Source organism: Streptomyces sp. Ag109_O5-1, assembly GCF_003814875.1.
Taxonomy (GTDB): domain Bacteria; phylum Actinomycetota; class Actinomycetes; order Streptomycetales; family Streptomycetaceae; genus Streptomyces; species Streptomyces sasae.
On the sequence record NZ_RKQF01000001.1, the window covers coordinates 11,235,753 to 11,291,743 of the forward strand.

Genomic DNA, 55,991 nt, shown 5'->3' on the forward strand with positions numbered 1-55,991 from the left:
GGCCAGCTCCTTGTGCAGGTTGATCGCCCAGTTGCGCAGGGCCGCGGCGGCGGCGTTGACGTTGCCGACCTGCGGTACCGGGTCGATGGATCCGGCGCCGGTGGTGTAGAGCAGGGTGCCGGCGCCGGCCCGGCGCATCGCGGGCAGCACCGCCTGGGTGGCGGCGATGGCCCCGTAGAGCTGGAAGTCCATCTCGTGCTGCACATGTGCCGGTGCGGTCGCGCTCGGGGTGGTCAGGGTGGTGGAGTCGAAGCCGCCGACCGGTGAGTACTCCAGGACGTCGATGCCGCCGAAGTGCGCGGCGGCGGCTCGCAGGGCTCCGGTGAGGGCGTCGCGGTCGAGGACGTCGGCCCGGAAGGCGGCGGCGGTGATGCCGTCGGCGGCCAGCTTGGCGGCCAGGTCGTCGAGCTTGGCGCGGTTGCGGGAGATCAGGGCGACGTCGTGGCCGTGGGAGCCGAAGGTTCGGGCGATGGCGAGGCCCAGCTGGGGGCCGGCGCCGACGATGGCGATGGTGGGCATGGGAAGCCTTCCGTCGAGTAGAGGTGGATAGGGCTATCCGTTTTCGGATCCGGAAAGCCCTATCCGGTTCGCTGGCTGAGCGTAGCACGGGAATCGGATAGGGCCTTCCGGTTTGCTAGGGTGGTCGGCATGACCCCTCGGGACCAGCACACCGGTGGCACCGGCAGCACGGCCGATCCAGCCGCTCAGCCGCTGCGCAGCGATGCGGAGCGCAATCGGGCGCGGATCATCGCCGCCGCGCGCACGGTGTTCGGCCGCGACGGGCTGAACGCGTCGATGGCCTCGGTCGCGCGGGAGGCCGGGGTAGGGATCGCCACGATGTTCCGCCGTTTCCCCACCAAGGAAGAACTGGTCGCGGCCGTCTTCGCGGACCGGATGGACGCCTACGTGCAGGCCACCAGAGAGGCGCTGGCCGACCCCGACCCGTGGCGCGGCTTCAGCGGCTACATCGAGACGGTCTGCGCGATGCAGGCCGCCGACCGCGGCTTCGCCGACGTCCTGACGATGAGCCTGCCCGGGGCCGAGGCCCTGGAGGCGTGTCGCGCCGAGGCGTATCAGGGCTTCCTGGAGCTCATCGCCCGCGCCCAGGACAGCGGAGACCTGCGCGAGGACTTCACCAGCCGGGACCTGGTCCTGCTGCTCATGGCCAATGCCGGCGTCCTGAGCGCCACCGGCGACGCTGCCCCCGACGCCTGGCGCCGTCCGGTCGCCTGGATGATCCAGTCCTTCAGGACGCCCGCCCGTGGCCCGCTGCCGGACCCGCCGGAGGATGCCGCCCTGTATCAGGCCATGCGGCGCACCAGCCTGGGCATCACCTCGACGGAGGCCGGGAAGGGGAACTGACCCCTGTCGGCGGAGCGCCGTGCCGGTCAGTCGAGCCGCACCCCCGTGCGCTCCTCCAGGGCTTGCAGAAGCCGGTCCTGGAACTTGGGGTCGTGCGCGGCCGGGTGCGGGTTCTGGGTGCGCTGGTGGTACCAGTAGCCGCCGGTGGGCGGCGTGATGTCGTCGTGGGTGGCCAGCCGGACCTGGGTCCGGTGGCCGGCCGTCAGGTCGTCGGTCGCCCCGGGGCCACCCATCCGGGTGGGCACCCAACCCGGATCGACGGCCTGGGCGGCCGTCCCCTCCCAGCGAGACGCGACGGCCATGGCCAAGGCGGTCACCCACAGCTTGCTGTCGCTGTAGGAGGCCGCGCCGTCGGCCAACGGCGCAAGGCCGGTGGAACCGCCCCGATGCATCGAGCTGCTCAGGTAGATGAGCCGGGACGGCCTGTCCATGAGGGCCGTCAGCAGATAGGGCGCGATCGTGTTGACGGTGGCCGCCTCGGGGGTGTGCATGGTGCCGGCGTTGTGGATGACCGCGTCGAAGCGGCCGAACGCGGCGGCCTGCCGGGCAACACCGGGGATCTCGCCCATCTCGGCCAGATCCCCGGTGACCACGCCCGCCCACCGGCCCCCTCCTGCCGGCGCGGCGACGCGTGCCGGGGTACGGGCGTGGACGACGACGTCGTGCCCGCCTGCGGTCAGCGCGGTCGCCGTCGCGTAGCCGAGCCCGCTGGAGGCTCCTGTCACCAAGATCAGTGCCATGTGCTCGGGTTCTCCGTCCGTGAGTCGGGGTGAGGGCGGGAGCGGGGCTGTGGGCCTGGCGCTCAGAGGGTGAGCAGGACCTTCGTCGCGCGGCGCTCGTCCATCGCCTTGTAGCCCTCCGGAGCCTGCTCCAGGGGGAGGGTGAGGTCGAAGACCTTGCCGGGGTCGATCTTCCTGTCCCAGATGAGCTGGATCAGCTCGGGCAGGAAGCGGCGCACGGGGGCGGGCCCGCCGAGGGTGTGGATGCCGGCGAAGAACAACTGGATACCGGGAATCCGGACGTCGTAGTTGACGCCCACATAGCCCAGGTACCCGCCGCCGCGAGTGGCCCCGACGGCCTGCATGAACGACTCCTGTGTGCCGACGGCCTCGACGACCGAGTGTGCGCCGAGCCCGTCCGTGAGCTCCTTGATCCGCTCCACGCCCGCCTCGCCACGCTCCTCGACGATGTCGGTCGCGCCGTAGTAGCGGGCCAGCTTCTGCCGCTCCGGGTGCCGGGACATGGCGATGATCCGCTCCGCGCCCAGCTGCTTGGCCGCGAGGACCGCCATGAGCCCGACCGCGCCGTCACCGACGACCGCGACGGTCCTGCCCGGTCCGGCCTCGGCGGCGACGGCCGCGAACCAGCCGGTGCCCAGCACGTCGGAGGCGGCCAGCAGCGCGGGGATCAGCTCCGGGTCGGGCTGCCCCGGGGTGGCCACCAAGGTGCCGTCGGCGTACGGGATGCGGGCTTTCTCGGCCTGGGTGCCGATCCCCGCGTGGACGAACTCGGCGTGCACGCACTTGGACTGGAACCCGGCCCGGCAGATCTCGCACGTGTTGTCGGAGATCACGAAGGAACCGACCACGAAGTCCCCGGCCCGGACGTTCTTCACCTCCGGACCGACCTCCTCGACCACGCCGACGTACTCATGCCCCATGAGCGTGTGGTCGACGGGCTCGACGCCGCGATACGGCCACAGGTCCGACCCGCAGATGCAGGTCGCGCTCAGCTTCACGATCGCGTCGGTCGGCTCGATGATCTTCGGATCCTCGCGCTCCTCCACCCGGACATCCCCGGCGGTGTACATCACTACTCCACGCATGTCTGCGTCTCCTTGCCTCGTGCTGATCGGGGGCGCCGATGGCCGCGCCAGGGGCAGCGCTGCAGGTCCGAGCCGCTTCCGAGTTCATGATCCATGGGGTCGATGGCGCCTGCACGTCCAGCAGACCTCCCCTTCCGCGGGCGGAAAAGGTCGGGCTTGTCGGGGGGGGGGCAAGGCCGACCTCCCTACGCCGTGGCACGCCGTTACCGTGGAAGGCATGAACCAGACGGGCGGCAGCCGCGCCGACATCCGGGACTTCCTCGTCAGCCGACGCGCCAAGATCACACCGGAGCAGGCCGGACTGCCCAGCGGCAGCCGACGCCGCGTCCCCGGACTGCGGCGCGAGGAGGTCGCCGTCCTGGCCGGAGTCAGTACCGAGTGGTACACCCGGCTGGAGAAAGGACACATCAGCGGCGTGTCCGAGGACGTCCTCGACGCCGTCGCCCGCGCGCTGCACCTGGACGAGGACGAACGCACCTACCTGTTCGACCTGGCCAGGACCGCGCAGCCGGCCGACCGCACGCCCCGCCGCCGCAAGGCCGTCGACATCCCGCCCCGTGTGCAGTGGCTGCTGGACTCCATGACCCTGTCCGCGGCCCTCGTCACCAACGGCTGCCTGGACATCGTGGCCACCAACGCCCTCACCCGCGCCCTCTTCACCCCCATGTTCGACAGCCCCACGGTGGACGGACGCGGCCGTGTCAACTTCGCCCGCTACTACTTCCTCGACCCGGGAGCACGCCACTTCGTCGAGGACTGGGACAGCGCCGCAGACGTCACCACCGCCCTGCTGCGCACCGAGGCGGGCCGCAGTCCCAACGACAGGGGCCTACGCGAGCTCATCGGAGAACTGTCCACCATAAGCGGCGAGTTCCGCACTCTGTGGGGCACCCACGACGTGCGCGTCCACCACGGCGGCGTCAAGCGCTTCCACCACCCCGACGTCGGTCCCCTGGAACTCACCTACCAGCCGCTGGACCTCCCGATCTCCACCCTTGAGGTGCACTCCCTGACCATCTACACCGCCCAGCCGGGCACCCCCGACGCAGACCGGCTCCAGCTCCTGGCCAGTTGGGCCGCCACCGGCACCCGGCACCAGAGCAACACCGGCGGCCGCACCCCGTCCCCGTGACCTCGGGCACTGCGGGTCAGTCCTCGTGCGGTTCGCTGCTGCGAGGCGGGCGACGCGCGAAAAGGAGTGCCCCTGGCACGTTCTCGTCGGGGTCGGTCAGCATGTGGGCCTCAACTGCGAATCCGGCGTCGCGCAGCCAGGCCGCGACCTGGTCAGGCCGGCGGCGGTGGACGTGGACCTTCATCGGGTGACCGCCGTAGCCCTGCGTCTTCAGTCGCGACTCGGTGCCGACGTGAAAGCCGAGCAGCAGCGGTCCGCCGGGACGCAACACCCGCCGGAACTGGCCGAAAACCGCGGGGACCGCATCGTCGGGGATGTGGATCAGCGACCAAAAGGCGAGCAGGCCGGCGACAGACTCGTCGGCAAGTTGGAGGTCCGTCATCGAGCCCACCTCGAACCGCAGGCCGGGATGGTCACGCCGAGCCACGTCGATCATCGCGGGGGAAAGGTCGATACCGAAGGCGTCGAGACTCAACTCGTGCAGGTGGGCGGTGACGTGTCCCGGGCCGCAGCCCACGTCCGCCACCGGCCCGCCCCCGGTGGTGTGCACCAGGTCGGCGAACAACGCCAGAGCCGCTCGAAGGTACGGTGCCCCGGCCAGAGCCCCGCGAATGTAGTCGGCATAGCTGACCGCGACGGTGTCGTAGGAGGTCCGGGTGTCCGTCAACCAGCCGTCCGCGCTCATGCCCGACAGAGTACCGGGGCCGGACAACCGCTGACCGGCAACGTCGACTGCGCCAACCCTGCCGAAGCGCCACCGAGACGCAATGCCGACCCGGACTCCGTCGAGGAGCTGTCTCACCTGACCCTGGACCGACACGCCGACGAACAGAACTCCGTACTCCGTCGCGGCCCGACCGGTGACCTCGGACACCGAGCCCGCGTGGACCCGAGGTTACTCAGGAACCCGGTCTCAGCGGCACGCACCCAGTGTCGCCGGTGCGCCGTCCGTCTCCCTGAGGGAGGCCGACAGGGCGCGAGCCTCGTGTTCGGTCATCCGGGGCGTCTCGTACGGCACTGCGTTGACCCAACGCTGAGTCAGCCGGGCGATCCGCTCGCCGTACCGCTGCGCGGTGATCCGGTCGCCGCGCGATCCGGCGTGCTCCGGCCCCTGGTCGGCGTGGCTCTGGCTCATCAGCCCCAGCCACGAGCCCAGCCGGTTCACATCGTCGCGGGCGCCACCGCTCCAGTTGTTGCCCGGCATGTCGCCCACGCCGATCCACTGCATGCCCAACTGCGCTGCGAAGACCGCCAGTTGCTCCAGCACCGTCAGCTTGTCGCCGCTCTGCGAGGCGGACATGGTGAACCCGCCGGCCAGTTTGTCCTTCCATGCCTGCGTCGTGAACGGCGTGAAGGCCGCCTCCATGAACGCCTTGAACACCGCCGACACGCTGCCCATCAGCGTCGGGCAGCCGAGCACGATCGCATCGGAGCGCTCGAGCAGCGCCAGCACCTCCGCATCGTGCCAACGGCCCGCGCTCACGTCCTCCGCCCGGATCTCGACGAGCTGCACCCGGGCGCCCGGCACCAGCCGCGCTCCGTCGGCGAGGTGCTCGGCCAGGACCCGGGTGTGCCCGTGCACCGAGTGGTAGACCACCGTCACCGTGACCATCGGCGCTGCGTGCTTACGGTCAACGTCATTGGCTGTCATGTGTTTTCACTGCTTTCGGCCGTGGGATGCTTTCTGCTTGCCGAACCATCACAACCTGCGTAGGGCACGGCATCAACGCCGAACTCGGACGCGCAGCGATCGGTCGGGCCGATCGATCGCGTTAGGCTGGTGCCGTGGACCGGATGGAACTCGAAGCATTCGTCACGGTCGCGGAAGAGCTCCACTTCGGCCGCGCCGCCGCCCGCCTGCACCGGGGCCAGCCCACCGTCAGCGACGCCGTGAGACGGCTGGAGAGCACCCTGGGCGGGCGGCTGTTCCACCGCACCAGCCGCCGGGTGTCACTGACCGATCTCGGTGAGGCGCTACTGCCCGACGCCCACGCCACCCTGGCCCAGCTGCGCCGCTTCCAACAGCGAGGACGCTCCCTGGCCGCCGGCGACCGGACCCGTACCACCCTCGTTGTCGCCCACGCCGAATACACCGACCATCAACTGCTGTTACGTTGCCTGCAGCAACTGCGCGACCGATTCCCCGATGTGACGATCGTGCCGGAGGCCATGCCGACCACGGCCCAGCTCACCGCGCTACGGACGGAGGCGATCGGAGTGGGCATCGGCTGGGCGACCGGCGGTGTCAGCGGCGTACGCGCGCGGGTGCTGTCCACGGAGAGGTTCGTGGCGCTCGTGCCCGCGCCCCACCCCCTCGCCGGGTACGCCGAGCTGAGCGCGTCCGAACTGTCCACCACCGGCCTGCTCACCTGGCCCCACCAGATCAACAGCGGTCTCTGCGACCGTCTCCTGGCCGCGTTCCGGATCAGCGGAGCCGACCTGCGCATCATCAGAACCGCCGACAGCGTGCATGCCATCGCCGCTCATGTCGCCGCGGGAACCGGCATCGGCATCACCGTCGAATCCGCACTCGACCACCGACCACCCGGCCTGCACGTCATTCCCCTCACCGGCCCTTCGACCACCGCCGACCAGGTGGTTCTTCTTCCCGCCGAGCCGTCGGACACCGCCACGGCACTGCGCGACCTGCTGCTGCACGCCTCGGCAGAGCCGTCCGCGGGATCCTGACCTGGCGTGCTGCGCCACGACCGGGGCGCCGGCGCCGTCAGCTGTGGCGGGGCAGCCAGAGCGGGGCGCTGCTGCCGCGAGGGAGCAGGACGTCGCGGAAGCGGCCGGGAGTCTTCGACATGAAGACCTGGTCGGTGATGCCCTGGTAGTGGCCACAGGGGGTGTCGGCCGTGAAGGTGTCCGGGTCGAGGTAGGCGTGCGGGGAGCCGGGGTCGGGGTTCAGGGCGGTCTCGTAGGCGTAGCCGCGGTCTAAGACGCCGAGGCTGAGGATCCAGGTGGCGATACGGGTGAGGTTGAGGGTGATGCGGTAGCTGCCGCCCTCGCAGGCGCGGCGCATGAGGGCCGCGAGCGCGCCGGTGGTGGCCAGCCAGGAGAGTACGTAGTCGTTGACGACCATGATGTACGGCAGGGCGGGTGTATTGGTCAGCCGCGCGGCGACGCCGTCCTCGCCCTCCATCCCTTGTTCTTCGTAGGGAGTCCCGGTCTTCGGTCCTGGCGGGAATGCGATCCTCGGCCCGGAGGTGCGAAGCGCCGGAGATCTCTGCGTCTCGGGGTGGCGGTCAGGTAGGCCGCTTCTGGCTCTCGATGTAGTCCTTGACGATGCTCAGGGGAGCGCCGCCGCATGACCCCACGAAGTACGAGGGTGCCCAGAACACCGAGCCCATGCCGATGCGGTTGATCCGCCCGGTGTATTCGGCGCGCAGGTAGCGGGAGCTGACGCCCTTGAGGGAGTTGACGAGCTTGGACAGGGCGATTTTCGGGGGGTAGTGCACGAGCAGGTGGACGTGATCGCCTTCGCCGTTGAACTCCCGCAGCTCCGCGCCGAAGCTCTCGCACACGTCCCGCATGATCTCCTCGCAGCGCGTCAGCATGTCGTCGTTGAAGATCTCACGCCGATATTTGGTGACGAACACCAAGTGGGCGTGGAGGTTGTGGATGACGTGGTTTCCCCGTCTGATGTCGGGATCTGGTTCCCATCGTGGTGACATGCGCCAAGTGTATTTGGATCGAGAGGACTTGACCGGAGGGGGTGGGCTGGGTGATCCGTGCGTACAAGTTCCTCATGCGGCCCACCGTCCGCCAGGAGCAGGCGCTTGGCGAGATGCTGCGGGATCACTGTTCCCTCTACAACGGGGCGTTGCAGGAACGCCGCGATGCCTGGCGGCACGTCTCGCAGACCACCGTCAGGTACGGGATGCAGTCCACGCAGCTCAAGGAGATCCGGGCGTTCGACCCGGAGCGTCAGGGCCGCTGGTCCTTCAGCTCGCAGCAGGCCACCTTACGCCGTCTCGACAGGGCGTTCGCCGCGTTCTTCCGGCGGGTCACGTCCGGCGATGCCCCGGGCTACCCGCGCTTTCGTAGCGTGAGCTGGTTCGACACGGTGGACTTTCCGAAGGACGGGGACGGCTGAGCTTCAGCCGAGGGAGGAGTCACAGCCGGTTCCTTTGATCGTTGCGGCGGGCTAGGGGGTGGTGAGGTCGATGGCGTCGTGGAGGTCGTGGGGTCGGAGGATGCGGAGGATGGCTTCGAGGAGGTAGTAGTCGGCGTAGGGCAGGGAGACCTCGATGCCGTCCTCGGCGGGGCGGTTGCGGGTGCAGCGGGCGACGACGGCGTCCGCGCGGGAGGACCTGTCGGTGAGGCAGGTCTGGATGAGCGCGGTCAGGATCCGCAGTGCCGTGGTGCGGTAGGGGCGGTGGCCGGTCGCGGCGGCGAGGTCGATGAGTCCGCAGGCCATGACCGCTGCGGCGGATGCGTCCTTGATGTCGTGGGGTTGCTGGGGTGCGCGGTAGTCCCAGACGGGGATGTGGTCGGGGGTGAGGACGCTGGTCGCGTAGTCGGCGAGCCGGGAGGCGGTGCTCAGGAACTCGGATTCGGCGGTGCGGCGGTAGAGGGTGGTGAATCCGTAGATGCCCCAGGCTTGTCCGCGGGCCCAGCAGGACGTGGGGCTGTAGCCCTGGACGCTTCCGGGGCCGACCGGGGTGCCGGTCGACGGATCGACGTCGTAGACGTGGGGGGTGGATCCGTCGGGCCGGGGGAAGAGGTGCTGGGTGGTCCTGGCGTGTTCGACGGCGATGTCGAGATAGGTGGAGTCGCCGGTCTGCTGGGTGGCGAAGACGAGCAGATCGAGGTTCATCATCGTGTCGATGATGATGCGCCCGGCGTTGGTGGGGGTGTCGAGTGCGCCCCAGGCGCGCAGGAAGCGGCCGTGGGGGTTATAGCGGCGGCTGAGCGAGCGGGCGGCCTGGACGGCGCCGTCGCGCCAGGCGGTGTCACCGGTCAGGCGCCATGCGGTGACCCAGGAGGGGGTGAACAGGAAGCCGAGGTCGTGGGTGGTGGTGTCGTACTGGCGGGGAGCGAGTTTTCCGGCCGAATCGAGGGCGAGGGTGCGGAAGAAGTCGTCCTTGGTGTGGAGCCAGCACATCCACAGGGTGCCGGGCCAGAATCCGCCGACCCAGTCGCCGTCCTGGGAGTAGACCCACTTCTCGAACTTGGTGGCAACGGGGAACCCGTTCACGCCGGGTGCGACGGCGCGGATCTTGTCGGCCGCGTAGTCGGCCGCGGTGGTGAGGAGATGCGCGGTGGCGGCCGGCACCTGGCCGGCCTGCGTCTGCGTCTGGGCCTGCGCCTGGGCTTGTGCGGGCTGGGGCGCGGAGTTGTAGGCGGCTGCGGCGCCGCCTGCGCCGACCAGCACGGCCCGCCGGGAGATGGACATGACTGCCTGCCTCTCCAACTGGACTGTGGTGCACGGGAGTTGGGGGAGTGTTACATGTCGGTCCCTGGCGTGTACATAGACATGTGCGAGGTTCATGCATGTGAACCCATGTCGGTGTGGGCTACCGAGCTCAGCGCCGGCCAAGGCGTGCATCGGAAGCGGATCATGCGCATAGGGTGGCGGAATGCCGCTGAGTCACGTATTCCTGTCGTCCGGTCGTTCGATCGAGCTCACCGAGTTGCGGATGTCGTCGACGTACGGGGACATGCTGGAGGGCTACCCGTGCAAGCGCATCAACGACATGAAGGTCAGCGGCCGCCGGCGGGAGGCGGAGCGCGTGTTCTCCGCCGTGCCGGTTCATCTCGTTCCGCCCACTCGCCAGTACCCGGACGGGAGCGCCGGCCCCTTCGGACCCGTCGAGGTACTGCCTTCCGTGACGTGCATCGGCCTCTTCCACTCGACAGCGATCGCCCCCGAGCTCGACCCGGTGCTGCACCGCTCCGCTCTCGCCGTGGTCTGGTTCCAGCCCGTCCCCGATGTCCCGTCAGGCGAGGATGCCGATCCCGCGCTGCGCGGCATCCACTGGGAGGAACTGGCCCAGGACTACGAGCTCTAGCGACGCGTCCTGATCACCACTCATGAGATCTCCCCGCGTCACCAACCTGTCCGATCGGCGCACTTAAGGCGAGTGCTGTGGGGGTGTGCCGGTGAGGAGGTGGTGCTCGTGGGACTCGTAGCGGCTGCGTTCGCGGTCGGTGGCTCGTCTGCCGGACAGGACGGTGGTGAGCCAGCCGGCGAGAAAGCCCGCGGGTACGGAGGCGAGAGCGGGCGTGTTGTAGGGGAACCAGGCGAAGTCGGCGTCGGGGAACGCGGACAGAGGCGTTCCGGACACCAGGGTGGTACCGGGGGTCAGGGCCAGGACGCTCAGGGAACCCACGATGAGGGTGGCAAGGAGCGCCCTGCGCGTGTAGCGGCGCCAGAAGAGGCTGTAGAGGAGCGCCGGTGCGATGGCGGACGCGCCGAGGGTGAAGGAGACGGTGGCCAGGGGCTGCAGACTGCGGTGCTGGGCGAGGACGGCCAGCAGGACGGCGGGGACCCCCACGGCCAGCGCACAGCAGCGGGCGAGGGCGAGTTCCCGGGACGGCGTCGGGGGAGTGGCGCGGAACGCGGTCAGATCGTGGGCGAGGGTGTTGGCGCAGGCGAGCGTCATGCTGGCGACGGAGGCGAGCAGGGTGAGGAACACGGCGGTCGTGACGGTGGCGAAGAGCAGGCTCTCCGGCCGGGACAGCTCGGTGCCGAACGCGGCGCGGGCGCCCAGGAGATAGGCGGTCGTGCCGTGCGCGTCGGCGGCGGTGATGCGGTCGTGGCCGATCAGCGCGGTCGCACCGGTGCAGATCAGCGTGAGCATCAGGATGAACAGGGTCACCAAGGAGACCGCCCAGGACATCGCACGACGGACCTGGCGCGGAGTGCCGGCGGTGTACATCCGCATGGTCACATGCGGCAGGCAGGCACCGCCCAGCACGACGGCGCACTGGGTGCTGGCCATGTCGAGGGCGGGATGCGGACTGCTGGAGTACTGCAGCCCCCAGGTCAGATAGGCGGGCCCCGCTCCGCTCTGCCGGGCCGCCGCGTGGAACAGCGCCTGGGGCTGCCAGTCGAACATACGCAGGATCAGGAAGCTCACGACCAGCCCGGAGCCGAGCAGTGCCACGGTCTTGAAGATCTGGACCAGCGCGGTGCCGGGCATTCCGCCCAGCGCCGCGTAACTGATCATGAGGACACCGGCCCCGGCCACGCACCCCTCCTTCATGGCGGCGTCGCTGAACCCGAGGACGTAAGCCAGCAGTTCACCGACCCCGGCGAGCTGCACGACCATCATCGGGACGAGCGCGGCGAGGGTGACCAGGCAGGCCGTGACGCGCACGGAGCGTGCCGGATGGCGGTGGGCGAGCGCGTCGCCCATGGTGTAACGGCCGGTGTTGTGGAGGGGTTCGGCCAGCAGGAACATCAGCAACAGCAGGGACAGCAGGGCGCTGAGGGCCAGGACGATGCCGTCGAAGCCGCACAGCGCGATGATCCCGCCGATGGTGAGGACGGTGGCGGCCGAGATGTAGTCACCGGCGATGGCGAGCCCGTTGCGCAACGGAGAAAGGGACCGGTAACCGGTGTAGAACTCGGCGAGGTCGTCCGCCTCCGGGCCGGTGAGCACGCACAGCAGCAGGGTGAGGGCGACGACCGAGCAGAACGCGACGAGCGACCAGGACTGGGCGGGGCCGCTGAACCTGCTCACGGCGTCTGTTCCCGGTTCGGGGCGGGCACCCGCGTCTGACGGTGGGCCCGGCGCGCCAGGGGATCGACGAAGCGGTGCGCCGTGGTCTCGTAGAGGAGCACCGCCAGCCAGGTGACGGGGATCTGTGCCAGGGCCAGGACCAGCCCGGTCGGCAGGCCGCCGGGGCCGGGACGGGCCATCAGGGCGGGGGCCTTGACGGTCAGGGTGAGAAAGGCGACGAAGTAGCCGAGTGCGGCGACGGCCGCCACGCGCCGGTGCCACCGGTACGCGCGCCGCAGCAGCCGCAGCGTGCGATGGGCGCCGGAGCGCGGATGCGGCCCGTGGGTGCCGGCCAGGTCCTGAGTGCTCGACCAGGCCGGGACGGGGTGGTCGTACGACGGCTGGGCCGCGGGTAACTCGGGGGAGTCGTGGGACATGTCGGCACCTCCTGCTGGGGCCCGGGCCCGACGTGCGACGGACCACGTGCGGGGGAAGGGCGGTTCGAGCCACCGCACGCCGTGCGGCGCTCGGATCGACGGAAAGCAACGTGGGAAAGCGACGTGGGAAAGCGACGAGGGAAGGCAACGAGGGAAGGCAACGAGGGAAGGCTTCGAAGACGGGCTCGAAGACGGGCTCGAAGGAAGGCATCGGAGGAACGCGTCGGGGGCATGCGGTGGCGCCGGTCATCCGGGGCGGCGGCGGCTCGCGGGTCGCCGTGGTGTGAACAGGGCGCCATGGTCTCCGGCACGGTCGTTGTCCGCCAGGGGTGCGGCCGGAGTCGGCCGGGGCGGTTCGCGGTGCGTGTAGCTGACCGTGGGATCTTTACCCAGGAGATGATGAAGCATTACAGGAGCGCGAGGTGGCGCGAAGGGATCGGAAAGTGCGCCGTCGCACACCTCAGGAGCTCGGCCGGGACGGCGACCGGCCGCACCCGGCTCGACCGGGCCCGAAGCTGCGTACCCGATTCTTGATCCACGCTTTACGCACCGCACGGAACCGGAACCCATGCTGGCGTGGTCCCACAGAAAGTGGGGGCCTTCGGGACCGTAGAGATCGGGACCGTAGAGTGGAACGAACGAGAAGAGTGAGGCAGGGCGTGGGACGGCGCAAGGGCGGCATAGGAATCGCACTCGGTATGGTCGCGATGCTGGTGGGCGTGAGCGCCTGCGGCGGGGGCAAGAGCGACAGCGCGGGCGGGCAGGACGCGAAGGCGTCGGAAAAGCCGAGTGCGAGTGCCTCGCCCTCGCCCACGAAGCCCGCGGGCCCGCCGATGCTGCTGGACACGATCACCCCGCAGACCGGCACCACGGTCGGCGTGGCCATGCCGATCTCGGTGATCTTCACCAACCCGGTGGCGGCGAAGGCACGGGCCACCGTCGAGAAGCACATGAAGGTCAGCGCCTCGCAGTCGGTGGCCGGCGCGTGGCACTGGATGGGTGACCAGCGCGCCGACTGGCGGCCGAAGACCTACTGGCCCTCCGGCACGAAGGTACGGATCGACGCCGACATGACGGGCGTCAGCAACGGCAACGGACGCTACGGCGTGCACAACTACACGCACACCTTCACCGTCGGCGACGATGTGCGCGCCGATGTCTCGGTGACCGGCCACACCATGAAGGTGACCCGCAACGGCCAGACGCTGCGCACCCTGTCGATCAACGCGGGCAGCGCCCAGTACCCGACGTGGGACGGCACGATGGCCGTCATCGACAAGCAGGAGAAGGTCCACATGACCTCCTGCAGCGTCGGCATCAGCTGCGACAAGGGCAGCCCCAACTACTACGACCTGACGCTGCCCTGGGACATCCACCTGACCCAGTCCGGTACGTACGTGCACTACTCGACCGGCGACCCCTACCCGGGCAGTGGCAGCGCGCGCGGCTCGCACGGCTGTGTCCACCTGTCCATGGCGGACGCCAAGTGGTTCTACGGCCAGGTCAAGCAGGGTGACCCCGTCACCATCACCGGATCGCCCCGCGGCAAGGCCCCCGCGGACAACGGCTACGCCGACTTCAACCTGGACTGGAGCGCGTGGCTGGCAGGCAGCGGGTCCGGGGAGCAGACGACCGCGGCCCTGTGAGGTGACCCGTTCCTGACGTGCAGGGGGCGGCGCCCGTATGGGGCGCCGCCCCCTGCAGTCCATGGCCGGTCACTGTGCGTATCCCGTTGCGTCCTGTTCGTGTGCGCCCTGTGAGCGGCGGTCCGGCAAGTGTCCGGGATGCCTCCGAGGTGCGACGCTAGGACCAGAGGTATCCGCCGAGGGGTCTCGGGAGGGCCCGATGGGACGTGACGTGCCGGCCCGGGTGTTCACACGGGAGGACCGGCGCCGCTACCGCGAGAAGATGCACTCCTGTCTCGACGTGCTGGCGCAGATGCTCCGTGGATCAGGCTTCGAGAGCGAGCGCCCCAAGGTCGGCATGGAGATCGAGCTCAACCTGGTGGACGACGACGGGCTGCCGGCGATGCGGAACACCGAGGTGCTGCAGGCGATCGCCGACCCCGCCTGGTCGAGCGAGCTGGGCCGCTTCAACCTCGAGATCGACATCCCGCCGCGTGAGCTGACCTCCGGTGGCCCCGGCGCCTGGGAGCAGACGATCCGCGACGCGCTCAACCACGCCGAGGACCGCGCCGCCACGGTGGGCGCCCACCTCATCATGATCGGGATCCTGCCGACGCTGGGCGAGTCGGACGTGAGCGAGACGTCCCTGTCCGGCGACCCGCGCTACCGGCTGCTCAACGAGCAGATCTTCGCGGCACGCGGTGAGGACCTGCGGATCGGGCTGGAAGGCGTGGAGTCCCTCTCGATGTACGCCGACGCGATCACCCCCGAAGCCGCGTGCACCAGCACCCAGTTCCATCTCCAGGTCGCCCCCAAGGAGTTCGCGGACCACTGGAACGCGGCCCAGGCCATCGCGGGCGTGCAGATCGCCCTCGCCGCCAACTCGCCCTTCCTCTTCGGAAAGGAACTGTGGCGCGAGACCCGCGTCCCGCTGTTCGAACAGGCCACCGACACCCGCCCCGAGGAGATCAAGGCCCAGGGAGTACGGCCGCGGGTGTGGTTCGGCGAACGGTGGATCACCAGCGTCTTCGACCTGTTCGAGGAGAACGTGCGCTACTACCCGGCGCTGCTGCCCCTGTGCGACGACGAGGACCCGCAGGAGACCCTCGACGCCGGCGGAGTGCCACAACTGGGCGAACTCACCCTGCACAACGGCACGATCTACCGCTGGAACCGCCCCGTCTACGCCGTCACCGAGAGCGGGCCGCACCTGCGCATCGAGAACCGCGTCCTGCCCGCCGGCCCCACCGTCGCCGACATCATCGCCAACGCCGCCCTCTACTACGGCCTGACCCGCGCCCTCGTGGACGAGGACCGCCCGGTGTGGTCGCGGATGTCCTTCGCGGTCGCCGAGGAGAACCTGCACACAGCGGCCCGCGACGGCATCGACGCCCGCCTGTACTGGCCCGGGGCAGGCGAAGTACCGGTCACGGAACTGGTGTTGAGACGCCTGCTGCCCCTGGCCCACCGGGGACTGGAACTGGCCGGCCTGGACGCCTCCTGGCGCGAGCCCATGCTGGGCATCATCGAGCAACGCTGTGTCGACGCCCGCAACGGCGCCCTGTGGCAGGCGGAGACGGTCCACCACCTGGAGAAGACCGGCACCTCCGACCGCCGAGAGGCGTTGCGGCGGATGACCACCACGTACATGGACTACATGCATCTGAACGCTGCCGCGCACACGTGGCCCGTGGACTGAGCGCCCCGTGGACTGAGCGGCCCCGACCGGCACCACGACCCGTGGCCCCCCGGCGGCCCCCGGCCGTCACGAGACGATCGCGGTGGCCCCGGCCCTCGGGGAAGCATCACCGCCGTGTCAGGATGCCCGGTGATCACACGCGTACCCGGAGGCGTCCTGACGTGAGCGAGACCGAGGTGGCCGTCGCGCCGTACCCCCTGCTGCTGGCCGACGGCAGACCCGCCACCGAGGCGTGGTCGCTCGACCCGGCTCTGCGGCATCTGAACCATGGATCGTTCGGCGCCGTTCCGCTGGTCGCACAGGAGCGGCAGGCGGAACTGCGCGCCGAGATGGAGCGCGCCCCGGTGGTGTGGTTCCCGGAACTGCCGGAGCGCCTCGCCGCCACCCGGGTCGAACTCGCCGACTTCCTGCGCGTCGACGCCGGCGACCTCGCCCTGGTGCCGAACGCCAGCGCCGGCGCCAGCGTGGTGTACAACGCGCTCACCCGCCGCCGTGGCGGGGAGATCGTCGTCACCGACCACGGCTACGGGGCGGTCACCATGGGAGCCGAGCGGCTGGCCCGCCGTTGGGGCGGCCGGGTGCGCACGGCACGGGTGCCGCTCGGCGCCGACGAGGACACGGCGTACGAGGCCGTGGCCGCCGAGATGGGCGAGGCCACCGACCTCGTCGTGGTCGACCAGATCACCTCGGCGACCGCACGCCGGCTACCGGTCGAGCGGATCGGCGCGGAGGCGCGCCGTCGAGGCGTGCCGATGCTCGTCGACGGCGCGCACGCGCCAGGCCTGCTCGCCGCGCCGGTCGCCGACGCGACGTACGACTTCTGGACCGGCAACCTCCACAAGTGGGGCTGTGCCCCGCGCGGCACCGCGGCCCTGGTCGCCCGCGGGCCCCTGCGGGACCTGCTCCACCCGCTGATCGACTCCTGGGGTGCCCAGGACCCGTACCCCGACCGCTTCGACCAGCAAGGCACGCTCGACGCCACCTCCTACCTGGCCGCGCCGACGTCCCTCGCCTTCGTCGAGCACACCTGGGGCTGGACCGCGGCCCGCCTCTACATGGACCGGCTGGCGGACCACGCGGCCCATGTCATCGGCGCCGCCTTCGAGCGGCTGACCGGTGAGAACAGCCGAGCCGACGTCGGCATGCCCGTCCCCGGCATGCGCCTGGTGCGGCTGCCCGACGGCCTCGGGCGCACCCGGATCGACGCCGATGCGCTGCGCGACCGGGTGGCCCGCGAACTCGCTGTCGAGGCGGCTTTCACCAGCTTCGACGGCATCGGTTACCTGCGCGTGTCGGCCCATGTCTACAACACCCCCGCCGACTACGAGTACTTCGCCGAGCAATGCGTCCCCGTGCTGGGTGCCTGGGCCCGGGAGTCCCGCCCCTGAGACGTCAGTCCGGGTATCCCACCGCTGAAAGATCAGCCAAGGCGTCCCGGACGCTTGACTCGGCAGGCACGCGGCCCGATCCTCGTCCCAGGTATTGCGCGGGTCATGACAACCTCAACGGTCGGTCAACCGCGTCTTCCCGCCGACCGAGGGATGTGGGCCTTGACGCCGCTTCGACGCTCGTACCGCAGACGCAGGCACGTCACCATGCTGTCGCTGCTGCTCCTGGTACTGGCCACGGCCCTTGGGCCCACCCCGAGTTCGGCGGCCGGCAACGACTGGTGGAACCCGATCGCACGGCCCGCCCCGGACGTCCAGATCGACGTCACCGGCGAGCCGTTCACCGGCACCAACTCGGCAGGAGAAGTACGCGGGTTCGTCGACGCGCACAACCACCTCTTCGGCAACGAGGCCTTCGGCGGCCGGCTGATCTGCGGCAAGGTCTTCTCCGAGGCCGGTGTCGCAGACGCCCTGAAGGACTGCCCCGAGCACTACCCCGACGGCACCCTCGCCATCTTCGACTACATCACCCACGGGGGCGACGGCAAGCACGACCCGGTCGGCTGGCCGACCTTCAAGGACTGGCCCGCGTACGACTCGATGACCCATCAGGCCGACTACTACGCCTGGGTGGAGCGGGCCTGGCGCGGTGGACAGCGCGTGCTCGTCAACGACCTCGTCACCAACGGCATGATCTGCTCCATCTACCCCTTCAAGGACCGCGGTTGTGACGAGATGACGTCGATCCGGCTGCAGGCGAAGATGACCTACGCGCTCCAGGCGTACATCGACAAGATGTACGGCGGCACCGGCAAGGGCTGGTTCCGGATCGTCACCGACAGCGCGCAGGCGCGGCAGGTCATCGAGGAGGGCAAACTCGCCGTCGTCCTCGGGGTGGAGACCTCCGAACCCTTCGGCTGCAAGCAGATCCTCGACATCCCGCAGTGCAGCAAGGAGGACATCGACAAGGGACTCGACGAGCTCTACGCCCTCGGCGTCCGCTCCATGTTCCTGTGCCACAAGTTCGACAACGCGCTGTGCGGCGTCCGCTTCGACTCCGGCGGCCTCGGAACGGCCATCAACGTCGGCCAGTTCCTGTCCACCGGCACCTTCTGGCAGACCGAGAAGTGCACCGGCCCGCAGCACGACAACCCCATCGGGAACGCCACGTCCGAGGCGGAGTCGGACCTGCCGGCCGGCGTGGACGTCCCCTCGTACGACTCGAACGCGCAGTGCAACAAGCGCGGCCTCACCGAACTCGGCGAGTACGCCGTCCGCGGCATGATGAAACGCAAAATGATGCTGGAGATCGACCACATGGGCGTCAAAGCCGTCGGTCAGGCGCTGGACATCCTGGAGTCGGCGTCCTACCCCGGCGTGATCTCCTCGCACAGCTGGATGGACCTGAACTGGACCGAACGGGTCTACTCCCTCGGCGGCTTCGTCGCCCAGTACATGCACGGCTCCGAGGGCTTCGTCGCGGAAGCCGCCCGGACCAAGGCGCTGCGCGACAAGTACGGCGTGGGCTACGGCTACGGCACCGACTTCAACGGCATCGGCGACCATCCCGCCCCGCGCGGCGCGGACGCCGCGAACAAGGTGACGTACCCCTTCAAGAGCGTCGACGGCGGCTCCGTCATCGACAGGCAGACCTCCGGCGAGCGCACCTTCGACATCAACACCGACGGCGCGGCCCACGCCGGGATGATCCCCGACTGGATCGAGGACATCCGGCACGTCGGGGGCCAGGACGTGGTGAACGACCTGTTCCGGGGCGCCGAGTCCTACCTGGACACCTGGCGGGCCACCGAACAGCGCCAGGCCTCGGTGAACCTCGCCAAGGGGCAGCCAGCGACGGCCAGTTCGTCCGAGTCGAACCCGTTCACCAGCTACCAGCCGGGCCGAGCGGTCGACGGCGACGACGCCACCCGCTGGGCCAGCGACTGGAGCGACGACCAGTGGTGGCAGGTGGACCTGGGCTCCACCCACCTGGTCTCCCGGGTGACGTTGGACTGGGAGCGCGCGTACGGGAAGTCGTATCGCATCGAGCTCTCCACCGACGGCACCAACTGGCAGACCGCCTGGTCCACCACGAGCGGTGACGGCGGCCTGGACACGGCCCGGTTCACCGGGACTCCGGCCCGCTACGTGCGGGTCCACGGCCTCGATTGCGGGACGGGCTGGGGGTACTCGCTGTACGAGGTCGGGGTCCACAGCGCCTGAGCCGGGGCCCACGGACGGCACGCATGCCGTCCCCCACGCGCGACCGCCCCGACGAGCTCCGTCTCCGCACGGGCGGTCCGTGACGGCCTCACCTGCCGCACCCTGCGGAACGGTCGCGCCGCACCCCCGAGCCGGTCCGGCGGACCGCGGCGATCTCCACCGGGGAGATCCACAACGATCCGCGGCCGGCCGGCCCCTGCGACGGCGATGCGGCGGGGCGCGGAGCCGTCGCGAGGGCCCTCGGTCACCTGGTGCAGGCCGCGAGAACCTCTCCGGCCCGGAGCAGCGCCTCCTGGTGGCCGAAGAGCCCGGGGAGTCCTCCGGTGTGGATGAAGACGGTGCGCTCACCCGGGCGGATGTCCCCCTCGCGCACGGCGGTGACGAGACCGGCCATGGCCCGCCCGGTGTAGACGGGATCCAGCACCAGCCCCTCGGTCCGGGCGGCGAGGAGGACCGCCTCCGCGACGGGCTCGGTGAGGCGGGAGTATCCGGCCCCCACCTGGTCGAGCCGTAGCCGTAGCCCTGGCTGTCGCGGCGCGGGGGAGGGCGCGTACAGGTCGGTCAGCAGCAGGTCGAGTGTGTGTCCCGGATCCGGTACGGCCCCGCAGTGCACGCCCAGGACCCGGTCGGCTCCCAGGGCACGGACCAGCCCGGCCATCGTGCCGCCGCTGCCCAGCGCGACCACGGCGGTCGCCAGGTCGGGAGCCTGCGCGAGGAGCTCGTGCCCGCCGTCGACGTAGCCCAGGGCGCCGACGGGACTCGATCCACCGAAGGGAATCAGCGCCGGAGCCGCGTCCCGCTCGCGCAGTTCCCCCACGACACGGTCGAGGACGGCCGCGAGTTCGGCCCCGCCCACCGAGCCGGCCCAGACGATCCTCGCGCCGAGAAGGCCGTCGAGGGCCAGATTGCCCGCGGCCGTCTCGGTGGGCTCACCCGCGAGGACGAGCACGGTGTCCATGCCGAGCCGGGCGCCGGCCGCCGCCGTGAGGCGGGCGTGGTTGCTCTGCGGCGCCCCGCTGGTGACGAGGGTTCGCGCACCTTCGGCCAGCGCCTGTCCACAGGTCCATTCGAGTTTGCGGACCTTGTTCCCCCCACCGCCCAGCCCGATCAGGTCGTCTCGTTTGATCCACAGGTCGTCCGGGCCGAGTCCCAGGGCCTGCGCGAGGCGCGGAGCGGGTTCGAGGGGTGTCGGCCAGGAGGCCAGGGCGACCTTGTGGTGCCCTCCGCGAGTCGTGTCCATGCGACATACCCCTTCCGCTCCGTGCTCGTGTGCCGACGCTGGTGCACACCGTATGTCGCTCCGAGGCGCGCCCTGCTCGACATCGGTCCTGCTCCGCCGGACAGCTCCCAGGGCCGGCCGGACCACGCAGACGGACACCTTCGATGCCGTACGACCGACCGGTGACCCGTCCCTGGACAATGAACGCCATGAGCGACCGTATGAGCGATGCCGAGAAGCGGCTGGCCAGGATCGAGCGACGGCTGGAGAGCGGCGAGCGGGACGTCGTGCCCGCCTGGCGCAGAGCCACGCAGGGGGAGTCCCGGTGGGCCGTGACCGCCGTCATCCTGGTCGCCGTGGGCCTCCAGTTGCTGCTGCCTCATCGGCTCGCCTTCCAGCCGTACTGGGCCCTGCCGGCCCTGGAGACGGTGCTGCTGGCCGGCCTGATCGCCGGCAACCCCCGGCGGGTCGAGCCTCGCACCCGGTGGCTGCGCATGCTGGGACTGGCCCTGATGTGCGTGATCAGCCTGGCCAACGGCTGGTCGGCGGTCCGGCTGGTGGTGGGCCTGGTGAACGGCACCGAGGGCAAGGACGCCGGACCGCTGCTGCTGACCGGCGGCGGGATCTGGCTGACGAACGTCATAGTGTTCGCCCTCTGGTACTGGGAGTGGGACCGCGGCGGACCGATGGCGCGGGTCCGCGGCCACCGCCAGTACGCGGACTTCCTCTTCGTCCAGATGCAGAGCCCCGAGACCGCTCCCACGGACTGGGAACCGGCCTTCCTCGACTATCTGTACCTGTCCTTCACCAACTCCACGGCCTTCAGCCCGACCGACGTGATGCCGTTGTCGCGCTGGGCCAAGATGCTGATGATGCTGCAGTCCTCGGTCTCCCTGGTGACGGTGGTCCTGGTGGTGGCGCGGGCCGTCAACATTCTGCGCTGACGGCAGGGGTGTCCTAGGTTCTTTGACATGAACGAAGACTCCTTGCGTCTCGTGACGGTCGAGCGCACCACCACCGGCCGCTTCACCGCGACGAACGCCCGCGGCGGCACGGTCGCCTTCGGTACCGGCGACGGCACGGAATTCACCCCGGTGGAACTGCTGCTCGCCGCGATCGGCGGCTGTACGGCGGCGGACGTGGACGTCTCCACCAGCCGCCACACCGAGCCGACCGCGTTCACGGTCACCGTCAGCGGTCACAAGGTCGGCGACGAGGACGGCAACCGTATGACCGACCTCGCGGTCACCTTCCATGTCACCTTCCCCGAGGGCACGGCGGGCGACCGTGCCCGCGCCATCCTGCCCCGGGCGGTCGCCGTCTCCCACGACAGGCTGTGCACCGTCAGCCGCACGATCGAGGCCGGGACGCCCGTGACCGTGTCGGTCGAGGACACGCCGGCCAGGGACACGTCGACGGGGCACACGTCGACCGGGGACGTCTGACCGCGACCGGCGGCACACTGCCGAGGAGTTGCCGCAGGTCAGTGCATGGTTGCCCGGGCAACTCCCGACCAACGTCCGGCAATTCCTCATATCAGCGGCTAATGTGCGCCCTATGGCGGACGATCTACAGAACCACGGTCTGCTGCTGCCTCGCGGAGCCGTCGAACCCGCACGCCCGCTGATCGGGCGCAGCGGGGAAGTCCGGTCGCTGATGGAGTCAGTGGCCGGCCTCGCGTCGGGAACCGGGCGCGCTGTCGCCGTCGTCGGGGAACCCGGTATCGGGAAGAGCTCGGTGCTGGCGGAGGCCGTCGCCCAGGCACGGGCGGCCGGCGTGGCAGCGTGCACGCTCCGCGGGCGGAGTCCGAGCACGTCCTCGCCGCCCGGCACCCCGCCCGCTTCCGACGTTCAGGACGCTGCCCTGCGCGCGGCCGAGGGAACGCCGCTGGTCGTGTCGGTGGACGATCTTCATCGTGTTCCGACGGAGGAACTGCACCACGTCGAACAGCTCCTCCGGGCAGCGAGCACCGGCCCGGTCGTCTGCCTCCTGGCGTACCGGCAGCGCCAACTCTCCCCGATGCTGGCGGAGATCCTCGCGCACGCCTCTTCGGACGGGGTGCTGGAGGTGTGGAACCTGCCACCGCTCACCTCGGAGCAGGCCAGGGAGCTGCTGGGGGAGCATCCACACGCCGATGAGGTCCTCGGCGAGGCGATGGGCAACCCGTCGTATCTGAAGGTGCTCGGAGGTGTGCCCGAGGCGCGTGCCCAGGCGGCCACGGCCGTCCTCGGTGAGCTGGCCGGACTTGACGCGGACGCACTCGCCGTCGTGGAAGCGGCGGCGGTCCTCGGTGAGCCCTTCGACGCGGAACTGATGGCCGCGGTCGCGGACTTGCACGGGGCGTCGACCGTTCGGATCCTGGACCGGCTGGCCCGCCTCGACCTGTTGCGTTCCTGCGAGCCCGGGCCCCGGCTGGCGTTGCGGCACCGCGCGCTGGGGGAGGTCGTCCACGAGTGGCTGGACCCCGGACGCCGCACCGCCCTGCACCGGCGGGCCGAGGCCGAACTGGCCCGGCAGGCCGCTCCCATCGTCAGCCGCGCCCGCCATGTGGCCCACGCCGCCGACCCGAACCGACCGGAGGATGTCACCACCCTGATAGCCGCGGCGCGCAGTGTGCTCTACAGCTCGCCCAGTGAAGCGGTCGGCTATCTGAGAGCCGCCCTCCCGCTCCTGCGGGAGGACCAAGAACACTGGCACGAGGCACATGTGCTGCTCGCCCGGGCCCAACTGGTGGCCGGTGACACCTCCGAGAGCCGCGCGCTCCTCGACTCCCTGCGGTCCGCCGTGTCCGGTCCGCCCGCCGAGGTGACGGAGCTCGCGATGCCGAGCCGGGCCGAGCGCCGCCTCGGCCGCCTCAGCGAAGCCGGGGCACTCGCACGTTCCGCCCTGGCCGGGCTCGCCGACCGCGACTCCGCGACCGCCGCCGCCCTGCACATCGAACTGGCCGACCACGCCTACGACGTCCAGGACTTCGAGACGTCCCGGCACCATGCCGAGACCGCCGCGGTGCTCGCCCGCCGGCACCACGACCGCGTCGGCGAGGCCCAGGCGCTCGGCCAGGCCGCGCTCGCCCGGCTGTTCACCGGCGACGAGAACACCTCCCAGGCGACGGCCGCGGCCGACCTCATCGACGCCGCGCCGGACACAGTGCTGCTGACCAACCTGGACGCGCTGCTCCAACTGGGCATCACCGAAGGGGTGCTCGGACGCCTTGCAGACGCGGAGCGCCACGTGGCTCGCGCCGCCACGCTGGCACGGCGGACGGGCCAGAAGCACGTCGAACAGAACGCCCTCACGTCGCTGGCGAACGCCCAGGCGCGCTCGGGGAACCTGCCCGGTGCACGAGCCACGCTGGACGAGTGTGCCCGCTGGGACGATCGGGGCGGCGAGCCCGCGACCCGGGCCATCAGCGCGACCCTGCGGGCCGAGGTGCTCTGGTGGCTGGGCGGCTTTGACGATCCGAGCGCCGCGACCGAGGCGGCGGCCGCCGCCGACCTGGCCCTGTCGATCGCGAGCGGTTCACCGGCCAACTGGGCGGTCACCGTCCGCTGCTTCCACGCCGAACTGGTCCTGCACGGCGGCGACCCGGCACGGGCCCGGCTGCTCCTGCTCGACGCCGCCGGAGGCGACGCACTGCCCCGGCTCACCACCTGGCGCAAACCCCGCTGGTGCGACACCCTCGCCGAGGCGGCGCAGGCGACCGGTGACCCGGCCTCGGTCGAGCACTGGGCACGGCTGGCCGAGCGATGCCTCGAAGAACTGCCGTCCGCCGGCCGCCGAGGGTTCGCCCTGCGTGCCCGGATGCGGGCCTGTGCCGCACGCGGCGACATCGGAGAGGCGCTGCGGAGCGCGCAGGCGGCGATCGCGGACTTCTCGGGAAGCGGCGAACGCATCGAACTCTGCCGGACGTTGCTCGCCGCCGTCGCGCTGTCGCTGGACGCGGGCCGCCTCACGGACGTGGCGGCCTGGCTGGACCGTGCCGCGTACCTGGCAGGCCAATGCGGATCGGCCCGCCTGGCCGAGGAGGTCACCCGGCATCGCGGCCGCCTCACCCGACTGGCCGCGACCGTACCCAAAGGCGACGCGACGGCGTCGCTCACCGCGCGTGAACGGGAAGTCGCCGAGCTGGTCAGCACGGGCATGACCAACAACGAGATCGCCAAGAAGCTCTTCCTCAGCGTCCGAACCGTCGAGACCCACCTCGGCCAGATCTACCGCAAGCTCGGCGTCGCGAACCGCGCCGGCCTCACCCGGGCCCTGCTGGCCAGGGCCGTGGATCCCGCACCGCCCACGGACACCGCGTGACGGACGCGGCAGCGGACGGCGACCTCGGCGATCCGACCCCCGCCCAGGCCACCCTCGTCGAGTACGAGATCGACCGCCCAGCGCCCACTTGGAGGCGTGGTAGGCGCCGAGGGAGGGGAACGCGGCGGCGCCGCCGACGGAGGAGATCTGGACGATGTGGCCGCTGCCCTGCGCACGCAGGACGGGCAGGACGGCCTGGGTGATCCAGAAGGCTCCGAAGAGGTTCGTCTCCATCTGGTCGCGCAGCTGCTGCTCGGTGATCTCCTCGATCATGCCGAACAGGCCGTAGCCGGCGTTGTTGACCACGACGTCGAGGCGGCCGAACCCGTCGTGAGCAGCGGCCACCGCGGTGTCGACGGCGGCCTTGTCGGTGACGTCCAGGGCCAGCGGGAGAACCGCGTCCTCGCCGTACTTGGTGACCAGTTCCTCCAGCGAGCCGATGTTCCTCGCTGTCGCCGCGACCTTGTCGCCACGCTCGAGCGCGGCCTCCGCGAACACGCGGCCGAGACCGCGGGACGTGCCGGTGCTGAACCAAACCTGGGAATGGTTCGGACAGACTGTATTCAAAATCAGACATCCGGGCTCGGTGCTCGGTCCGCCTTCAGGCGTCTGCCGAAGGTGCAGCGGTGATCGTCGCGGGACCCGTCCGGTACGCGCGCAACGCTCACCGCGCAAAGGGCGGACCGCTCCTGGGCCGACACCGACCGGTCGCACCCGGGCACTCCCTCGACCCGCCGACCTCTCGGGTCCTCTCTGTACCTATTCATCCGATAAGGCGTACGGTGTGGGCACATGTGCCCCAGGAGGCGCGAGGATCGTGCACGTGCCTCGTCCGGCGGCCGCCAACCGCCACGACACCGGACCGGAGGACGTCATGTCCGTGATCTCTGGGCAACCGGCCTGTCAAGGGTCACTCGACGACGCGCTCGATACGGGGTTGACCGACATCGTTCGCCGCACCAGCGCTTCCACAGGTGCCCTGTATCTGATCGAGGACGAGGAACCGATGACGCGCCTGCTGGCGCTGTGCGGCCTGCCCCTCGAGTTCGCCACCCCATGGCACCGTCTTTCGCTCGCCGTCTCCCTGCCACTCACCGACGCGATCCGTGAGGACCGGTTCGTCTGGCTCGGCTGTCAGGACGACCTGGTCCGCCACTACCCGCGCCTGGCCGCGGTCCTGCCCTACCGGGTCGCGTTCGCCGCGACCCCACTGACCGGGGCACGCCGTTGCTGGGGCGGGATCGTGCTGATGTGGCCCGCTGATCTCCGCCGTGAGGTCACGCCCCGGCAACGCTGTCGCATCATCTTCGGCGCCCGCCGACTGGCCCGCCTCCTGGACGAGGCGCCGGGCCCGCCGACCCTGCGCGACCGGCCACGCTTCATCCCTGTCGACCCCCCGGGCGGATCCGTCCAGCCACGGCCGGCCGCCGCCGAGTACCTCGAGCGCCTCCCCGAGGGAGCTCTGAACCTCGACCTGGAGGGCCGGATCACCTTCGTCACCACCGCTGCCGCCCGCCTGCTCGGGCGCAGTGCGGACCGGCTGCTGGCGACCCGGCTCTGGCAGGCGCTGCCCTGGCTCGACGACCCCGTGTACGAGGACCGGTACCGTACTGCGGTCGTCAGCCGGGCCCCGCTGTCCTTCACCGCCGTCCGCCCGCCGGATCACCGGCTGAGGTTCGAGCTCTATCCGGACATCAGCGGCATCAGCGTCCGCGTCACCTCCCACGGGGAACCGACCGAGCCCGGCCTGCGGGAATCAACCGTGCCCCGGGCTCCGGTGACGCGGACCGGCCGGCTGTACCAGCTGATCCATCTGTCCGCCGCGCTCGCCGAGACGGTGAGCGTGCGCGATCTCGTTGAGCTGATCGCCCGGGAGATTCTGCCCGCCTTCGGCGCCCAGGGGCTGACGCTGTGGGCTGCCGAGGCCGGCCGCCTGAAGGTGAGTGGTCATCACGGCTACCCGGCAGATGTCATCGCACGCGTCGACGGGCTGCCCCTGGACACCGATCTCACACCGGCCGGCAAGGTCCTGACCAGCGGCGTCCCCGAGTTCATCGCCAGTCTGGCCGAGATGGCCGCGCGCTACCCGCAGGTGCCACAGATCAGCGGCAAACAGGCCTGGGCCGTCCTCCCGCTGATCATCACGGGGAAAGCGGTGGGCTGCTGCATCCTGGCCTACGACCGGGCCCGCAGCTTCACGGCCGATGAACGGGCCGTCCTGACCGCCCTGGCGGGGCTGACCGCTCAGGCACTCGACCGCGCCCGGATGTACGACACCCAGCACCACCTCGCACATGGCCTTCAGAAGGCGCTTCTGCCTCGTGCCCTGCCCACCGTGGCAGGCCTCGACGTGGCCGCCCGCTACCTGCCGGCAAGCCATGGCATCGAGGTCGGCGGCGACTTCTACGATCTGCTGCGGCTGGACGACACCAGCGCCGCCGCGGTGATCGGCGACGTCGAGGGCCACAGCATCGCCGCGGCCGCGCTCATGGGCCAGGTCCGTACAGCCATCCACGCGCACGTGACCGGCGGTGCAGCACCGGACCAGGTCCTGGCCCGTACGAACCGACTGCTGGCCGATCTGGACTCGGAACTGCTTGTCTCCTGCCTCTACGCCCACCTCGACCTGGCTGCCGGCGAAGTCACCCTCGCCAACGCCGGACACGTTCCCCCGCTGCTGCGCCTCGCCCGCCATCACGTCCGGGTGCTCGATGACATCGAGCCCGGGCCGCTGCTGGGCATCGACACCTTCGCCCACTACCCCGTCACCACGGTCCCCCTGCCCGCGGACGCGACCCTCGCTCTGTACACCGACGGTCTCGTGGAGGTCGCGGGTACCGACGCAGCGCAGGTCATCGCCGACCTTGCCGGGCATCTCGCCGGTGCTGACCATGAGGATCTGGAGGGCGTGATCGACAGCCTGGTCCATCACACCTGGCCGACGGGTCGACCCACCGACGACATCGCGGTGCTCCTCCTGCGAGCCTCCTTGGCACCCGAAAGGTAGCTCAAGGCGACACGTCCGCCCGGCTCCGCTCCGCCCCCTGACGGGCTCCTGCCCTTTCGACCCCGACCGCGCTCGGGGTCAGGACAGGTCCTCCTCCATCTTCCCCACGACACGATCCGAGATTTCTGCCAGCACCCGGAGTTCTGCGGGCGTGACATGGTCGAGGAACAACTCGCGCACCGCCTCGACATGGTGGGGGGCGGCGGCCTCGATCGCCGCGCGGCCGGCCTCCGTGATCACCACGAAGGCGCCGCGGCCGTCCTCGGGGCACTCCTGCCGTGTCACGAGGCCGCGCTTGGCCATCCGGGCGATGTGATGGGACATCCGGCTCTTCTCCCATTCCAACGCATGAGCAAGGTCCAGAGACCTCTGCCGTCCTTCCGGCACATCCGTCAGATGGACCAGCACCGCGAAGTCCGCAGCCGACATGTTCGCCTCACTCTGCAGCAAGCGCGACAGACGTCCTACGAGCTTCTCGTGCAACCGGACGAAGCCGCGCCAGGCGCGCTGCTCCTCCGGCGTCAACCACTGCACCGTCTCGCCCATGAAAGGAAATTGTAAACGTAGTTGTTGACAGATCACCAGCGATGTCAACGTCTGGGCCGACCGGTTGTGTCATCGGTGTCTTGGGCAAGCCCGGGCGGCCCCAGTTGTGGCTGCGCCGTGTTGAACAGCTCCGGATGCTGCCGTTTGAGCTGGGCGTAGGCCCTCAGACGTGCCATACGCCGACGTTGAAGGATGTTCATGAATGCCTCCCCGGCGGCCTCAGCGGGTGCCGTGCAGCAGCCGCGACAGTTCGGCGTCCACGTCGAAGCTGTTGGTCTCGTGGCCGGCCGGCACCAACCCGTAGGTGCGCTCCAGCCATTGCGCGACTGCGGAGAGCTGCGCAGTGAGCCTTGCGACCCCGGACGGGGAGGACAGGACGAGATTCAGCTCGGCATCGTCCCCCGATCCCGTCGGCCAGATCCGCACATCTCCCTGCCCGCTCGGCCGAGAGAGGCCTTGCGCGATCAGGTCGCGGGCCATGACCCATTGCACCGAATAGTCGGTGTCGGGATGGAAGACGAAGCGCACGGCAAACGGATCATGCGCTTCGTACACCAGACGGGTCGGCACCACGAATCGCTCGCCGGGCGCGCCCGCGAGCCCCATGTACAGCACCTGATCTGAGTAGCTTGTCATGGCTCACTTTGCTCCTCGGAAGGCTTGGCAGCCGGTTGCACCACTGCATCGGTGCGGCGGCGCGCAGATCGGACCTGTCTCGGCGGGTCAGTTGAAGATGCCGCTGTCGAAAACCAGGACGCCGCCGGTCGCGACGTCCCAGGAACCGTGGTCCCACCGGTAGAACAGACGCCCGTCGTAGCGGTACTGCTCGCCGCGGTCGTTGCAGTACCAGTCGACGCCGGTCCGGTGCCAGCTGCGGTGACCGTCCCAGCGACTTTCCCGACGGTCGTCACTACGGCCGTAGCCGGAATGGCTGCGGATGTCGGCGTTGCCGTTGCCGTATCGGGTCGTGCTCCCAGGGTGGGAGGCTACGGCCGCACCGCGATCAACCGTCGGGCCCGATGCGGCCGAGGCGGTGCCGCCGACTGCCAGGAGGGCGCCCGCCACGGTGGTGAGCATGGCGACCGCGGTGGCGGCGCGCCGTCCGAGGGCATGACTCATGATCATTCTCCTTGGTCTGCTGCGGAGCCGATGGATGGGGACTCCGGTTTCGAATCTATTCGTTGATGCATCAACTAAATCCAAGGCAACTTCAACTGCATGTGAAGGGTCAAGCGAATGTGGGGGTCCTCACTACGGTTGATGTGTCAACCATCTCGCGCCGACGTGACCCTCGTGGAGGTCGACACGAAGCACCCTCGGGCTGTGAGGCATGCCATGCCCGCAAAAGGGATAAAGCGTGCCAGCATCGAGGTCATGCAAGATTCAACGATCCGGCCGATGCGCGGTCTGGTGAGTGCGGCGGAAGCAGTGGGCGCCCGCCCGGCCGGCCGCGCCGACACCGGTCGGGCAAGCTACGCGGCACACGGCGCGAAGAGTCTGATCGCGGCGCTGCTCGCCTGGGGGGTCGTGGCTCCGTGGTCCCCCCGGGGGGACGTCCGTATCTAGCGGTGGCCGCGGCGCTGATCATGGTCAACGCTCCCACGGTGTACCGCTCCGTGACAAAGGCCGTACAAAACGTGGTTGCCAGGTTGGGCGGGGCTGACTCTCGCCCTCGTGACCGCCTGGCTGATGGGATCGACCGCGGGCAGCGTTGCAGCCATTGCCGTGATCGCGGTGGTGGTCGGGCCTCGCCGCGCCGTGGACGATCGCCTTCAGGCCGCCTCGACCACTGTCATCGCCTTGGCCGCCACGACAGCAGCACCGGTGGGCGGTCTGTTGATTCCCGCGGTCCAGACGCTGACGGGTGCGGTGGTGGGCATCGTGATGAACGCCCTGGTCCTGCCCCCGCTCTACCTCGATGATTCCGACTCCGCGGTGTACGACCTCGCCCGTGCGATGGGGACACTGCTGCGCGAGATGGGCACCGGACTGACCGAGCGCCAACCGGCGGCCAGGGCGCACACCTGGCTGCACCAGGCACGCGATCTTGAGAAGGACCTGGTGGACGCGGAGGAACAGGTACGGCAGGCGGACGAGAGCCCGCGTTGGAACCCCCGGTGCACCGCACACGCGCGGCGCAAGGACGGCACCTACGGCGAGGCGTTCAGAACTCTACGCGGAGTGTTTCTCCAGGTACGCGGAATCGCGCGGACGCTGGCCTGCAACGCGCACGACGACCACACCGATCACCATCTGGGCCAGCAGTTCCTGGACCAGTACGCCGAAGCCTTGAAGCTGGCGGGAACGGCCGTCGAAGAATTCGCCGAACCGCGCCCGGTGGCCAGTTCATCGGCCACAGCCCCCCGGGAGCGACTGCGCGGGGCGATCGACGCCACCCTGACATGGCACGAGACCATGACGGACCTCATCGGCCGAGGCACTCTCACCAAGCCGGGCGCGTGGCACATCTACGGCTCCCTGATGACAGACGTGGAGCGACTGCTGCTCGACCTGGACCACGCAAACACACCGTGACTTCCGCCGGCTCCATCACCCCCACCGCGTTGCAGCGGCCGGCCGGGCTGCTTCCCGAGCCTCGAGTCCGTCACCGTGCTCAGGCATGCGCGCGTCGCGCGGCGGTGTCGGTGCCGTCCCACTGGTAGCGATCCGTGCCGGGCAGTCCCAGGAACTGAAGAACGCGTTCGACGAATTCGTCCCGCAGTTGGGCGAGGGTCTCCGGCACGTTGTAGTGCGTGGGAACCATGGGATACACGGTGGCCCCCGCCTCCGTGACGGCAACCATGTTGCGCAGGTGGATGAGGTTCAGCGGGGCTTCCCGCAGGCAGAGGAAGAGTTTGCGCCGCTGCTTCAGCATCACGTCCGCGGCGCGCTCGACGAGGCTCTCCGAAAGGGTCGGCGTGCAGGAGCCGGCTCCCGCCCAGATGTGCGGATGCTCCTCCAGCGCGGCATCGACCAGCGTGCGCACCGGCCGGGGATGGCCCACGGGCGCCACGCCCCGACTTCCTGGCCTGTCAACGTGAGGACGAACGCGGGATCGGTGCGACGGTTCTTGCCGCGGCCCACCCCCAGGAGGCGGGCCACCCGGTGGGCTCCGCTGGTCAGGACGGGCAGGGCCCATCGTCGACGGAGAAGACCAGGCTGTTGACGATCGTCCCGACCGTGCAGCCGAGTTGGGCGGGCGTTGCCGCGGTAGTGGGTACCGGAGCCGGAAGCTCGACCACGCCGTCGGTAATGCGGTGCTCCCGCAGAGCGGCACGCACTCGTCGTACTCTCTCGTGCGCAATGACTCCCGATTCGGGGGTGTTGAATCGACGGCGTGCCGGCCGGACGAGACCGTCGTAGGTCACCGGCCCAGGGCTCGCCATTCGGGAGCAAGGACCGCCCAGAGCTGCTTGTCGTAGCGTACGCCCTGGTACGGCCATGCCTCGCGGCGCACCCCCTCCAGCGTCATGCCCAGTCGCTTGGCCACCGCTGAGCTGCGGTCGTTGTCGGCCCGGCAGTGCCATTCGGCCCGATGCAGCCCCCGGGACGTGAACGTCCAGTCCAACAACGCGCTGCACGCTTGCGTGACCAGTCCGTGGCCCTCGGCGGACGGCTCGAGCCAGCAACCGATCTCACACGAGCCGGCAGCCATATCGAAAGCGGTGAACATCACACCGCCGACCAGTACTCCGTCCCGCCAGATGCCGTACAGACGGGCACCGTCGCCGGCCTGGCGTTCGGCGTACCGCTTCAGCGTGGCCCGCGCCCCGTCCACGTCGTCGGTGACGAACGCGGGCCCGACCCAGGGACGGATGTGCTCGCGGGCCCGGTCCAGATGGTCGGCGAACTCCTCGGCATGCCAGACCTCCAGCGGACCGAGGCGAACGTCGTCGCGCAGCGACAGCGAGAACATGTAACCCTCCCCATTTACATAACAAGTGTTGTGGCAATGTACCGTGGCAGCATGCCACGCACCAAGGGAGATCACGAGGCCCGTCGACGCGACGTCTCCGCAGCCGTCTGGCAGGTCATGGCCACCCGCGGCTTCGCCGGCCTGACCCTGCGCGCCGTCGCCGCCGAACTCGGCGCGACCACCGGCCTGCTCACGCACTACTTCCCCACCAAGCACGCCCTGGTGGAGTACGCCCTCGACCTGCTCGAACAGCGCACCGTCTCCCGCCCCCGCCGCCACACGGGCGAAGGGATGGCCGCCCTCAGGGACGCCTTGCTGGACATCCTGCCGCTGACCCCCGAGGCCACCGACAGCAACCGCATCTGGGTCTCCTCCTGGGACACCGCACTCTCCGACCCCGCCCTGAGTACCGACTACGCCCGCAAGTACGCGAAAAGCCGGGACCGGCTGACCGAGCGGGTGGCCGCAGCCCAGGAGCTCGGCGAACTACCCGCCGGCAACCCCGCCCAGATCGCGGCCGGGGCTCAGGCCTTCATCCTCGGCCTGGTGGTTCAGGCACTGTTCGACCCGGAGGTGTTCCCGCCCCGTCGGCAGGTCGAGCTACTGGACGACTACCTGGCTGCCCTGACCGACTCGCACTGATCAACGATGATCACTCGACGCGGGCCGGCGGTCCCCTTTGCGCCCGTACGGATCAGCGGCGCCGTCGCAGTGTCCGAGGCTGGCACGACCGGCACGAACACCTGCTGCGACCGCCGGCCGGGACCTCGGTCCGGGGTGCCGTCGTCGGCACGGTGTCGGCGCATTCCTGCGTCCGAACGGGATCGGTGGAGGCGCTCACCAAGGCAGGCTTCCAAACCGCATTCATGATCGCCATTGCCTCGGCCTTGAGCGGATTCGCAACGGCCGCCTTTCTGCGACGCAACGGCACACGCCATGCTTCGGCGAGGGCACGGAGGACAGATTGACATGGGCACCCGTCCTCGCCGTCGTGCGTCCCGTCGTTGCTGTGCGGGTCACGCAGCCGCCGTAGGCCTGGCACAGGCGGCCGGGCGAGAGCGTACCGGGCTCTGGTCCACTTCGTCCTTCCCGGCGGCCCGGACCTGGACGTGGTCGGGCGCTGCGCCAGCTTCGTCTAGGGCGTGGAGTCCAACACGGCGGGTGACCTGAGTCTGTCGAGGCGCTTGCATCAGTCCGGCCCGTCGGCTACGGCGTCGGGCGTGGTCGTCCCCAGCCGTTCGGCGAGGAAGGCGATGATCTCGTCACGGGCGCGCGCGGTCGGGTGACCCTGCTCGTCGACGAGATGGGCCGTGGTGACGCTGTGGGCGCAGCCGACGACGTCGCGGAAGAAGGGCGGCGGGTCCGTGTTCGCCACTTCGTCCGCGAGCACACGGCCGTCGAACGCGTCGCCGAGCAGAGTCCGGTAGGCCGCGAACCGTTGGCCCGTGCACCACCTGTCGTTCTCGAAACGGTAGGCCAGCACCTTGAGGCCGTCGCGTCGGATGCGCTTGGCCACGCGGGCGGCGTCATCGGCTCCGACCTCCAGGCCTGCCGGGTCGTCGAGGGGAAGTGAGGGATGGTTGACAACGGGGGCGATGACGGCGGGTTCGAGCGTCATGGTCAGGGCGAAGTTGCCGGTGAAGCACAGCCCGACCGCGCCGACGCCCGGCCCGCCGCACTCCGCGTGCGCCAGGCGTGCGAGCCCGCGCAGCCACGCCACGACGGGGCTGGTGCCGCCGCCGGCGAACGCACGGAACTCGGCGCTGACGCAGGCACGCCGGACGACGGCTTGGCCCGCGTCGGTGGTCGGGTAGGCGCCGTCGACGCCGAACAGGGAGGGCAGATACACGCGGAAGCCGGCATCGCGCAGCCAGCGCGCCAGACGCGCGACGTCAGGGCTGATCCCCGGCATCTCGGGCAGCAGGACGACGGCCGGCCCCGACCCGGTGACGTGCACGGTCCTGCCGACCGCGTCGATGTCGATGACGCGGTGCGAGAAGTCGTCCAGGGAGTCGTCGTGTCGCAGGTGCGTGGTTGTCATGCGGGGCAGCGTGGCAGGAGACTGCCTTCCTCAGAAACGGCGGCATCGCCAGATACTGCGGCGAAATCGCCACCCGCTCGTGCCGGGGGGACACGTGAGTTCACTGCGACTGGGAGTGCTGGCCTACCCCGGGTGTTTCGGCTCGGAGGTGTTCGGAGTCCCGGACCTTCTGGTGATGGCCCGTCACGTCGCTGCGGCGCAGGGGGTGGCACGACCCTCGTACGAAGCGTCCGTGGTTTCGCCCAGGCGGCGGGTGATCATGTCCGGTGGTCTGACGGTCGGCGTCTCGGCCATGCGCCCGTTGGACGTGCTGGTCGTGCCGGGCTTCGCGCTCACGCCCGCGCTCGATCTAGACGCGGCACTGGCGGACCTGCGGCCCGAGGTGGCGGCCATTCGCTCGCAGGCAGTCTCCGGAGGCGCCGTCGTGTCGATCTGCGTCGGCGCCTTCCTCGCTGCCGAGGCCGGACTGCTCGACGGGCGCGAGGCGACGACCTCCTGGTTGTTCGCGGATCGCCTCGCCCGCCGGTACCCCGACGTGAAGGTGTGTCCGGAGCGCCTGGTCGTCACCGACCGCGGGGTGACGACCACGGCCGCCTTCAGTGCCATGTACGACTTCGCACTCCAGCTCATCCGCGAGCAGGACGGCCCCGGCGTCGCCCGAAGCACCGCGCGTGTGGCGCTCGTCGACGACGCCCGTACCACCCAGGCCCCGTACGTCGACCCGGCGCTGCTGCCCGTCGCAGGCAGCGAGTTCTCCCGTGGTGTGAAGCGGTGGCTCGACCGGAATCTGGGGTCCCGCTACGACCTCTCCACCCTCGCCGCGGCGTTTCACGTGAGCACGCGGACGATGCTCCGTCGCTTCGGCGAGGAGGCGGGCCAGAGCCCCCTCGCGTACGTGCAGTCCGCTCGGGTCCGCCGGGCCCGGCATCTGCTGGAGACGACCGACAGAACGGTCGCACGCATCGCGGCCGACCTCGGGTACACCGACGCGAGCACGTTCAGCGCCGTCTTCGCCCGGCACACGGGCCGACGACCGCGGGACTATCGCGCCATGTTCCGTCGCGCGCCCACAGAGCCGGTCGGCGACATCCCGCACGAGCCCGGCACCCGCTGACGACCCCGGAGTCCTGGCTCTGTCCCCAGGTGAAAAGCTACCTGCGGGTTGCTTTCAGGGCTTCGTGACCATGGTCTTCTCGGGCCGGCGGGGCACGGCATTGGCCTTGTCGAGATGCCCGTACACCGTTGACCGCGGCACCCCGAGCAGATCCGCGATCTGCTGCACCGTCTTCTCCCGAGCGTCGTACAGCTGCTGGGCAAGGGTCGCCTGGTCCTCGGTCAACTTCGGCCGGCGGCCGCCGACCCGGCCGCGGCCGCGCGCGGCGGCCGGCCCGTCCATCGCCCGGCCCTCCAGGGTGGCGGTGTCGATGCCCTGCTCGATCACATGCGGAACGAACCCGCGCTCCCCGCAACTCGGCGCCGAGGGTGACCAGGTGGAGGACGGACGGGAGAGCCGGCCGAGCCGGGTGATCTCCAGGGTGTTGCCGGGCCGCAGTAGCTGCAGCACGAGGTCGAGCTTAGGGCGGGATGCCTACGCGCCCCTCGCGGTGTCGACAGACTTTCGTTTCCCGACACCGAACATCGGCCTGTCGCAAGACCAGGCCAGCCGGACAGGCGGTCAGCGGTTGTTGCGATAAGCAGCCATCTATCAGGCGGAGTGGCGAAAGGTGACCGGACGTCACAGAGGGCTACTTGTCGCTTCACGGCAGCTTCGGGAGTACAGGGCCACGACTGGCTCGCGGCGCATGAACCTGGCTCCACTCTTCAGGTCTCTTCGAATCGATCACCTAAGCTGGCGCGGTGACTGATGAGCAGGAGCGGGTGCAGCCGTCGGGAGTGTGGGCCACGGCGGTGGGGGTGGCCAGGGTGCGGGCGCTGGAGAGTGAGCGGGAGAACGCGCTGTTCCGCGACCCACTGGCACAGGCCTTCGCCACCGCCGGCGGCCTGTGGCCCTCCTCGCCGCCGCTGCCCGATGACGAGGCCGCGCGCCGCCGACGGCTGGCCGTGTCGTTCTCCATCGTCATCAGGACGAAGTTCCTCGACGACCTGTTGCAGCAGGCCTCCGCGTCCGGGGTCCGGCAGGTCGTGCTGCTCGGCGCCGGTATGGACAGCCGGGCCTTCCGGATGGACTGGCCCGAGGGCACCCGGCTGTTCGAGGTTGACACCGCCGCGCCACTGGACTTCAAGGCTTCGGTGCTGCGCCAGGAGCGGGCCGTCGCACGCTGCGAGCGGATCACCGTCGCGGTGGATCTGCGTGAGGACTGGCCAGGCGCGCTGGCCGCCGCAGGGCACGACCCGGCGGTGCCGACGGTGTGGATCGCCGAAGGACTGCTGATCTATCTGCCCGAGGACGCGGTGGAGCTGCTGCTGGCCCGGATCAGCGCGCAGTCGGCGGCAGGCAGTTGGATGGGGCTGACGTTGGGCTCGCGCGGCGTGATCGAGCGCTTCGGTGCGGACGCGGTGCCGGGATCGGCGGCGTCCATGTGGGTCTCGGAGATGCCCGACGACCCGGTGGGCTGGCTGGCCGGGCACGGCTGGGAGGCCGAAAGTCACACCCTGCGCGAGCGCGCTGCCGCCTACGGCCGCCCGATCAGCACCCCGCCGCAGCGCGACGAGCGGCCCGGCGGACTGATCTCGGCGGTCCGCCGGTAGAGCACCACGCGGTTCCCTGGGTGATCGATTCCAAGAGGGGCCTGATGACTGGACCAGGTTCATCCACGGTCAGTCAGCCATGCGCGCACTGACCGCCCACAACCACTGAAGTTCGCCCGAAAACCGCCCGGCTGGATGGCGGCGTGGTCGACAGTCCATCGCCGTGAACGAAGTGCTGCCGGAGTTGGACGAGCTGCTGTTCTCCTCCGTTGCGGGTGTGTTGGTGGAGTCTGTCGAGGTGACCGACACGGTCGTGCGGGTCGGGGCGCGTACGATCGCAGGGCGGGCGGCGTGGGCACGCTCGCGGCCTGGCTCGCCGAGCGGCCCGGCATCGAGATCGTCTAATGGGATGCCGTGACCGGGCTCCCTTCTTCGCCGAGAGCGCCCCCGCGGCGCCCCACAGGCCCTCCAGGCCGCCGACCGACGGCATCCCTGGTACAACCTGGGTTAAGTCGCCGAGAAGTGCGTCTACCGGCACCGCGGCTGCTTACGCCCCACGCCGGAACAGCCGGAGCACCCCTGGAAGAGCCTGAACTGGCCGCGTCATCGCCCTGGCCCCAGGCCACCGGTTCGCCGAACGCACGCGCGCCAAGCACGCCACCACCCACGCTCTCCTCGCCGCCGGTCACAACAAGCGGTCCGTCGCCCGGCAACTCGGGATGCCCCTCGACACGATCCTGCGCTTCTCCTCCGCCACCACCCCGGAGGAGATGTTTACCGGCCAGTGGCAAGACGCTGCGACCAGGCTCGACGCCTGCAAGTGCATGCGGTGGTCATGGTCGACTTATTGGATGCTCCAGCGGTGCGGGTGGGAGGGATCTGCGGGGCAGGCGAAGATGTTGAGTTCACCCCAGCGGCCCACGGTGACCTCGGTCGGAGCGGCGTACAGGTGTGTGGGCAGGTCCTCGTCTTCCAGCGGCTTCCAGCTGCCGCTGGCGCCATCCCATTCCGAGCTGTCGATGGTCAGCAGCAGGTGCATCGGTGTCATGCAGGTCAGACAGTCCATAGGGGACGGGTCGGTGGTGTGCCAGGAGGCGAAACCGCCGACGCGCCAGCCTGGTGGGATGGACAGGTCGTACTGGTAGCCCGCCGGTGCGGCTGCATCGGCGTCCGCCGACTGCTCGGCTTCCTCCTCCTGGGCCTCTTCCCAGGCATCGATCCGGGCGCGCAGGTCCTCCGCGAGGAAGCCGGCGAACGGGTAGGTGGCCACCTGCTCCGGATGCAGCACACACGGCTCGGGCACGTACCCCTCGAAGCCGACGACCTGCGGTTGTGGCGGTGACGTCTGCACGGCGGTGACCTCCCACGAGCGGCGCCAGCGCAGGTCGAGCAGCATGCCGTAGCCGCTCGGGCCGTGCGCGTCGAAGGGGCACCAGAACACCTGGAGCAGATCGCAGTCGTCCGGCCCGGCCGGCAGATCGGGGACATCCCCGCGGTACAGCTGCGCAAGGCCGATCAGTGGCAGTGGATCGGTCGCAGCAGCCTCTTGAACGCGATGTTCCTGGTTCAGTTCCTCCAGCAACCGCCGTTCCTCGTCTGTGGGGCCCGGGTTCGATTCACGGAGCCATGCAGAAGTCAGGATCTGCCGCCGTCGGCGGATGTCCGCCGGGCGTCGGCCACGCGCATGGCTGTGAGGCTCGGTGCACACCGGCCAGGGTTCGTCCGCCGGCCACAGCAGCGGGCCGCCCACGGAACTGGCCGCTGCGTCCGGTCGGCCCGGGCGCGGATGGAGCCGGGTGGCGGTGCCTCGGTAGGTCGCCAGCTCCGGGAAGAGCGACTCGACATCGAGCGGGCGCGGCGGTGTGGTCCTCGACATGCATGTGACCTTAGACAGTCGCCAACCGCCATGATTCAGAGCCCCCAGAGGCACCGACCTCTGCACCAGCGCTGTCGGAACCCGGGTTCTGGCTCAATTTCCGTGATCGCGTAGCCGTGAGTGACACCGGCTGGGCAGGCAGCGAGGATCGACCCGAGTGCGCGGGCTGCGCGCATGTCGACCGAGCTGCTGACGAACGAGTCTCAGTCGACAAGGTCTCTCGCTAGCTGGCGAGCCCAATGGCAATCAGGGGCGGTATCAGCGCGTTGAGATACCAGGCCATGTCGCTCAGGGCTGGTGCTCCAGAGAGCCTTCGCCGGTCGATCGTCGGGATGAAGGAGCAGTGCGACCGGCCAGCATGGAAAAGTAGCTGGCCACCGGTTTCTGCAATTGAGTGATAGATGCAGACGCCGACGTCGTAGTCGATGCTGTCCGGTGAATCCAGCACGGCCAGGACCTCATCTGCCTGGTTGGCTGAAGCCGACTGCCAGTTGAACAGGTCGTCGTTGTTGACCACGTAGGAGACACCAAGCGGTTCCTGCAGCGACCACCCCTCACCGGCCAGAGCTCGCACCACGGCGTCTACGGTGACGGCACTCGCGAACACGAGATCGATGTGGGCGGTCGGTCCTGGACAGTCGAGGCTCCTGCGGTGGGGCTGGGCGATGTCGGAAGCGTTTCACGTGTTGGCATCGGTCATGGAGCGAGGAGCACTTGTTTCCTCAGGAGTGCGAAGCCGGGTCGGCCGAACATCTGGCGTTTGAGCATCTTGAATGCGGTTGACATGCCCTTCCGCGACGCCTGAGTTCCAGGGCAGCGAGAGCCCGGCGATGACCGCGGCCCGGTCTCGATCGATGCCGGCGGCGGAATGGAGACCGGGCAGGTCGTCCTGGCGGACTGCGTCGAGCCACTCGGGCAGCCGGTGGCTCTGTCGGTCGGTGAGGAAGTGGGCGAAGGCGCGGACATGTCGGGTGAGGGCTTCCTCCAGTTCGGGACAGTGGGCCAGAACGGCCTTGAGCCGGAGCTGTTCGACTTTGGAGAGGGAGTCGGGGTGGGTGGCGCAGGCCCCAGCCGGCGACGGTGCGGGGTGAGGGCGGGGGAGTGGTGCCCGGATCGGACGAGAGGCGCTTTGGTGCGGAAGTAGGTGCGAACTCGCTGGTAGCTGCCCTTGTAGCCGAGTGGCACGATCCCCCCAAGCCTTCCACGCGTTGGTGCTGCCCTGGTTCCAGCGAGCGTCCAGGTAGGGCTTGTCCGGTCGATCTCGTAACGGGATGTGGGGGCTGCTTCGTTATCTGAGGTTATGGGGCGATTGGTCTGACTGATGCCGAGCGAGAGCGGCTGAGGCCGCTCCTGCCAGTTGAGCAATGGTCGGTGCGGACAGCGGCGTGATCACCGTCAGGTGATCGGCGGGATCCTGTATCGGGCGCGGACCGGTGTGCACTGGCGTGACCTTCCGGAGCAGTACGGGCCGTGGAAGACCGTGTATGAGCGGCACCGGGCGTGGTCGGCCGACGGCACCTGGGAGCACCTGCTGCAGCAGGTCCAGGCCGCCGCCGACGTCGCCGGGCAGGTCGACTGGGGCGTGTCGGTGGCTTCCACCGTGGTGCGGGCGCATCAGCATGCCGCCCGAGCCCGGACCACGGCACCGCCTACGCTAAAGGGGGAAGTAACGCCCGAACTACAGGACGAGCCGGCGGCGTGGATCGGATAGCTCGACCTGCTGGCGGAGGTAGTGCGGCAGGCGAAGGGCTCGGCCGTTCCCGCGGCGGCTTCATCTCGCAGATTCCAAACCGTGCTGGACAAGATCCGAGTACCGCGGCCAGTCGGGTGGTCCCGCATCAAGCCGGACAGCATCGCCGCCGACAAGGCCTACAGCAACGGTCAAATCCGCCGCTACGTGCGCCAGCGCGGGATCCGGCACACCATTCCGGAGAAGGCCGACAGCCGCGCGGCCCGCCTGCGTAAAGGATCACGCGGCGGACGGCCTCCCGGGTTCGATCCGCAGTGCTATGCCTAGCGCGACACCATCGAACGAGCGATCAACAAGCTGAAGCAGTTCCGTGCCGTCGCGACTCGCTATGACAAACGCAGCTATGTCTTCCTCGGCGCTGTCACTCTTGTGGCCCTCGTCATCTGGTTCCGCACATGATCGGCCGGACGAGTTCAAGCCGGGCCGTCCCGCCGCCGGTCGCCGTCGGTCCTCGCCGGTAGCGTACTGCGGGTGACGGTTGAGGATTGCGAGCGCGTTCAGACCTCCTGGTTCCGGGCGCAGGCAGAGGTGCTCGGCGGCCAGTCATGGGAAGACGGCGCGCTGACCTGGACGGACAGTCCCGAGGGCTTGAACCTGATGTTCCCCAGCGAGCTCAATACAGCGGCGGTGCGGCGCGGAGTCCAGCAGGCGCTGGATCGCGGACGGTCGTCCGTCGGGGTCTGGCTCAATGCATGCGTCGATGCGTCGGTACTGCGGGAATGCGGCTTCGAGCGCGGCTGGACGATTCGGTGGATGACAGCGCCGCTCGCTGCGGTCGCAGCCGGCGAAGGTGACCGGGATGGCCGCATCGAGCTCCAGACCGACACCCTCGACTACGACGGCGAATACTCCGAGTACCGCGACCTGCTGAAGTTGGCTCGTCAAGAGCCGCAGGTGGCCTGGTACGCGGCCGCATATACCCAACCCGGGTCGTCTTTCCGGTCGTTCGCAGGGCGGGCGTGGTCGTACTACGACGGTGGCCCGCACGGCACTGCCGGGGTGTTCGACATGGAGGTCTGGCCGCGGTTCCGCCGTCGTGGACTAGGAACCGGCCTGCTGCGGACCGTGTGTTCCGCCGCGCGGGAAGCCGGGGCGTGGCAGGTCATGCTGAATGCGACGGACGAGGGCAGCCTGCTCTACCGCACCTGCGGGTTCACACCAATCGGTGAAGGCATCACCTGGTGGCTCCACCTGCGGTAACTCAACCGACATCGGTCCGGTCGAAGCATTTCCAGGAGGCCCGGGCACAGGTCACCAATCGGGCACTGTGCCGCGACGTCAGACTTGATCGACCGGACAAGCCCTACTAGTCGAAGACGGACGAAGGCTCGCGCGAGGCCCGCCCTTTGACCGCAACTCAACAGCGCACTGACCGGCAAGGGGAGGGGCGATCAGTGCGCGGCCGGGTCCGCGCTCCAGAGTTGCAAGGAGAGCTTGCAAATATCCCTTGCAAGTAGCCTTTGCAACTCGTAGCCTCTCGGCATGGCCGAACAACCGCCTGCTCAAGAGATCACCGATGTCGAGGCGCTGCGCGCCTTCGCGCACCCGATGCGGCAGAAGATCGAGCGATGCCTTCGCCGGGGACCGGCCAACTCCGCCGCGCTGGCACGCGAGTTGGGCGAGAGCACCGGACTGGTCAGCTACCACCTGCGGCAGCTGGCCAAGCATGGCCTCGTCGAGGAGGTCCCGGAGCTGGCGAAGGGGCGGGAGCGGTGGTGGCGGGCGATGCCGGGGGACCGGCGGTTCCCGCCGTACAGTCGGCAGACGCCGGAGATGCGCGAGGCACTGACCGAGATGCATCGGCTCAACCTCGCCGAACTGGTCGACTCCGCCCGGCGGTTCGAGGAGGCGCGCGACGCGCTGGGGCCCTGGGCCGACGCGGCGCTCTTCTCCCGCGCCACGCTCCGGGTCGACCCCGCCCAACTCCGCGCGTTCTTCGAGGAGTACATCGCGCTCCTATACCGGTACTCGGCCCAGGAACCACGGAACGCGTCCGAGGCGCGGACCGTGCTCGTCCGGCTGCTCGGAATTCCCGAGACCGGCTGACCGCGCGCAAGCCAACCGACGACGAAGGGGAACGCACTCCGTGCTGCTCTCGGCTACGTCCGCATCACCGATACGCGCCGTACTGGCCTTCTTATCCGGGGCATTGGCCGGCATCCTCCTCCTGCTGGCCGCGCCAACGGCGTATGCCCGTGAGGACGGGCTGGTCCGCCAGGACGTCACCTTCCGGGGTGGCCATGGGCTCGTCCTGCACGGCACCGTCCTCAGGAAGGACGGAGCATCCGGCCCGGAACCCGGGATCGTACTCGTCGGCGGCTCGGGTTCCGGGCCCCGGGTGGAGTACCAGCAGGAGGCCGCGGCGTTCGCCCGGGCCGGGATCACCACGCTGGTCTACGACAAGCGGACCGTCGGATACTCCTTCCTCCACCGAGACTTCGGCCTGCTGGCCGATGACGCGCTTGCCGGAGTGCGGTTGTTGCAGTCCAGGACCGGGGTGAACCCACGCCAGGTCGGGCTGTGGGGGTTCAGCGAGGGGGGCTGGGTGGCACCGCTGGCCGCATCGCGTTCGGGCGACGTCGCGTTCGTCGTCACCATCGGCGGCTCCGGCTACGACCCGCTGCGTACCGGGGCCTGGAGCCTCACCACGCATCTGCAACACCAAGGCGTCGGCGGACCGTTCCGTCGCGTCGTGGCCGGTCCGGCCGCCCAATTCGTAGGCTCGACCGGTCTGTTCTCCGAGGCCGGCTACGACCCCCTGCCGGCGCTGGAGCAACTCCACCGAACGCCGGTACTGGCGCTGTGGGGCGAGTACGACACGCAGGTGCCGCCCCGGGAGAGCGCACGGATCTTCCGAGAGGCCCTGGCCCGTGCGGGCAACCGGCACGCAGTCATCGGCTTCGTCGCCGACGGCGCACACAACGGGCACCGCACGTCGGACGGGTTCGACCGGATCGGCGGCCCAGTCTTCCACGGCAAGAAGCTGGGGGAGCTGGCTCCGCGCTATGCGCAGACCATGACCTCATGGGTCCGGTCCGTCGCCGCCGGCCACCCGCCGGCATCGAGCGCCGCCCCCGCACCCGGGCAGGCACTCGCCACCACCCCAGAACCGGGCCACGTCTGGTATGCCTGGCTCGCCCCGGCACTTCTCCTCCTCGGCTTCGCCGCCTATCCGGTGAGTGCCCTCCTGCGCCGGGGCCCGGTCCTGCGCCCGGTACGGTGGTTGGCCGGGTTCGGTCTACTGGCGGTTGTGGCGACGGTGGACTGTCCGCTCGCCGTCTATGTGGTGGGCAACGACGCGGCGGGGCCCGTTGTGTGGGGCCGTCCAGCCTTGTGGCTGGCGGTACAGGGGCTTGCCGTCGCGGTGGTGGTGTCGGCCTGTGCCTCGGCGGCTGCACTGTGGCGCCGGCGGCTGACATCGAGCTGGGCGGTCTGGCTGCGGCTGGCGCCGGTCGGGCTGGCCGCGATCGGGTTCGTGCCGTGGGCGGTGTGGTGGGGTGTTGCCGCGTGACGACCAGCCCCTGATCCGCAGCGAAGGTGGTTCCGGAGCCCCGTAGCTCGGCTTCTGAGCTGTCTGGTGCGGGGCACGCAGGCAAGGTCCTGGCTCGTAAGCCAATACCTACAGACGGGGCCGGGAACGGCATTTGACGATCCGCGGCTGGCCTTGGAGGCCGTTTATTTTGGTGCAGCACGAGGAGAGTGGCTGTCACAGTGATCGACATGGAGGACCTCCCTGCCGACACCGCGCTCATCTTTGACCAAGACGAGGACCTGAGTGTTTTCGAGTCCTTCGTGCATGCCACGAACTACCTTGAGGCAATTGACGTGTCGGAGGGTGAGTACACGGCGGCGTACTCGCCGGATGGTGGCGTGTTGGCACTGACTGCTCCCGAAGGCTGGGAAGGCCTGGTCGTTTTGACCAGGACCAACAGAATTGACCTGGTCGATCTGGAGCGGAGAGTGGCCCGCTACTGGCAACGTCACCAGATAGGCAAGCCCGCACAGGGCCTCCGAGAGACGGCTCGCTTCTTGATCGACAGGGACCATCAGCCCCGGGCGGGATGGCTGAGCCGAGTCACCGGCCTCCTGAGACGCAACGGCCGCGAAGATGAGCCGACGTTGCCGCCTCAGGATCACTGCACCGACCAAGGTGGCGATAGCCGATGAGGACAGCGGATGTGCCGACGAAGTCGAGGGAGTGCTCAGCCTTGCGTTCGTAGCGGCGGCCCAGTCAGCGGCCGCCTTTTGTCGCCCTCATACTGACGTTGTCGATTGCGTACCGAGACCAGCCCAGCTCACCGAGGGCACCGAGCTCGTCGAGAATGACCCCGTGGAGCCTGGCCCAGACCGTCTCGGCTCCAGTGGGCGAAACGCCGGTAGACCGTGGGCCAGGCTGACCCGAACACCGGCGGCAGTTGGCGCCAGGTGCAGTCCGAGGTGGCTGCGAAGATGATCGCCGCCAAAAGACGCGACGTCTTGCTCGTTCGTCGCTGAGGTCACTGCCCGTCAGGTCTGCCGAAGGTAAGTCTCCACGCCGCCATCGAACGATCCCAATGTTCCCTGTACGTCCATTATTGTGCCTTTTGGTGCATTTCTCGGCGGAATGGGATGGAGTTGAGGCCGTGGCGTTCGCGGAGTCGGCGGGCGGTGGTGAGCCGATGTCCTCTCCCGAGCCGGCCCCGGAGTCCGGGCGACGGTCCTGGGCACCGCTGCTGGCGGTGTGCGCCGGGTATTTCATGGTGATCCTGGATGTGACCGCCATCAACGTCGCCGTGCCGGTGATCGGCCGGGAACTGTCGGCCTCGCTCACCGGCATTCAGTGGATCACCGACGGGTACACCCTGGTCTTCGCCGGATTCCTCCTGACCGGTGGCGCGCTGGGTGACCGGCTGGGGAGCCGTCGGGTGTTCTGCTGGGGAGTGGCGGTGTTCGTGCTGTCCTCGGCTGCGTGCGCGCTTGCGGCGAGTGCCCCGTCGCTGGTCGCGGCCCGGCTGATGGAGGGGCTCGGTGCGGCTCTGATCGTGCCTGGTTCCCTCGCCCTGCTCCAGCAGGCATACCCGGTGCCGGCCGCACGCTCGCGGGCTTTCGGGTTGTGGGGTTCGATGGCGGGCATCGCGGCCGCCATCGGTCCGCTGCTGGGTGGGCTGCTCGTCTCCACGGTGGGCTGGAGATGGGTGTTCCTCATCAACCTGCCTGTCGGTGCGGCCTGCTTGGTGCTGACACTTCGGCATGTGGCACGCTCACCGAAGCGCGCCGGCCGGGCCCTGGACTGGCCCGCGCAGTGCACGGTGGTGGCGGCGGTGGCACTGCTGACCGCGGCGCTCAACGAGGCCGGACGGCGAGGCTGGTCCGATCCGGCTGTTCTGGCCGGGGTGGGCCTGGCGGCGCTTTCCGCCGTGGCGTTCGCGGTGCGCGAGCGTCTGGCACGCTCTCCTGTCCTTCCGCCGAACCTGCTGCGTTCACGCGCGATGAGCGGTGGAGCCGTCATCGGCCTGCTGTTCAACTTCGGCTTCTACGGCATGATCTTCACCGCCAGTCTGGAATTCCAGCACCAGCGCGGCTTCAGCGCCCTCGGGACCGGGCTGGCCCTGTTCCCGGCGGTGGCGATGACCATGTTCGCCTCCGTGCTGTCCGGACGGCTGACCCGCTACACCGGCGACCGTCCGCTGGTGTTCTCCGGCATGCTCCTGGCCGCCCTGGGCCTGGCCGGCTGGGCCGCGGCGGGAGCGGACCCCGCCTACCCGCTGCTGGTGGCCCCGATGATGGCCGCGGGATTCGGTACCTCCTTCGCCCTCACCGGTTCAACCGCCACCGTGATGGGTGCCGCACCTCCGGAGTACTCGGGCGCCGCCTCCGCCCTGTTCAACACCACCCGCCAGATCGGCAGCGCCACCGGTGTCGCGCTCGGCGGCAGCCTCCTTGCCACAGCCGGCGGCTACGGCACCGGGCTGCGCACCAGCATGGCCGTCAGCGCGCTCGCCTACCTGGCTGCTGCAGGCCTCGCCTTGCTGTGCGTGCCCGCAATGCCGAAAAAGACCTAGGACGTTTTGAGGCCGTCGGGCAGGCCAGGCAGCCTGCGATGCGCCGATCAGGAGGCCGGATGCGGTATCCGGCCCGGTTGATTCCCCGCCCGTGGCGGCGGGCCCGGCCCTGCGGGTTCACAGCGTGCGGACACCGCGATGAGCACGCGCGGGTCGTCGGAGCCGTAGGCGTACGCCGCCCCACGTTTCTTGGGCTGTCGCAGGCGGAGGTACCGCACTCTCCGGCCTCGGCGAGCGGAACCATAGGGGATCCGCAATTCTGCAAGGGCGCCACTGGCGTCCGTGACATGAACGATGTGCACCATGTTCTCGTCGTGAGCGGCGCGTTGTCCGGCACGGCAGTGAGGCACCGTTGGCCGTGATGACTGAGGAGGGCGTGGTGGCGAATACGCGGCGCGTGGCCATGACTCCAGCTGTGACCGGATCGGTCCGCACCCGGACCCGATGGGGCCTGTCGTCATTCCGGCCCCGCCGGTCAGGCTAGGGAGCATGAACCGAGCACTGATCGTCATCGACGTCCAGGAATCCTTCCGCGCGCACCCGCTGTGGCAGACCATCTCCAACCCGAAGATCGCCGACCAGGTGGACCGACTGGTCCGGCTCGCCCGCCGGGCCGGGGACCTGGTCGTGTGGGTGCTGCATTCCGAGCCCGGCAGTGGCGATGTCTTCGACCCGGCCCTCGGCCATGTCCGGCTGATGGAGGAGTTGCAGCGGCGGGACACGGAACCGCTGGTCCACAAGACCTCGCACAACGCCTTCACCACCACCAATCTGCAGCAACTCCTCACCGAGCGCGGCATCCACGAACTCACCGTCTGCGGCATCCGAACCGAGCAGTGCGTCGAGACCACCACCCGCGTCGCAAGCGACTTCGGGTACCAGGTCACGTTCGTCGTCGACGCCACCGCGACCAACCCCATCCCGCACCGCGACGCCCACGCCGACCAGAGCATCGCCGAACTGCTGTCGGACCCCCGTACCCTGAGCGCCGAGGAGATCATCAGGCGCACCGAGTACGCCCTGGCCGGACGCTTCGCCACCATCACCACCGTCGGGCAACTGGAGGCCGCGGCCGAGCCTGGGGCATGATGACCAGATCGTGAGCCACATCGCCTTTCTCCTGGTGCCCGGACTCCACCTGCTGGACCTGGCAGGCCCCGCGCAGGTCTTCTCCACGGCCTCCGACTTCGGGCACCCCTACACACTCAGCTACATCGCAGAACAGCCGCTGGTCCCCACCGCTCAGGGCCTGCCACTGGTGGCCCGGCTCGACTGGCCCGAGCTCGGACCCGAGGACTTGATCGTGGTGCCCGGCTGGCGGGCGTTCACCCTGGCCGACAGCCCCGCCGTCGGCGCGGCCGGCCTGCGCTCTCTCCACGACCACCACGCCAGGGGCGGGACCGTCGCCAGCGTCTGTGCGGGGGCCGAGGTGCTCGGCAGAGCAGGCCTGCTCGACGGCCGCCGCTGCACCACCCACCACGATGTGCAGGACGAGCTCGCACGCCGCTACCCCAGGGCGACGGTCGTCCGTGATGTGCTGTACACCGCCGACGACCGAGTGGTCACCTCGGCCGGCATCGCCAGCGGCATCGACCTGGCCCTGCACCTGATCGCCACCCGGCACGGCTCCGCCGTTGCCGCACAGGTGGCCCGGGACATGGTCGTCTACGCTCGGCGCAACGGCCATGAATCCCAGGCCAGCGCGATGCTCAGGTACCGATCCCACCTTGACGACACCGTGCACCACGCCCAGGACCTGCTCGACGCCCGTTTCGACCGACCGATGCCACTGTCCGCCCTGGCCGCGACCGTGGGCGTGAGCGAACGTACCCTCACCCGTCTCTTCACCCGTGCCACCGGCGGCCTCACCCCACTGCGTTATCAGCAAACCCTCCGTCTCGAACGCGCCGAACACCTCATCAGCCACGGCACCACGGTCGATGCCGCCGCCCGCGCGGTCGGCTTCGGCGACGCCCGCATGCTGCGTCGCCTGCGAGCTCGCGAGCACTGACGAGCAGCACAGTGCACAGCACTGAGCCTCCGCCAACTTGAAATCACAGGTCAAAGAGCGGGTGTGACCGGTTCTCGGGGTGCTCATGCTGGTCGTGGGCGACAGTCCGCGGAGTAGATCATCCGTCAGCGGTTGACTTCGAGGTTCGTCAGAACAAGCAGGGCGCGCAGGAGGTGGGTGGCGCGGGCGGGGTCGGTGCGGAGTTTGGTGAGGGTCCGCCAGATACCTCACGTTGCCAAGGTGTCAAGCTGCGGTGGCGAGTTCGGTGGGGAACGCGATTTGCTCATCGAACAACTCGCGCTTTTGCAGGCAGTGGTAGAGCTGGCCGAGCAAGCGGTTGGACAGGTTCCTGCGGGCTGCGGCGTTCCAGTCTCCGTGCTCGTCGCGACGGCGACGATAGTGGGCTTTGGCACCTGGTGATCCGTTCGGCGCGGCGAAGGCCCAGAGGTATCCGGCGTGGTTGAGCCGGTCGTTCTTCACCCAGCGGCGGGTGATGCTCGACTTCTTGCCGGAGGCGCGGGTGATCGGTGAGGAGCCGGCGTATGCCTTCAGGCCGCGGGCGTCAGCGAAGCGGGTGCGGTCGTCGCCGATTTCGGCGAGGATCCGGGCGGCGAGCTGGACGCCGAGGCCGGGGAAGCTTGTCAGGATCTCGGCGTCGGGGTGCTGAGGGAACGCTTCTTCCACCGCCTCGGCGAGCTGGTCGGCGGCAGTGCAAGCGGCGTCGAGCTGCATGAGGAGGGCGAGCATCTGCTTGCCGAGGGCGTCCTCGACGAGCGGTGGCTGGTGGGCCCACTTGGCGCGGAAGATGTTACGGAGGCGATCGGCCTCGGCTTCGATGCCGCGCTGGCGGCCGGCACGCTTGAGGGCCGCCTGCACCTGGGCGCGGGTCAGTTGCGCTGCCTGCGTCGAGGTCGGGGCGATCTTGAGGAGCTCACGGGTCTCGGGTCGGCACAGGCCGTTGGTCCAGGTGGCGAACGCGTTCAGGGCGGCCGGGTAGTACTCGCGTAGCAGGGGACGGAGCTGGTTGGCGAGCTGTTGCCGGTTCCACAAGGCGTCCTGCTGAGCGCGTGCGAGGACGGAGATCGCCCGCCCGAGATCGGAGTCGTCGGGCAGCGGCTGGTGGGCGTGCATGTCGGTGCGCAGGATGTTCGCCAGGACCAGGGCGTCGCCGGGATCGGACTTCTTGCGCGAGACGCTGTGCCGGTCGCGGTAGCGGGCGGCGGCCAGCGGGTTGATCGCGTACACCTTCCGCTTGCCGGTCCGCAGCACGGCGACCAGCAGGCCGCGGGAGGTCTCGATAGCGACTGGGATCGGCGTCGCCTCGGTGTCGCCGTGCTCGGCGAGCAGCTCCAGCAGGACCTTGTAGCCGACGGCGTCGTCGGTTATGTGCCGCTTGGCCACTAACCTGCCGGTGTCGTCGACCAGGGCCACGTCGTGGGTGCGTTCGGCCCAGTCGATTCCACAGTAGATCAAGGCAGTTCCTTCCTGATGTGCTGATGTTTGCGCTGGTCACGAGCGCATGCGGGCCACGCGTCGCACTAATCCCAGGCATCAACCGCTGCGCGGCGTGCCGCCACCTCACGAGCCGTTCGTGGCACCAGCACATCCCACGGGCCTCGGTCTGCGTAGGAGCTCGAATGGCTCGGGCGTATCAAGAGGTCACCGCGGAATCGGCTCGCACCACCAACACCAACGAGTGGTCCAGGGGTGTTGACACTCGCGGGTGCTGGATGCTGCCGGTCTGGCGGAAGGCGTCAAGGCCCGTTCTTGAGAAGGCATGCATCCAGCACCCGATTCGAACACCTTGGGAACTGCAGAGCTCCCGCCGAGTGCTCTTGGAAAGGGATTAGTTCTTGAGATGGGCGAAGCCGTGTTCTACCGGTGCGCGTTCGGTGGCGAGGATTCGGTTGGCGGTCTTCTGGCCGGGGGTGAGCTTGTGGGCGCGGCTGGCGTGGAAGCCGGTGACGATCACGGGGTCGCGTACGTCGTTGTCCAGGCCGCGGAAGCCGAGGTCCGCCAGTGCGCCGAGACCGGCGGCGCGCAGGTGGGCCAGAATGTGGTCGTGGCGGGCGGCGGTGTTGTCGTGGGTGCGGCCGGGCCGGGCGGCGGATAGCCAGATCAGGCGGCCTTTCTCGTCGGTCAGGGCGAGGAAGTGCAGGCCGTGATGGCGGTGTTTGGCGGAGTAGTTTCGTCGGTCGGCCTTTCCTGCGCGGCGCTGGGTGGGGATGAGGGTGCCGTCGATCAGGACCACCTCCCCGCTCTGCTTGGCCACCTTCTTCAGGGCGCGGTCCAGGCGCGGAGCCTGCGCGGCGAGGAGGGCGATCAGCTCGTCGCGCCAGCGGCGGACGGTGGACTCGGACACATTGTTGCCGCCGGCCATGTCGGCCAGGCGCTGGTCGTGGCGCAGCACGGCCAAGACGATCACCGTGATCCTCCCGGGCGGCAGGATCCGGCACCTGGACCGAATCGCCTTCAGGTGGCCGCAGTAGATCGGCGAGGTACTTGACGGTGCTCGTGGACAGCGGCAGAGGGCACTGGTAATCAAGAGGCCAGGTATCCTCGGCGCGTTCTTTGGATCGCGACACACAGTTCCAACGCCCGCCGGGGGCACCCCGTTTACGCCACCACCCCATCAAGCGCTGGCGCCCCTGGTCACAGGCAGGTGGTAAACCGGCCGTCGGGTAGTTTGCGCAGCCAGCCGCGGTCGACGAGCCTGACCAGTCTCCCGCGCAGCGGTCCCAGCTTGGCCCGCACGCTGACGTCGATTCCCAGCCCGTCACCGACCTGCCGGGCCATGACCGGTCCGGCGGCCTGCCGCACGGCGGCGAGAATGCGCTGGTAGTCCGGCGGGAGTGTGCTCTCCTCCACGCCTGACGTGCGGAGCGGGATCAGCGTCACCGCACGGCCGCCCACCTGCCCGGGCGCCGGCGTGACCGATGCTCATTCGTTGGCGAGCTGTTCGCTCACCCGTTCAAGGACGCGTTCGGCGACGGCGAGTCCGTTCCGCTCGGCCCGTACCTCCGCCAACTAGGGCGTCCCGTCGCGCTGTGCCTCGCTCCCACATGCTGCGCGCCACTGGTTCCAGCGCCTGGCCCTGGCTGGTCAGAATGTAGCGGACGCGCGGAGGCCAGTCCGGGGTGCGGTGACGCTCGATGACGCCCGCACTGGTCAACTGGGTCGGCCTGGCCGAGAGAGCGGGCAGGGCGGCGGACAGTTCGGAGTATGTGGTCTGACCGCGGCGTAGGAACTCGCGGACTACCAGCGGCGTTCACCGACCACCCAGCGCGGCGAGGGTGATGTCAACAGGGCACCGCGGTTCGTGGCCAGGCGGAACGAGGGCGCTGTCCGGGCAGTCCGCCAGCGGGCCGTCCTGATCACCCGTCGGTGCGTGTCCAACGGTTTGGTGCGTCACGAAAACCGTGAGCCGTCGGTCGGTCGATGGGCGGGGCGGATCAGTTGCGCGTGCCGGCCGGTGGGCCGACGACGGTGGTGAGCTGGAGTTTGGTCTCGTCCTCGCTGCCCGGCGCGGCGGTCATGATGACAATCTTGAGCTCCGTGTCGCCGTCGGTCAGGACATCGCAGTCCACCGTGACCGGGCCCACCGACGGGTGATCGACCGTCTTGTGGACCTCGCGGTTCGCGGTCACCTCTCCCGTCGCCCACAGCTCGGCGAACCTCTCGTTGCCTGCGTTCAGGTCGCGGACCAGCGCGGCCAGGCGGGTGTCCCGGGGGAAGCGGCCGGTGGCGCGGCGCAGATCGGAGACGAGGGCGGCGTCGGCGGTGTCGGGGTCCGTCTCGGTGACCGGCCACAGCGCGAGGGGGGTGTGATCGACGTCCACCGGGAACCTGTCGCGGGCGAAGTTGCGCATCCGCGGCGGCAAGGCCAAGGGGTCTCCCAGCAGGGCGGCCCATCCGTGGTTCCACCACACCAGTTGCCAGTCCGCCGCGAACACGGCCACCGGTACGTCTCCGAGCCGGACGAGTACCCGTTGCATACCGGGCGGGAGATGGTCGCAGATCGTGCCGTCCGCCGGCGGCACGATCTGGGCCAGCCGGTAGAGGTGGTCCCGCTCGGCGGTGGACAGTTGGAGCGCGCGCGCCAGGGACGCCACCACCGACGCCGAGGGTGTCGTGGCCCGCCCCTGCTCCAGGCGCACGACGTAGTCGACCGACACTCCGGCCAGGTCGGCCAGTTCCTCGCGCCGCAGCCCGACAGCCCGGCGCTTGCGGGCGACCGGCAGCCCAGCGGCTGACGGGGGCAGCCGGTTCCGCCACGTGCGGATCGTCGCGCCCAGTCCAGCTCCGGGGGGTGTCGTCGTCATGCTCTCCATCCTCCCGCGTCCCCGATCACATGCGGGGGCGCGAGGGTGGTACTGGTCTTCCCACCGTCGAAGCGTCCCTGGTCCGGCTCCCTCGTCAAGGCAACTATCGAAGGCATGACGATCACTTTCATCACCGGAGCCAACAAGGGCATCGGCCGCGAGACCGCCCGCCGCCTCATCGCCTGCGGTCACACCGTTCTCCTGGGAGCCCGCGACCGTGAGCGGGGTGAGGAGGCAGCCGCCGCGCTGGGCGCACGCTTCGTCCCCGTCGACGTGACCGACGACGCGTCCGTGGCCGCCGCCGCCGCGGACGTCGCCGAGCACGAGGGCAGGATCGATGTCCTGATCAACAACGCGGGGGTCCAGGGTCCCTTCGGTGATCCCGGCGACCTCACCGCCGCCGACGCCCGCGCCGTCCTCGACGTCAACGTCATCGGCGTGGTCCGCACCACCACCGCGTTCCTGCCGCTGCTGCGCCGTTCGGACGACCCCGTGATCATCAACGTCAGCAGCGGCATGGGCTCCCTCGCCTTCACCCACGACCCCGGCCGGTCCGAGTCGCACGTCGTCGTGCCGCTGTACGCCTCCTCGAAGGCGGCGCTGACGATGTTGACCACGCAGTACGCCAAAGGGCTCAAGGGCATTCGCGTCAACGCCGCCGACCCCGGCTACACCGCGACCGACATAAACGGTCACAGCGGCTCCCAGACCGTCACCGAGGGCACGGACGCGATCGTCGCCCTCGCCACCGAGGGGCCCGGTGCCGGCACCGGACGCTTCATCGACCGCCATGGCGAGATCGCCTGGTCCTGAGACCGGCGGTGCCGGGTCACCGGCCCTGAAGAACAGAACGGGCAGAACATCGAGACCGGTCCCGGACAGGAGAACCGCTGCCGCTACTGGCGTCGGCGGAACCTCCGGCCGAGGTGATCAGGACGTACGAGCCGGGGCCCGGCACGTCGAGACGGTAGCCGCCGTCGGGCCCGGTGACCGCGCGGTCCAGACGGCGTTCCACATCTCCGCCGCCTTCTTGGTGGTCGCCGCCCTCGTCGCCGCGTTTGTACTCAAGCAGAAGGGCGGGGAGAGCGTCGCCGAGGCAGATGCCGCCGTCGGGATGGCGGAAGGATGACGATGCTGCGGCAGCTCGGGTTCCTGACCGGAACTACTGCGCGACGCACTGGACTTGCGAGTGAGCACGGAGACCACCCGCGCCACCCACCTCCTGCGCACCCTGCTCGTCCTGACGAATCTTGAAATCAACCGCTGACAGACGATCTACTCCGGAGACCGCCGCCTCCGACCAGCGTGAGAACCTCGGGAGACCGTCACGCCAGCCCTTTGACCTGTGCCTTCAAGTTGGCGGAGGCTCACTACGAAACGCAGACCCCTCTCGGCGGCAGGGCGGGACTTTGCGGGGCTGGGACGGTGGGGGCGGATGCCCAGTCGCCGACGCCCTGTTTTCTCATTTCCACAAGGTCGAGCTGTCACGGCACTTGCCGGCACTCCAGTGAGGTTTCGTGATCAGGATGATGGTGCCCTCCCGGAGGCTGAACGCCAGGTCTGATTCCCGCCAGCCTCGGGCGCCGGTGGCAGCAATGCTCAACGCCATGAACCGACTTGAAGGAAGCGTGGCCCTGATCACGGGCGGCAGCCGGGGCATCGGTGCCGCTGTGGGGTTGCGGCTGGCCGATGAGGGTGCCGACATCGTCCTGACCTACGAGAACGACGCGGAACGCGCCACCCGGGTGGTCGAGCAGATCAAGGCCAGAGGACGCCGGGCACTGGCCGTCCAGGCCGACAGCGCCGTACCCGAGGCGCTCACCGCCGCGGTGGACGAAGCCGCCGCGATGTTCGGCAGGCTCGACATCCTGGTCAACAACGCCGGTGTGTTCCTCGTCGGCCCACTCGAAACCCTGGGGCCCGCAGAGATCGATCGCACCCTGGCGGTGAACGTCCGGGCGCCGTTCGTAGCGTCCCAGGCGGCAGTGCGTCACATGGGCCAGGGCGGCCGCATCATCAGCATCGGCAGCAATGTCGCCGAGCGTGCGGTCTTCCCCGGACTGGCGTTGTACTCGATGAGCAAGACAGCTCTGATCGGGATGACGAAGGGGCTGGCCCGAGAACTCGGCCCGCGTGGAGTCACCGTCAACCTGGTGCATCCCGGCCCCACCGATACGGACACCAATCCCTCGGACGGCCCGAACGCGGAGGTGATCACCGCCTTCACGGCGGTGGGCCGCTATGCGGAAGCAGCCGAGATCGCGGCCACCGTCGCCCACCTGGCAAGTACGGACGGCTCGTACATCACCGGAGCCTCGATCCACGTAGACGGCGGCTTCACCGCCTGACACACGAACTCGGCCGTCACTGCGGCCTAGCACTCGGAGGACCTGTTCAGGAGTGCTGCGGCGGTTCTTGTCCTCGTCTGTCCGGTGTTCGGACTTGTCCTGGCAGTAGCCGGCGCCTCCTGGGCCGGGCGGGGGATCGCCGCTTCGGGCGTATGCCGCCCTAACGGGGAGCGGTGACGGCGTGAGCGGTTGTGTGGATGAGCAACGCGATCGACCTGAACAGCACGACGACTACAGAGTGTTGGGGGTGAGCGATGCCAAGGGCGGGGTCATGTCTGCCAGTGCACTTTGATGCGGCGGGTCGGGAACGTCCGAGTAATTGTCAAGAGTTGTGGATTCGCTCGACTTTCGACGTTCTGGCAGGCATTGGTTGATCAGCGGCGCTGTCGAGGCTTGCTGTGGCTCGCGGCCGTCAGGCTGGCTCCGTCGCCTGGCGCCGACTGGCGAGGACAACCAGGCCGCCGATGACCGCGAGGCCCATAAGGACGGCACCTAACACCGTGGCACCGCTGGTCAGGCCCACGGCGTCGCTGAGGTAACCGGCGGACACGGGCAGTAGCCCCGCCGGGACGTACCCGCCGACGTTGAGCGCGGCG

General features: G+C 69.5%; 53 protein-coding genes and 4 pseudogenes (2 of these 57 cut by a window edge). 28 read left to right on the forward strand and 29 right to left on the reverse strand.

Going from position 1 to position 55,991, the window contains the following annotated elements:
- On the reverse strand, positions 1 to 519 hold the 5' portion of the coding sequence (locus EDD90_RS51235) for an SDR family oxidoreductase (protein WP_123980152.1). It extends 159 nt beyond the left edge of the window; the window shows 519 of its 678 coding nt (coding positions 1-519); it begins with the start codon at positions 517 to 519; its stop codon lies off the left edge, out of view.
- A 129-nt stretch (positions 520 to 648) separates the two neighbouring features.
- Between EDD90_RS51235 and EDD90_RS51240 the strand changes: the two genes are divergently transcribed.
- Positions 649 to 1,362, forward strand: coding sequence for a TetR/AcrR family transcriptional regulator (locus EDD90_RS51240; RefSeq protein WP_123980154.1), 714 nt, complete (start codon positions 649 to 651; stop codon positions 1,360 to 1,362).
- A gap of 26 nt (positions 1,363 to 1,388) precedes the next feature.
- On the opposite strand, the gene EDD90_RS51245 is transcribed toward EDD90_RS51240, so the two are convergent.
- Together EDD90_RS51245 and EDD90_RS51250 are read right to left on the reverse strand one after the other, a co-directional pair.
- Positions 1,389 to 2,102 (reverse strand): SDR family NAD(P)-dependent oxidoreductase, encoded by a 714-nt coding sequence (locus tag EDD90_RS51245; protein WP_123980156.1) that lies wholly within the window; start codon positions 2,100 to 2,102, stop codon positions 1,389 to 1,391.
- A 62-nt stretch (positions 2,103 to 2,164) separates the two neighbouring features.
- A complete protein-coding gene (locus tag EDD90_RS51250) occupies positions 2,165 to 3,187 on the reverse strand; it encodes a zinc-dependent alcohol dehydrogenase family protein (RefSeq protein WP_221305166.1) in 1,023 nt (340 codons plus the stop codon).
- Positions 3,188 to 3,404: 217 nt separating this feature from the next.
- On the opposite strand from EDD90_RS51250, the gene EDD90_RS51255 reads away from it, so the two are divergent.
- Positions 3,405 to 4,319: a helix-turn-helix domain-containing protein gene (locus tag EDD90_RS51255; RefSeq protein ID WP_123980158.1), complete on the forward strand. Its 915-nt coding sequence runs from the start codon at positions 3,405 to 3,407 to the stop codon at positions 4,317 to 4,319.
- Positions 4,320 to 4,335: 16 nt separating this feature from the next.
- Here the strand turns inward: EDD90_RS51255 and EDD90_RS51260 are convergent, their stop codons facing one another.
- Both EDD90_RS51260 and EDD90_RS51265 read right to left on the reverse strand, forming a co-directional pair.
- A complete protein-coding gene (locus EDD90_RS51260; protein ID WP_123980160.1) occupies positions 4,336 to 5,004 on the reverse strand; it encodes a class I SAM-dependent methyltransferase in 669 nt (222 codons plus the stop codon).
- A 228-nt stretch (positions 5,005 to 5,232) separates the two neighbouring features.
- Positions 5,233 to 5,970, reverse strand: a complete 738-nt coding sequence (locus EDD90_RS51265) for a flavodoxin family protein (protein WP_260328605.1) — start codon at positions 5,968 to 5,970, stop codon at positions 5,233 to 5,235.
- Positions 5,971 to 6,113: 143 nt separating this feature from the next.
- Between EDD90_RS51265 and EDD90_RS51270 the strand changes: the two genes are divergently transcribed.
- A complete protein-coding gene (locus EDD90_RS51270; protein ID WP_123980162.1) occupies positions 6,114 to 7,007 on the forward strand; it encodes a LysR family transcriptional regulator in 894 nt (297 codons plus the stop codon).
- A gap of 37 nt (positions 7,008 to 7,044) precedes the next feature.
- On the opposite strand, the gene EDD90_RS51275 is transcribed toward EDD90_RS51270, so the two are convergent.
- On the reverse strand, positions 7,045 to 7,464 hold the full coding sequence (locus EDD90_RS51275; RefSeq protein WP_123980164.1) for a hypothetical protein: 420 nt from the start codon (positions 7,462 to 7,464) through the stop codon (positions 7,045 to 7,047).
- A 103-nt stretch (positions 7,465 to 7,567) separates the two neighbouring features.
- Positions 7,568 to 7,996 (reverse strand): IS200/IS605 family transposase, encoded by a 429-nt coding sequence (gene tnpA, locus EDD90_RS51280; RefSeq protein WP_123980166.1) that lies wholly within the window; start codon positions 7,994 to 7,996, stop codon positions 7,568 to 7,570.
- Between the two features lie 50 nt (positions 7,997 to 8,046).
- Between tnpA and EDD90_RS51285 the strand changes: the two are divergent.
- Positions 8,047 to 8,415 (forward strand): annotated as a pseudogene (locus EDD90_RS51285) (helix-turn-helix domain-containing protein); the annotation flags it as partial.
- Positions 8,416 to 8,469: 54 nt separating this feature from the next.
- Here EDD90_RS51285 and EDD90_RS51290 read toward each other — a convergent pair.
- Complete coding sequence (locus EDD90_RS51290; protein WP_123980168.1) at positions 8,470 to 9,720, reverse strand: glycoside hydrolase family 88 protein; 1,251 nt, start codon at positions 9,718 to 9,720, stop codon at positions 8,470 to 8,472.
- A gap of 184 nt (positions 9,721 to 9,904) precedes the next feature.
- On the opposite strand from EDD90_RS51290, the gene EDD90_RS51295 reads away from it, so the two are divergent.
- Positions 9,905 to 10,336 (forward strand): hypothetical protein, encoded by a 432-nt coding sequence (locus EDD90_RS51295; RefSeq protein WP_123980170.1) that lies wholly within the window; start codon positions 9,905 to 9,907, stop codon positions 10,334 to 10,336.
- Positions 10,337 to 10,399: 63 nt separating this feature from the next.
- Here the strand turns inward: EDD90_RS51295 and EDD90_RS51300 are convergent, their stop codons facing one another.
- Both EDD90_RS51300 and EDD90_RS51305 read right to left on the reverse strand, forming a co-directional pair.
- Positions 10,400 to 12,013 carry a cation acetate symporter gene (locus tag EDD90_RS51300; RefSeq protein ID WP_123980172.1) on the reverse strand — a complete coding sequence of 538 codons (1,614 nt, stop codon included), beginning with the start codon at positions 12,011 to 12,013 and terminating at the stop codon, positions 10,400 to 10,402.
- Positions 12,010 to 12,429 (reverse strand): DUF485 domain-containing protein, encoded by a 420-nt coding sequence (locus EDD90_RS51305; RefSeq protein ID WP_123980174.1) that lies wholly within the window; start codon positions 12,427 to 12,429, stop codon positions 12,010 to 12,012. The genes EDD90_RS51300 and EDD90_RS51305 overlap by 4 nt, the downstream gene beginning before the upstream one ends.
- A 707-nt stretch (positions 12,430 to 13,136) precedes the next feature.
- Here EDD90_RS51305 and EDD90_RS51310 point away from each other — a divergent pair.
- From EDD90_RS51310 to EDD90_RS51325, 4 genes are all read left to right on the forward strand, one after another.
- Positions 13,137 to 14,075 (forward strand): Ig-like domain-containing protein, encoded by a 939-nt coding sequence (locus tag EDD90_RS51310; protein WP_123982514.1) that lies wholly within the window; start codon positions 13,137 to 13,139, stop codon positions 14,073 to 14,075.
- A 199-nt stretch (positions 14,076 to 14,274) separates the two neighbouring features.
- Positions 14,275 to 15,753 carry a glutamate-cysteine ligase family protein gene (locus EDD90_RS51315; RefSeq protein ID WP_123980176.1) on the forward strand — a complete coding sequence of 493 codons (1,479 nt, stop codon included), beginning with the start codon at positions 14,275 to 14,277 and terminating at the stop codon, positions 15,751 to 15,753.
- 161 nt (positions 15,754 to 15,914) lie between these two features.
- Complete coding sequence (locus EDD90_RS51320) at positions 15,915 to 17,141, forward strand: aminotransferase class V-fold PLP-dependent enzyme (RefSeq protein ID WP_123980178.1); 1,227 nt, start codon at positions 15,915 to 15,917, stop codon at positions 17,139 to 17,141.
- Between the two features lie 153 nt (positions 17,142 to 17,294).
- Positions 17,295 to 19,364, forward strand: a complete 2,070-nt coding sequence (locus tag EDD90_RS51325; protein WP_123980180.1) for a discoidin domain-containing protein — start codon at positions 17,295 to 17,297, stop codon at positions 19,362 to 19,364.
- A 244-nt stretch (positions 19,365 to 19,608) separates the two neighbouring features.
- Here the strand turns inward: EDD90_RS51325 and EDD90_RS51330 are convergent, their stop codons facing one another.
- Entirely contained in the window at positions 19,609 to 20,604 is a 996-nt protein-coding gene (locus EDD90_RS51330) for a D-cysteine desulfhydrase family protein (protein ID WP_123980182.1), read from the reverse strand.
- Between the two features lie 188 nt (positions 20,605 to 20,792).
- Here EDD90_RS51330 and EDD90_RS51335 point away from each other — a divergent pair, with 188 nt between their 5' ends.
- The 3 genes from EDD90_RS51335 to EDD90_RS51345 all read left to right on the forward strand — a co-directional run bounded on the left by EDD90_RS51335 (position 20,793) and on the right by EDD90_RS51345 (position 24,888).
- Entirely contained in the window at positions 20,793 to 21,527 is a 735-nt protein-coding gene (locus tag EDD90_RS51335) for a DUF1345 domain-containing protein (RefSeq protein ID WP_123980184.1), read from the forward strand.
- Between the two features lie 27 nt (positions 21,528 to 21,554).
- Complete coding sequence (locus tag EDD90_RS51340) at positions 21,555 to 22,028, forward strand: OsmC family protein (protein ID WP_123980186.1); 474 nt, start codon at positions 21,555 to 21,557, stop codon at positions 22,026 to 22,028.
- A 112-nt stretch (positions 22,029 to 22,140) separates the two neighbouring features.
- Entirely contained in the window at positions 22,141 to 24,888 is a 2,748-nt protein-coding gene (locus EDD90_RS51345) for a LuxR family transcriptional regulator (RefSeq protein ID WP_123980188.1), read from the forward strand.
- Positions 24,889 to 24,954: 66 nt separating this feature from the next.
- Here EDD90_RS51345 and EDD90_RS51350 read toward each other — a convergent pair.
- Positions 24,955 to 25,455, reverse strand: a pseudogene (locus EDD90_RS51350) (SDR family NAD(P)-dependent oxidoreductase); the annotation flags it as partial.
- 307 nt (positions 25,456 to 25,762) lie between these two features.
- Here EDD90_RS51350 and EDD90_RS51355 point away from each other — a divergent pair.
- Entirely contained in the window at positions 25,763 to 27,895 is a 2,133-nt protein-coding gene (locus tag EDD90_RS51355; protein WP_123982517.1) for a SpoIIE family protein phosphatase, read from the forward strand.
- A 78-nt stretch (positions 27,896 to 27,973) separates the two neighbouring features.
- On the opposite strand, the gene EDD90_RS51360 is transcribed toward EDD90_RS51355, so the two are convergent.
- The 3 genes from EDD90_RS51360 to EDD90_RS51370 all read right to left on the reverse strand — a co-directional run bounded on the left by EDD90_RS51360 (position 27,974) and on the right by EDD90_RS51370 (position 29,560).
- Positions 27,974 to 28,441: a MarR family winged helix-turn-helix transcriptional regulator gene (locus tag EDD90_RS51360; RefSeq protein ID WP_123980191.1), complete on the reverse strand. Its 468-nt coding sequence runs from the start codon at positions 28,439 to 28,441 to the stop codon at positions 27,974 to 27,976.
- A gap of 219 nt (positions 28,442 to 28,660) precedes the next feature.
- Positions 28,661 to 29,077 carry an SsgA family sporulation/cell division regulator gene (locus EDD90_RS51365; RefSeq protein ID WP_123980193.1) on the reverse strand — a complete coding sequence of 139 codons (417 nt, stop codon included), beginning with the start codon at positions 29,075 to 29,077 and terminating at the stop codon, positions 28,661 to 28,663.
- An 87-nt stretch (positions 29,078 to 29,164) separates the two neighbouring features.
- Positions 29,165 to 29,560: a hypothetical protein gene (locus EDD90_RS51370; RefSeq protein WP_123980195.1), complete on the reverse strand. Its 396-nt coding sequence runs from the start codon at positions 29,558 to 29,560 to the stop codon at positions 29,165 to 29,167.
- Between the two features lie 255 nt (positions 29,561 to 29,815).
- Here EDD90_RS51370 and EDD90_RS51375 point away from each other — a divergent pair, with 255 nt between their 5' ends.
- Positions 29,816 to 30,007 carry a hypothetical protein gene (locus EDD90_RS51375; protein WP_123980198.1) on the forward strand — a complete coding sequence of 64 codons (192 nt, stop codon included), beginning with the start codon at positions 29,816 to 29,818 and terminating at the stop codon, positions 30,005 to 30,007.
- Between the two features lie 108 nt (positions 30,008 to 30,115).
- A complete protein-coding gene (locus tag EDD90_RS51380) occupies positions 30,116 to 30,976 on the forward strand; it encodes a hypothetical protein (protein WP_123980200.1) in 861 nt (286 codons plus the stop codon).
- Positions 30,977 to 31,055: 79 nt separating this feature from the next.
- On the opposite strand, the gene EDD90_RS51385 is transcribed toward EDD90_RS51380, so the two are convergent.
- From EDD90_RS51385 to EDD90_RS51390, 3 genes are all read right to left on the reverse strand, one after another.
- Positions 31,056 to 31,427, reverse strand: coding sequence for a flavoprotein (locus EDD90_RS51385; protein ID WP_123980202.1), 372 nt, complete (start codon positions 31,425 to 31,427; stop codon positions 31,056 to 31,058).
- A 133-nt stretch (positions 31,428 to 31,560) separates the two neighbouring features.
- Entirely contained in the window at positions 31,561 to 31,722 is a 162-nt protein-coding gene (locus EDD90_RS56105; RefSeq protein WP_185149530.1) for a hypothetical protein, read from the reverse strand.
- 83 nt (positions 31,723 to 31,805) lie between these two features.
- On the reverse strand, positions 31,806 to 32,357 hold the full coding sequence (locus tag EDD90_RS51390) for a GNAT family N-acetyltransferase (protein ID WP_123980203.1): 552 nt from the start codon (positions 32,355 to 32,357) through the stop codon (positions 31,806 to 31,808).
- 51 nt (positions 32,358 to 32,408) lie between these two features.
- Between EDD90_RS51390 and EDD90_RS51395 the strand changes: the two genes are divergently transcribed.
- Positions 32,409 to 32,999, forward strand: coding sequence for a TetR/AcrR family transcriptional regulator (locus EDD90_RS51395; protein WP_185149531.1), 591 nt, complete (start codon positions 32,409 to 32,411; stop codon positions 32,997 to 32,999).
- Between the two features lie 547 nt (positions 33,000 to 33,546).
- On the opposite strand, the gene EDD90_RS51400 is transcribed toward EDD90_RS51395, so the two are convergent.
- Positions 33,547 to 34,398 (reverse strand): dienelactone hydrolase family protein, encoded by an 852-nt coding sequence (locus EDD90_RS51400; RefSeq protein ID WP_123980207.1) that lies wholly within the window; start codon positions 34,396 to 34,398, stop codon positions 33,547 to 33,549.
- Between the two features lie 232 nt (positions 34,399 to 34,630).
- Between EDD90_RS51400 and EDD90_RS51405 the strand changes: the two genes are divergently transcribed.
- Positions 34,631 to 35,512, forward strand: coding sequence for a GlxA family transcriptional regulator (locus EDD90_RS51405; protein WP_260328606.1), 882 nt, complete (start codon positions 34,631 to 34,633; stop codon positions 35,510 to 35,512).
- 54 nt (positions 35,513 to 35,566) lie between these two features.
- Here the strand turns inward: EDD90_RS51405 and EDD90_RS51410 are convergent, their stop codons facing one another.
- Positions 35,567 to 35,962: a recombinase family protein gene (locus EDD90_RS51410; protein WP_260328607.1), complete on the reverse strand. Its 396-nt coding sequence runs from the start codon at positions 35,960 to 35,962 to the stop codon at positions 35,567 to 35,569.
- 329 nt (positions 35,963 to 36,291) lie between these two features.
- Here EDD90_RS51410 and EDD90_RS51415 point away from each other — a divergent pair, with 329 nt between their 5' ends.
- Positions 36,292 to 37,107: a class I SAM-dependent methyltransferase gene (locus EDD90_RS51415; RefSeq protein ID WP_185149686.1), complete on the forward strand. Its 816-nt coding sequence runs from the start codon at positions 36,292 to 36,294 to the stop codon at positions 37,105 to 37,107.
- Between the two features lie 784 nt (positions 37,108 to 37,891).
- Here the strand turns inward: EDD90_RS51415 and EDD90_RS51420 are convergent.
- Complete coding sequence (locus EDD90_RS51420) at positions 37,892 to 38,923, reverse strand: hypothetical protein (RefSeq protein ID WP_123980213.1); 1,032 nt, start codon at positions 38,921 to 38,923, stop codon at positions 37,892 to 37,894.
- Positions 38,924 to 39,146: 223 nt separating this feature from the next.
- Complete coding sequence (locus EDD90_RS51425) at positions 39,147 to 39,500, reverse strand: hypothetical protein (RefSeq protein WP_123980215.1); 354 nt, start codon at positions 39,498 to 39,500, stop codon at positions 39,147 to 39,149.
- Between the two features lie 731 nt (positions 39,501 to 40,231).
- On the opposite strand from EDD90_RS51425, the pseudogene EDD90_RS56545 reads away from it, so the two are divergent.
- From EDD90_RS56545 to EDD90_RS51465, 5 genes and pseudogenes are all read left to right on the forward strand, one after another.
- Positions 40,232 to 41,072 (forward strand): annotated as a pseudogene (locus EDD90_RS56545) (IS5 family transposase).
- A gap of 72 nt (positions 41,073 to 41,144) precedes the next feature.
- Complete coding sequence (locus EDD90_RS51450; protein WP_123980223.1) at positions 41,145 to 41,873, forward strand: N-acetyltransferase; 729 nt, start codon at positions 41,145 to 41,147, stop codon at positions 41,871 to 41,873.
- A 282-nt stretch (positions 41,874 to 42,155) separates the two neighbouring features.
- Entirely contained in the window at positions 42,156 to 42,719 is a 564-nt protein-coding gene (locus tag EDD90_RS51455; RefSeq protein ID WP_123980225.1) for a helix-turn-helix transcriptional regulator, read from the forward strand.
- A 103-nt stretch (positions 42,720 to 42,822) separates the two neighbouring features.
- Positions 42,823 to 44,184, forward strand: coding sequence for a S9 family peptidase (locus EDD90_RS51460; protein ID WP_260328608.1), 1,362 nt, complete (start codon positions 42,823 to 42,825; stop codon positions 44,182 to 44,184).
- A gap of 200 nt (positions 44,185 to 44,384) precedes the next feature.
- Positions 44,385 to 44,840 carry a hypothetical protein gene (locus tag EDD90_RS51465; RefSeq protein WP_123980230.1) on the forward strand — a complete coding sequence of 152 codons (456 nt, stop codon included), beginning with the start codon at positions 44,385 to 44,387 and terminating at the stop codon, positions 44,838 to 44,840.
- 73 nt (positions 44,841 to 44,913) lie between these two features.
- On the opposite strand, the pseudogene EDD90_RS51470 reads toward EDD90_RS51465, so the two are convergent.
- Positions 44,914 to 45,139: pseudogene (locus tag EDD90_RS51470) on the reverse strand (transposase); the annotation flags it as partial.
- A gap of 156 nt (positions 45,140 to 45,295) precedes the next feature.
- Between EDD90_RS51470 and EDD90_RS51475 the strand changes: the two are divergent.
- The 3 genes from EDD90_RS51475 to EDD90_RS51485 all read left to right on the forward strand — a co-directional run bounded on the left by EDD90_RS51475 (position 45,296) and on the right by EDD90_RS51485 (position 48,725).
- Positions 45,296 to 46,714: an MFS transporter gene (locus tag EDD90_RS51475; RefSeq protein ID WP_260328609.1), complete on the forward strand. Its 1,419-nt coding sequence runs from the start codon at positions 45,296 to 45,298 to the stop codon at positions 46,712 to 46,714.
- A gap of 489 nt (positions 46,715 to 47,203) precedes the next feature.
- The gene (locus EDD90_RS51480) at positions 47,204 to 47,803 is read left to right on the forward strand and encodes an isochorismatase family protein (protein ID WP_123980234.1); all 600 of its coding nucleotides are present in this window, start codon (positions 47,204 to 47,206) and stop codon (positions 47,801 to 47,803) included.
- Between the two features lie 10 nt (positions 47,804 to 47,813).
- Complete coding sequence (locus EDD90_RS51485; protein WP_123980236.1) at positions 47,814 to 48,725, forward strand: GlxA family transcriptional regulator; 912 nt, start codon at positions 47,814 to 47,816, stop codon at positions 48,723 to 48,725.
- Between the two features lie 243 nt (positions 48,726 to 48,968).
- Here EDD90_RS51485 and EDD90_RS51495 read toward each other — a convergent pair whose 3' ends face one another.
- From EDD90_RS51495 to EDD90_RS51515, 5 genes are all read right to left on the reverse strand, one after another.
- On the reverse strand, positions 48,969 to 50,198 hold the full coding sequence (locus tag EDD90_RS51495) for an IS110 family transposase (protein WP_123980238.1): 1,230 nt from the start codon (positions 50,196 to 50,198) through the stop codon (positions 48,969 to 48,971).
- Positions 50,199 to 50,571: 373 nt separating this feature from the next.
- Positions 50,572 to 51,150, reverse strand: coding sequence for a transposase family protein (locus EDD90_RS51500; protein WP_260328610.1), 579 nt, complete (start codon positions 51,148 to 51,150; stop codon positions 50,572 to 50,574).
- 227 nt (positions 51,151 to 51,377) lie between these two features.
- Positions 51,378 to 51,623, reverse strand: coding sequence for a hypothetical protein (locus EDD90_RS51505; RefSeq protein WP_260328611.1), 246 nt, complete (start codon positions 51,621 to 51,623; stop codon positions 51,378 to 51,380).
- Between the two features lie 73 nt (positions 51,624 to 51,696).
- Complete coding sequence (locus EDD90_RS59295) at positions 51,697 to 51,987, reverse strand: winged helix-turn-helix transcriptional regulator (protein WP_123982523.1); 291 nt, start codon at positions 51,985 to 51,987, stop codon at positions 51,697 to 51,699.
- Positions 51,988 to 52,177: 190 nt separating this feature from the next.
- On the reverse strand, positions 52,178 to 53,056 hold the full coding sequence (locus tag EDD90_RS51515) for a helix-turn-helix transcriptional regulator (RefSeq protein ID WP_123980242.1): 879 nt from the start codon (positions 53,054 to 53,056) through the stop codon (positions 52,178 to 52,180).
- A gap of 105 nt (positions 53,057 to 53,161) precedes the next feature.
- Between EDD90_RS51515 and EDD90_RS51520 the strand changes: the two genes are divergently transcribed.
- Positions 53,162 to 53,860, forward strand: coding sequence for an SDR family NAD(P)-dependent oxidoreductase (locus EDD90_RS51520; RefSeq protein ID WP_046426084.1), 699 nt, complete (start codon positions 53,162 to 53,164; stop codon positions 53,858 to 53,860).
- Positions 53,861 to 54,654: 794 nt separating this feature from the next.
- On the forward strand, positions 54,655 to 55,395 hold the full coding sequence (locus EDD90_RS51525; protein WP_221305167.1) for an SDR family NAD(P)-dependent oxidoreductase: 741 nt from the start codon (positions 54,655 to 54,657) through the stop codon (positions 55,393 to 55,395).
- Between the two features lie 412 nt (positions 55,396 to 55,807).
- On the opposite strand, the gene EDD90_RS51530 is transcribed toward EDD90_RS51525, so the two are convergent.
- Positions 55,808 to 55,991, reverse strand: the 3' portion of a protein-coding gene (locus EDD90_RS51530) for an MFS transporter (protein ID WP_123980244.1). 1,079 nt of this gene lie beyond the right edge of the window; the window shows 184 of its 1,263 coding nt (coding positions 1,080-1,263); the start codon falls outside the window, past its right edge; its stop codon occupies positions 55,808 to 55,810.

Bases quoted from the DNA above. Each gene is read 5' to 3' on its own strand.
- EDD90_RS51240 (WP_123980154.1), top strand. From the start codon at position 649: ATGACCCCTCGGGACCAGCACACCGGTGGCACCGGCAGCACGGCCGAT.
- EDD90_RS51245 (WP_123980156.1), bottom strand. From the start codon at position 2,102: ATGGCACTGATCTTGGTGACAGGAGCCTCCAGCGGGCTCGGCTACGCG.
- EDD90_RS51250 (WP_221305166.1), bottom strand. From the start codon at position 3,187: ATGCGTGGAGTAGTGATGTACACCGCCGGGGATGTCCGGGTGGAGGAG.
- EDD90_RS51255 (WP_123980158.1), top strand. From the start codon at position 3,405: ATGAACCAGACGGGCGGCAGCCGCGCCGACATCCGGGACTTCCTCGTC.
- EDD90_RS51260 (WP_123980160.1), bottom strand. From the start codon at position 5,004: ATGAGCGCGGACGGCTGGTTGACGGACACCCGGACCTCCTACGACACC.
- EDD90_RS51265 (WP_260328605.1), bottom strand. From the start codon at position 5,970: ATGACAGCCAATGACGTTGACCGTAAGCACGCAGCGCCGATGGTCACG.
- EDD90_RS51270 (WP_123980162.1), top strand. From the start codon at position 6,114: ATGGAACTCGAAGCATTCGTCACGGTCGCGGAAGAGCTCCACTTCGGC.
- EDD90_RS51275 (WP_123980164.1), bottom strand. From the start codon at position 7,464: ATGGAGGGCGAGGACGGCGTCGCCGCGCGGCTGACCAATACACCCGCC.
- tnpA (WP_123980166.1), bottom strand. From the start codon at position 7,996: ATGTCACCACGATGGGAACCAGATCCCGACATCAGACGGGGAAACCAC.
- EDD90_RS51290 (WP_123980168.1), bottom strand. From the start codon at position 9,720: ATGTCCATCTCCCGGCGGGCCGTGCTGGTCGGCGCAGGCGGCGCCGCA.
- EDD90_RS51295 (WP_123980170.1), top strand. From the start codon at position 9,905: ATGCCGCTGAGTCACGTATTCCTGTCGTCCGGTCGTTCGATCGAGCTC.
- EDD90_RS51305 (WP_123980174.1), bottom strand. From the start codon at position 12,429: ATGTCCCACGACTCCCCCGAGTTACCCGCGGCCCAGCCGTCGTACGAC.
- EDD90_RS51310 (WP_123982514.1), top strand. From the start codon at position 13,137: ATGCTGGTGGGCGTGAGCGCCTGCGGCGGGGGCAAGAGCGACAGCGCG.
- EDD90_RS51315 (WP_123980176.1), top strand. From the start codon at position 14,275: ATGGGACGTGACGTGCCGGCCCGGGTGTTCACACGGGAGGACCGGCGC.
- EDD90_RS51325 (WP_123980180.1), top strand. From the start codon at position 17,295: ATGTGGGCCTTGACGCCGCTTCGACGCTCGTACCGCAGACGCAGGCAC.
- EDD90_RS51330 (WP_123980182.1), bottom strand. From the start codon at position 20,604: ATGGACACGACTCGCGGAGGGCACCACAAGGTCGCCCTGGCCTCCTGG.
- EDD90_RS51335 (WP_123980184.1), top strand. From the start codon at position 20,793: ATGAGCGACCGTATGAGCGATGCCGAGAAGCGGCTGGCCAGGATCGAG.
- EDD90_RS51340 (WP_123980186.1), top strand. From the start codon at position 21,555: ATGAACGAAGACTCCTTGCGTCTCGTGACGGTCGAGCGCACCACCACC.
- EDD90_RS51345 (WP_123980188.1), top strand. From the start codon at position 22,141: ATGGCGGACGATCTACAGAACCACGGTCTGCTGCTGCCTCGCGGAGCC.
- EDD90_RS51355 (WP_123982517.1), top strand. From the start codon at position 25,763: ATGTCCGTGATCTCTGGGCAACCGGCCTGTCAAGGGTCACTCGACGAC.
- EDD90_RS51360 (WP_123980191.1), bottom strand. From the start codon at position 28,441: ATGGGCGAGACGGTGCAGTGGTTGACGCCGGAGGAGCAGCGCGCCTGG.
- EDD90_RS51365 (WP_123980193.1), bottom strand. From the start codon at position 29,077: ATGACAAGCTACTCAGATCAGGTGCTGTACATGGGGCTCGCGGGCGCG.
- EDD90_RS51370 (WP_123980195.1), bottom strand. From the start codon at position 29,560: ATGAGTCATGCCCTCGGACGGCGCGCCGCCACCGCGGTCGCCATGCTC.
- EDD90_RS51375 (WP_123980198.1), top strand. From the start codon at position 29,816: ATGCAAGATTCAACGATCCGGCCGATGCGCGGTCTGGTGAGTGCGGCG.
- EDD90_RS51390 (WP_123980203.1), bottom strand. From the start codon at position 32,357: ATGTTCTCGCTGTCGCTGCGCGACGACGTTCGCCTCGGTCCGCTGGAG.
- EDD90_RS51395 (WP_185149531.1), top strand. From the start codon at position 32,409: ATGCCACGCACCAAGGGAGATCACGAGGCCCGTCGACGCGACGTCTCC.
- EDD90_RS51400 (WP_123980207.1), bottom strand. From the start codon at position 34,398: ATGACAACCACGCACCTGCGACACGACGACTCCCTGGACGACTTCTCG.
- EDD90_RS51420 (WP_123980213.1), bottom strand. From the start codon at position 38,923: ATGTCGAGGACCACACCGCCGCGCCCGCTCGATGTCGAGTCGCTCTTC.
- EDD90_RS51455 (WP_123980225.1), top strand. From the start codon at position 42,156: ATGGCCGAACAACCGCCTGCTCAAGAGATCACCGATGTCGAGGCGCTG.
- EDD90_RS51480 (WP_123980234.1), top strand. From the start codon at position 47,204: ATGAACCGAGCACTGATCGTCATCGACGTCCAGGAATCCTTCCGCGCG.
- EDD90_RS51515 (WP_123980242.1), bottom strand. From the start codon at position 53,056: ATGGAGAGCATGACGACGACACCCCCCGGAGCTGGACTGGGCGCGACG.
- EDD90_RS51520 (WP_046426084.1), top strand. From the start codon at position 53,162: ATGACGATCACTTTCATCACCGGAGCCAACAAGGGCATCGGCCGCGAG.
- EDD90_RS51525 (WP_221305167.1), top strand. From the start codon at position 54,655: ATGAACCGACTTGAAGGAAGCGTGGCCCTGATCACGGGCGGCAGCCGG.